Annotated in this window: 31 protein-coding genes, 2 tRNA genes and 3 rRNA genes (2 of these 36 running past the window's edge); 7 read left to right on the top strand and 29 right to left on the bottom strand. The window is 67.3% G+C overall.

Going from position 1 to position 47,817, the window contains the following annotated elements:
- From ACM0M4_RS23965 to gspG, 19 genes are all read right to left on the bottom strand, one after another.
- On the bottom strand, window positions 1–281 hold the 5' portion of the coding sequence (locus ACM0M4_RS23965) for a hypothetical protein (RefSeq protein ID WP_003110838.1). It extends 145 nt beyond the left edge of the window; 281 of the gene's 426 nt are visible here — the first part of the coding sequence; it begins with the start codon at window positions 279–281; its stop codon lies beyond the left edge, outside the window.
- Window positions 281–1,225 carry a peptidylprolyl isomerase gene (locus ACM0M4_RS23970; protein WP_054375969.1) on the bottom strand — a complete coding sequence of 315 codons (945 nt, stop codon included), beginning with the start codon at window positions 1,223–1,225 and terminating at the stop codon, window positions 281–283. Before ACM0M4_RS23970 ends, ACM0M4_RS23965 begins: the two co-directional genes overlap by 1 nt.
- Before the next feature lie 4 nt (window positions 1,226–1,229).
- Window positions 1,230–1,709, bottom strand: coding sequence for a YbjN domain-containing protein (locus tag ACM0M4_RS23975; RefSeq protein WP_003098446.1), 480 nt, complete (start codon window positions 1,707–1,709; stop codon window positions 1,230–1,232).
- Window positions 1,710–1,737: 28 nt separating this feature from the next.
- A complete protein-coding gene (locus ACM0M4_RS23980) occupies window positions 1,738–2,400 on the bottom strand; it encodes a hypothetical protein (protein WP_003085372.1) in 663 nt (220 codons plus the stop codon).
- 34 nt (window positions 2,401–2,434) lie between these two features.
- The gene (locus tag ACM0M4_RS23985) at window positions 2,435–4,141 is read right to left on the bottom strand and encodes a putative porin (protein WP_031684896.1); all 1,707 of its coding nucleotides are present in this window, start codon (window positions 4,139–4,141) and stop codon (window positions 2,435–2,437) included.
- 67 nt (window positions 4,142–4,208) lie between these two features.
- Complete coding sequence (locus ACM0M4_RS23990) at window positions 4,209–4,955, bottom strand: energy transducer TonB family protein (protein ID WP_004348164.1); 747 nt, start codon at window positions 4,953–4,955, stop codon at window positions 4,209–4,211.
- A gap of 8 nt (window positions 4,956–4,963) precedes the next feature.
- Window positions 4,964–5,383 carry an ExbD/TolR family protein gene (locus ACM0M4_RS23995; protein WP_003085366.1) on the bottom strand — a complete coding sequence of 140 codons (420 nt, stop codon included), beginning with the start codon at window positions 5,381–5,383 and terminating at the stop codon, window positions 4,964–4,966.
- Window positions 5,384–5,393: 10 nt separating this feature from the next.
- Window positions 5,394–7,241 (bottom strand): DUF2341 domain-containing protein, encoded by a 1,848-nt coding sequence (locus ACM0M4_RS24000; RefSeq protein ID WP_031631001.1) that lies wholly within the window; start codon window positions 7,239–7,241, stop codon window positions 5,394–5,396.
- Between the two features lie 23 nt (window positions 7,242–7,264).
- Window positions 7,265–8,899 carry a ShlB/FhaC/HecB family hemolysin secretion/activation protein gene (locus ACM0M4_RS24005; protein WP_003110842.1) on the bottom strand — a complete coding sequence of 545 codons (1,635 nt, stop codon included), beginning with the start codon at window positions 8,897–8,899 and terminating at the stop codon, window positions 7,265–7,267.
- A 163-nt stretch (window positions 8,900–9,062) separates the two neighbouring features.
- A complete protein-coding gene (locus ACM0M4_RS24010) occupies window positions 9,063–9,665 on the bottom strand; it encodes a transposase (RefSeq protein ID WP_031684897.1) in 603 nt (200 codons plus the stop codon).
- A 391-nt stretch (window positions 9,666–10,056) separates the two neighbouring features.
- On the bottom strand, window positions 10,057–22,590 hold the full coding sequence (locus tag ACM0M4_RS24015) for a filamentous hemagglutinin family protein (RefSeq protein WP_115288857.1): 12,534 nt from the start codon (window positions 22,588–22,590) through the stop codon (window positions 10,057–10,059).
- 198 nt (window positions 22,591–22,788) lie between these two features.
- The gene (locus ACM0M4_RS24020) at window positions 22,789–23,967 is read right to left on the bottom strand and encodes a substrate-binding domain-containing protein (RefSeq protein ID WP_023116094.1); all 1,179 of its coding nucleotides are present in this window, start codon (window positions 23,965–23,967) and stop codon (window positions 22,789–22,791) included.
- 512 nt (window positions 23,968–24,479) lie between these two features.
- Window positions 24,480–25,694, bottom strand: coding sequence for a type II secretion system inner membrane protein GspF (gene gspF, locus ACM0M4_RS24025; protein ID WP_003112721.1), 1,215 nt, complete (start codon window positions 25,692–25,694; stop codon window positions 24,480–24,482).
- Window positions 25,694–27,103, bottom strand: a complete 1,410-nt coding sequence (gene gspE / locus ACM0M4_RS24030; RefSeq protein WP_003120811.1) for a type II secretion system ATPase GspE — start codon at window positions 27,101–27,103, stop codon at window positions 25,694–25,696. The genes gspF and gspE overlap by 1 nt, the downstream gene beginning before the upstream one ends.
- The gene (gene gspD, locus ACM0M4_RS24035; RefSeq protein ID WP_010792199.1) at window positions 27,100–29,511 is read right to left on the bottom strand and encodes a type II secretion system secretin GspD; all 2,412 of its coding nucleotides are present in this window, start codon (window positions 29,509–29,511) and stop codon (window positions 27,100–27,102) included. Before gspD ends, gspE begins: the two co-directional genes overlap by 4 nt.
- The gene (locus ACM0M4_RS24040) at window positions 29,508–30,101 is read right to left on the bottom strand and encodes a type II secretion system protein M (protein WP_003111906.1); all 594 of its coding nucleotides are present in this window, start codon (window positions 30,099–30,101) and stop codon (window positions 29,508–29,510) included. Before ACM0M4_RS24040 ends, gspD begins: the two co-directional genes overlap by 4 nt.
- A complete protein-coding gene (gene gspL / locus ACM0M4_RS24045; protein ID WP_004348155.1) occupies window positions 30,088–31,299 on the bottom strand; it encodes a type II secretion system protein GspL in 1,212 nt (403 codons plus the stop codon). Before gspL ends, ACM0M4_RS24040 begins: the two co-directional genes overlap by 14 nt.
- Window positions 31,296–32,261, bottom strand: coding sequence for a type II secretion system minor pseudopilin GspK (gspK, locus tag ACM0M4_RS24050; protein ID WP_003085351.1), 966 nt, complete (start codon window positions 32,259–32,261; stop codon window positions 31,296–31,298). Before gspK ends, gspL begins: the two co-directional genes overlap by 4 nt.
- Before the next feature lie 7 nt (window positions 32,262–32,268).
- Entirely contained in the window at window positions 32,269–32,718 is a 450-nt protein-coding gene (gene gspG / locus ACM0M4_RS24055) for a type II secretion system major pseudopilin GspG (RefSeq protein WP_003085349.1), read from the bottom strand.
- A gap of 233 nt (window positions 32,719–32,951) precedes the next feature.
- Between gspG and gspI the strand changes: the two genes are divergently transcribed.
- Window positions 32,952–33,326, top strand: a complete 375-nt coding sequence (gene gspI, locus ACM0M4_RS24060; protein WP_003085347.1) for a type II secretion system minor pseudopilin GspI — start codon at window positions 32,952–32,954, stop codon at window positions 33,324–33,326.
- A 2-nt stretch (window positions 33,327–33,328) separates the two neighbouring features.
- Here gspI and ACM0M4_RS24065 read toward each other — a convergent pair whose 3' ends face one another.
- A complete protein-coding gene (locus ACM0M4_RS24065) occupies window positions 33,329–33,760 on the bottom strand; it encodes a type II secretion system protein N (protein ID WP_004366502.1) in 432 nt (143 codons plus the stop codon).
- Between the two features lie 147 nt (window positions 33,761–33,907).
- Between ACM0M4_RS24065 and gspH the strand changes: the two genes are divergently transcribed.
- Window positions 33,908–34,357: a type II secretion system minor pseudopilin GspH gene (gene gspH / locus ACM0M4_RS24070; protein ID WP_003106853.1), complete on the top strand. Its 450-nt coding sequence runs from the start codon at window positions 33,908–33,910 to the stop codon at window positions 34,355–34,357.
- Entirely contained in the window at window positions 34,341–34,982 is a 642-nt protein-coding gene (locus ACM0M4_RS24075; protein ID WP_023110364.1) for a PulJ/GspJ family protein, read from the top strand. Before gspH ends, ACM0M4_RS24075 begins: the two co-directional genes overlap by 17 nt.
- Window positions 34,983–34,991: 9 nt before the next feature.
- On the opposite strand, the gene vreR is transcribed toward ACM0M4_RS24075, so the two are convergent.
- The 3 genes from vreR to vreA form a co-directional block, all read right to left on the bottom strand.
- A complete protein-coding gene (gene vreR, locus ACM0M4_RS24080; RefSeq protein ID WP_003106396.1) occupies window positions 34,992–35,951 on the bottom strand; it encodes an anti-sigma factor VreR in 960 nt (319 codons plus the stop codon).
- 69 nt (window positions 35,952–36,020) lie between these two features.
- Window positions 36,021–36,566: an RNA polymerase sigma factor VreI gene (gene vreI / locus ACM0M4_RS24085; protein WP_003085329.1), complete on the bottom strand. Its 546-nt coding sequence runs from the start codon at window positions 36,564–36,566 to the stop codon at window positions 36,021–36,023.
- Window positions 36,563–37,279, bottom strand: coding sequence for a TonB-dependent outer membrane receptor VreA (gene vreA, locus ACM0M4_RS24090; protein ID WP_003120815.1), 717 nt, complete (start codon window positions 37,277–37,279; stop codon window positions 36,563–36,565). Before vreA ends, vreI begins: the two co-directional genes overlap by 4 nt.
- Window positions 37,280–37,444: 165 nt before the next feature.
- Between vreA and ACM0M4_RS24095 the strand changes: the two genes are divergently transcribed.
- Window positions 37,445–37,765, top strand: coding sequence for a hypothetical protein (locus ACM0M4_RS24095; RefSeq protein ID WP_003085325.1), 321 nt, complete (start codon window positions 37,445–37,447; stop codon window positions 37,763–37,765).
- 117 nt (window positions 37,766–37,882) lie between these two features.
- Here the strand turns inward: ACM0M4_RS24095 and pigA are convergent, their stop codons facing one another.
- On the bottom strand, window positions 37,883–38,479 hold the full coding sequence (gene pigA, locus ACM0M4_RS24100; RefSeq protein WP_003085321.1) for a biliverdin-producing heme oxygenase PigA: 597 nt from the start codon (window positions 38,477–38,479) through the stop codon (window positions 37,883–37,885).
- 251 nt (window positions 38,480–38,730) lie between these two features.
- Here pigA and imuA point away from each other — a divergent pair, with 251 nt between their 5' ends.
- The 3 genes from imuA to dnaE2 are packed head-to-tail and all read left to right on the top strand — an operon-like array spanning window position 38,731 to window position 43,830.
- Window positions 38,731–39,336, top strand: a complete 606-nt coding sequence (gene imuA, locus ACM0M4_RS24105; protein WP_031635496.1) for a translesion DNA synthesis-associated protein ImuA — start codon at window positions 38,731–38,733, stop codon at window positions 39,334–39,336.
- Window positions 39,337–39,343: 7 nt separating this feature from the next.
- Entirely contained in the window at window positions 39,344–40,759 is a 1,416-nt protein-coding gene (locus ACM0M4_RS24110; protein WP_023090810.1) for a Y-family DNA polymerase, read from the top strand.
- Complete coding sequence (gene dnaE2, locus ACM0M4_RS24115) at window positions 40,735–43,830, top strand: error-prone DNA polymerase (protein WP_115288858.1); 3,096 nt, start codon at window positions 40,735–40,737, stop codon at window positions 43,828–43,830. The genes ACM0M4_RS24110 and dnaE2 overlap by 25 nt, the downstream gene beginning before the upstream one ends.
- Before the next feature lie 354 nt (window positions 43,831–44,184).
- Here dnaE2 and rrf read toward each other — a convergent pair.
- The 5 genes from rrf to ACM0M4_RS24140 all read right to left on the bottom strand — a co-directional run.
- Window positions 44,185–44,300 (bottom strand): 5S ribosomal RNA (gene rrf / locus ACM0M4_RS24120).
- 144 nt (window positions 44,301–44,444) lie between these two features.
- A 23S ribosomal RNA gene (locus ACM0M4_RS24125) occupies window positions 44,445–47,335 on the bottom strand.
- A 226-nt stretch (window positions 47,336–47,561) separates the two neighbouring features.
- A tRNA-Ala gene (locus ACM0M4_RS24130) sits at window positions 47,562–47,637 on the bottom strand.
- Between the two features lie 28 nt (window positions 47,638–47,665).
- Window positions 47,666–47,742, bottom strand: a tRNA-Ile gene (locus ACM0M4_RS24135).
- A gap of 64 nt (window positions 47,743–47,806) precedes the next feature.
- Window positions 47,807–47,817 (bottom strand): 16S ribosomal RNA (locus tag ACM0M4_RS24140) (it continues 1,525 nt past the right edge of the window).
- Together the 16S, 23S and 5S rRNA genes with 2 tRNA genes alongside form the textbook arrangement of a ribosomal RNA operon.

Here is a 47,817-nt window from a genome sequence, read left to right on the forward strand (position 1 = left end):
ACGATCCAGCCGCGTTCGTCGAGCCAGACCCGCAGGTCGATGTCGGTATTCGGCAACTGCCCCGCCGCGCGCCGCGACTCCAGGAAGGCCAGCAGCCGCGGCGCGGTTTCGGCGTCTTCGCCCAGGCGCTGCTGGACCTGCTCGCCGAGCCATGCGGCATAGGCGCCCCAGAGCCGCTGGCGTTCGTCGCGGAACCGTTCGGGCTCGCCGAACAGCCAGCTGCGCAGGTGCCGCCAGCGGCTCGCGCGCGGCCCACGCCTGGCCTCCGGGATGCCGTCCATCAGTGCAGTTCCGCCAGGGTCTTGCCGAGCAACGCGCCGTCGATGCTCAGGGTAGCGTTGTTCACCAGGCCATCCAGGTAGGCCTTGGCTATCTGCTCCTGGCGTTGCGCGCGCAGGCTTTCGCGCAGGCGACCACGGACCTCGTCGAGGGTGGCGAGGCGAGCGTCGCGACGCTCGGTCAGCTTGACCAGGTGGAAACCGTTGGCGCCCTGGATCGGCTCGGACACCGCGCCGACCTTCAGCCGTTCCAGCGCCGGACGGATCGCCGGCAGCAGTTGCGCCTGCGCCAGCAACCCACCGATGTCGCCGCCGTTGCGGGCGGTCTGCGGGTCGTCGGAATGCTTGCGCGCCAGTTCGGCGAAGTCGCCGTCCGCGGCCTGCCGGTAGAGTTCCTGGGCGCGCTTGCGCGCTTCGGCAAGCCCGCCGGCCGCAGAGGCGGCGATGAAGATCTGGCTGACCCGGTACAGCGCCGGTACAGCCAGTTGCGCCTTGTTCGCCTGGTAGGCGGCCTGCAGTTCGGCATCGCTGGGGTAGTCCTCGGGCACCGTGCTCACCGACTCCAGGTAGGTACGCAGGACGATCTGCCGCGCCGCCGCCTCGATCAGCGTCTTCACCTGCGGACGCTGTTGCCAGTCCTGGGCGCTGGCCTGCTCGTAGAGCGCCTTCTCGGCCAGTCGCGCACGCATCCAGCGCTCCAGCGCGTCACGGTTCTCGCTCAACTGCACGCGGGTTTCCGCCGGCACCTCGGCCAGCAGCGCCTTCAGTTCGTCCGGCGCCACCTGCAAGGCGCCGAGGCGGGCCACCGCGGGCTCCGCGGCGGCGCTGGCAGATGGCTTGGCAAGCGCGGCCTGGGCCTGGCCCGCGCCGCCGTCCTCGCGCTGGCCACAGCCGGCGAGAACGGCAAGCGCGAACGCCAGGACACCGCAACGAAATGCCGGCCGCATCGGCTCAGGCCTCGCCATCGACGGGTTGACCGGCATCCTGCGCCATGCCCTGTTGCTCCGCGGCCAGGCGGCTGTAGTCGCGCAGGTAGGCGATGAACTCCTGCAGCAGGCGATCCCACAGTTCGATATGGCTACGCAGGTTGGCCGGGCTGACGCCGCCGGCGACGATCACGTCCATTTCCATCACCAGGAACTCGCCCTGCTGCGACAGGCGGCCGAAGCGCCGGCTGAGATTCCAGCGCTCGGTCAGCCCGGCGGGCAACTCGCCCTGCACGCGCAGGGCGCAGCTGAAGGTGAAGTCGAGGTAGCTCGCCGGCGTCGCCGCCGGATTGCCGAAGCGCACCGCGTAGCCGATTCCCTGGCTGGCGCTGAGCAGTTGCACGACGCCGTTCTGCTCGCTGCGGTTGACCCGATAGCCGGCCTCCTGCAAGGCCTCGGTCAGGCTGTCGACGGAAAGGTGTTCGATCAGGGTGATGTCGTTCATGTCCGGGTTCCTGGTTTGCTGTCGGATTTCACTGGGCGAGCGCCGCCTGGCGGTTCTCGACCTGGGTCTTGTAGAGGTCGTCGCCAAGCTTCTGCGCCATCTCTTCGAATTTCACCCGCGCACCGCTGGCGAACGGTTGGCGGATCTTCATCACCTCGGCGACGCTGACGTTCTCGTAGGCGCCGAGAATCTCCTTGGCCACGCCATACATTTCCCGGTTCTTCGCGGTGCACTGCTGCAACTGCTGGTCGTGCTCGCGGAACGCCAGGTCGAGCTTCTGCCGCTCGGCCTCCTTGGCTCGCGCCATGACCAGCAACTCGTCGTAGGCCTGCTTGTACTTGCCCAGTTGCTCGTTGCTCGCCTCGACCATCTGCCGCGCCCGGTCGTGCAAGCCCTGTTGCTGGGCCGAGAGCTGCTCGGCCTGGCCCTTGGCCCGGGCCAGCTCGGCGCTCAGTTGCTTGACCTGGGCCAGCGCCGCATCGCGCTGGCTTTCCAGCGCGGCTTTCGCCGCGGTGGCCTGGGCCTGTTCGGTCTGCAGCGCCTGGAGTTGCTGGGTGGTGCTGCGCAACTGGGCGCGCAGGCGTTCCTCCAGGCTGTCGGCATAGGCCGCCTGGCTGGCGTAGGCGGCGAAGGCGGCCCCGGCGAGCAGCGCCTGGGCCCAGATCGGTAATGAGAAAGGTCGCGTGTTCATGGTCTGCCTCTTCATGGTCTGCCTCGAGGAGCGCTCAGAAGCGCGTGTTGACCTCGAGTTGCAGGACGTCGATGGAGAACGGTGCGCCGTAGACCTCGTCGGAGCTGAGCCAGCGCGCGGTACCGTAGACGCGCTTGTCGAAGCCATAGCTGGCGCCGAGGATGTAGCCCTTGGCGTTGGTCCCGCCAAGGTGGAAGGTGGAATCGTTGAAACCATCCGGCAGGGCATCCGGCTGGATGTACTTGTAGGCGGCGAAGACCTGCCAGTCGCCGGCGTCGCGCATGTCCAGGGCGTTGCCCAGGGTGAACTGGAGCATCCAGGCGTTCGCCCCGCTCTTGATGTCGCCGTCGGAGCCGAGGTTGTTGGCGATCTGCGCCACACCGCCGGCGCGCTTGCGCATGTCGCCCTCGTCGTAGCCCAGGTTGTGCACGTAGTTGCCGGCCACCCGCAGCTTGAAGTCGTTGGGTAGCTCGGCATCCCAGCCGAGGTTCAGGTCGAGCAGATTGAACTCCGAGGCCAGGCCGACGTACTGCGGGTTCGGCGTGTTCGCCGGGTCGGCCGGGTTGGGCACGATGTCGCGCAGGAGGAACACCGTGTTGCCCTTCTGCATGAAGGTCGGACGGCTGCCGTCGGTGTCGCACTCCGGATCTCCGGCCCAGGGCCGGCAAGGGCTGGAACGCCGCCCTTCGATATCGTCGAAGCGGTAGTAGGCCAGCGCGCCGGTAAGGCTGTGCTGCGGGTTGATCTTCCAGGTGGCGCCCAGTTGCGCGCCGTAGAGCCACTTGTTGTCGCTGTCTTCCTTGTCGAAGCCGTTCGACGAGGCGGTGTCCGAGCTGTATTCCACGGGGAACGCGCCGACCGTGCCGAACAGCGCGACATCGCGGCTCAGCGGCTGGTTGAAGACCGCCGCCACGCCGTCGAAGTTGAGGTCGTTGGAATACAGCAGGTCGGTGGACAGGAACGGATTGGCGATCCGCCCGCCGGTCAGGCTCAGGCGCTCGCTGGGCTTCCAGGTCAGGTAGCCCTGGTCGAGCCAGAGGTCCTTCTTGCCGAAGCCGCCGCCGAGGGTCTGGGTGGTCGACACCGGGTTGTTGTCCGAACCGGTGCCGATGCGGATGCCGGCGCTCCAGCTTTCCGACAGCGCCGCCTTGAGGCCGAAGCGCGCGCGCAGGCGCAGCAGGCTGTCGCGGTCCTCGCGGGTATTGAGCAGCGGCGGCAGGCCCGAGCTGGTATTCGGGTTGACGTCATAGGGACCGTCGTCGTTGAGTTCGGCGAAGTCGGTGATCTGGTTGCTGTTGCCGTTGCCGAAGGAGCGCGACTCGTAGCGCAGGCGCACGTCGCCGTCGAAGCTGATGCGCGAGGCCCAGTCCGGGAAGGCGTTGGGCTGCGCCCAATTCTCCGCCTTGGCCTGGGTCATTACCTCGGCCTTCACTTCGTCGCGGATCTGGTCGCGCACCACCTGCGGGATATAGGGTACGCGGACCTCCCCGGGGACAGCGGCAACGGCCGCCGCGGGCGCCACGGCCTGGCGCGCCTGCTGGGCCTGCTGCGCCTCGGCCTCGGCCTGCCTGACCAGCGCATCGGCCTGTTCCTTCTTCAACACGCCCTGCTGTACCAGCAGGCGGATCAGGTTGATCGTGGCGTTCTCCGAGGGCGCCGGCGGCTGGGCCTGCGCCTGGCCGGCCAGCGCGGCGAGCATGACGCCCATCCCCAGCGCCAGTCGGTTCACTTTCGCGTTCATCTGTGTACGGCTCCTAAGGTCCTTCAAGGCAGTCGCCTGCCGGAAATCGTTCTGGGTTGGCGTCTTCTCATCCCGGCCGCTTGCCCTGCAGGGCGATGCGCACCGGCAGGGTCAGCGAAGCCGGCGGCCGTTCTTCCAGGCGGCCGGCGGCGCGCAGCGCGGCCAGCACCTTCTGGTCGGTCTCGGGGTCGCCGCTGGAGCGGGTCAGTTCGGCCCGGGTGATATCCCCCGAGGAACTCAGCCAGATCTCCGCCTGCAGGCGGAACGCCAGGTTGCGCAGCTCCGGGTTGTCCCGCAGCAGGCGCTGGAAGGCGTAGGCCAGGTACTGGCTATAGCTGGCGTTGCCGGCGCGACCGCCGCCGGAACCGGCCATCCCGCCGCCCTTGCCGGCGCCGATGTTGAAAGCGTCGGAGCCGGACTGGGCTTCGCCATCCATCTGCATCGGGTCGGCCAGGTCGTCGGCCGGCGACGGCGGCGCTTCCTCCTGCGGCTTGACCTCCTCCAGTTCGGGTTGCGGTTCCGGCTCGACGATCTTTTCCTCTTCCACCGGCTGCTCCGGTTCCGGCGGTTTTTCCGGCGGCGGCGGAGGCGGTGGCGGCAGCGGGATGATCGCCGGCACCTTGGGCGCCTCGCGGCGCACGCCGCTCATGTCGTTGGCCCACTCCCAGACCAGCCAGGCGAGGCCGGCGAGCAGCAGCGCGCCGAGGCCCCACTTGAGGTAGCGCAGGGTCGGGTTCGCCGGGCGGCCGTCGATGGACAGCGGCGCGGCATTTTTCGGCTCGGGGGTGTGCTTGGGATCGGCGGACATGTTCATCCCGGGCCTCAGGTCGGTTTGCCGGTGACCAGGCCGACCTGGGACAGCTCCAGGCGGCGCAGCAGGTCGAGGACCTCGATGACCTTCTGGTACTGCACCGTGGCGTCGCCGCGGACCACTACCGGGAAGTCGGGGTTGAGGGCCTTCTCCGTACGCAGGCGGTCCTCCAGCTCGGGCAGGGTCACCGGGTAGGCGTCGAGGAACACCTGGCCGGCGTCGTTCACCGAGATCGCCTTGGTCTTGGGCTGCGACAGCGCCACGGTGGCACTGGCCTTCGGCAGGTTGATCTGGATCCCGGCGACCTGGGCGGTGGCGGTGAGGATGAACATCACCAGCACCACCATCAGCACGTCCACCAGCGGGGTGATGTTGATGCTGTCGACGGCGCCGTCGTCGTCATCGTCGTGGCTGCTGTTCACGGAAGCCATGGCGTTCTCCTCAAGCCGGCAACGGCTGGCCGTTGCGACGATGGGCCACTTCGCTGAGCTGGCTTTCGCCATGCACCTCGGCGAGGCGGGTGACGAACTCGTCGACGAACACCCGCATGTCCGCGCTGACTTCCTTGTTCCGCGTGACCAGGCGGTTGTAGCCGAACAACGCGGGGATCGCGACGAACAGGCCCATGGCCGTGGCCAGCAGGGCGGCGGCCATGCCCGGGGCGATGGCATTGATGTTGACGTCGCCGGCCATGGCGGTGCCGAGGAACACCACCATGATCCCCAGCACGGTGCCGAGCAGGCCGATGTAGGGGCCGCCGGCGATGGCGTTGGACAGGCTCGACAGGCGCGAGCCGAGCTGCTGGTTCTCCTTGGTGCGCACGCCGTCCATGGAGGCGCGGATCGCCTCGATGGTGGCCGCGGAGACGGAAGAGGTGTCGGCGCCCTGCTCGCGGCGGGTGCGGATCTCCTTCACCGCCACCTGGTACAGGCGCCACAGCGAGGAGTGTTGCAGGCGGGCGGCCAGCTCGCGGTCGTCGGCGAGCAGTTCCAGGCGCGTGCCGACCTCGGCGAAGCGCTCGCGGAACAGCCCGTTGGCGCGACTGACACGGCCGACGTTCTGGTTCTTGCGGTACATGATGACCCACGACTGGACCATCATCAGCGCCAGGATCGCGATGATCACCCAGGCATCCAGCGGCACTGCGTTGAGCAGGAAGCCGAGCTTGCCGAAGCCGAAGCCGGACTGCTTCTCGTCGACCCCGTAGGCCACCAGGCGCGACTCGGCGCCCTGGGCGGTGGCGTCGGCGAGGAGCAGCGCCGCCGGGCGGGCGATCTTCGACAGGCGCAACTCGTCGATGGCGCCCTGGAAGGGTTGCAGGGTCGGCGCCGCGGCGCTCGCCTCACCTTCCCCGCTTGCCGCTTCGGTGGCGACCGCAGGCGCGGCCTGGCCTTCCGCGCCGATGGCGATCGCACCGCTGAACGCCGGCAGCGCCGCCGCCAGGCTGGCGACTTCGCGACCGCCGAGATACAGCGCCAGCCGGGTACCGTCGGCGACCAGCGCCAGGTGCTGCCATTGCCCCTGCGCCAGGGCCTGGCTGGCGGCAGCGCGCTGACCGTTCAGCTCGACGAAGGGCGCGCCCTGGGCCAGGCCGACCAACAGAGCGTTGCCGCCTTCGCGGCGCGACAGCAGAACCTGTTCGCCGGCCAGTTGGTCGGGACGCACCCAGCCGCTGAAGCTGAAGGTGCCACCGGCGCTCACCGCCAGCGATGGGCTGGCCGGCAGCAGCAGCGGCTGGCCCAGCAGTTGCGCGGAGCGACCGATGACGCCCTCCACCGGACTGCCGGCGGCGGTCTGCGCATTGTTGGCGTAGGCGGTGGAGTCCCGCGGCGGAGTGCCCGGCGCACCGTCGAAGTGATAGACCAGGGTGTAGTCCGGGTCGAACACCGACTGGCCGTTGCCGCTCTCCGGCGCCTTGGCGTTGCCGTAGTACATCCAGATGTCCTGGCGCTGGCCACCCTCCACCCGCGGCACGTCGACCCAGATCAGGGCCATGCCCATCAGCGGGTCGAAGCTCTCGACCTGGTGGCGCAACACGGTCTTGTCGTCGGCGGCGACGAAGCGGATGTCCGAGCCGTTCTCGTTGACCCCGTCGAAGGTGAAGTTGCCGGTATGCAGGCGCACCAGCAACGGCAGGCGACCGAAACTCTCGTTGATCGCCGCGCCTTGCGGGGTGGTATCGACCGAGACCTGCTTGCGGTACTGCCAGTCGTCCTGCCACCAGGCACTGGCGCTGGCCGGGGCCAGCAGGCCCAGGCAGATCAGCGATGTCAGCAATAAGCGATACATGTGGGGTTACTCCGGGGTCAGCGTCAGAAGCTCGCCTGCACGCTGAAATGCAGGCGCGAGTCGTGTTTGTCGGTGTTCGTCCCTTCCAGCAGCGGGAAGGCCCAGTCGAGGCTGCCGGACAGCCAGTCGGCGAGTTGCGCGCGGGTGCCGATGCCGACGCTGGCCAGGCTGAAGTCGTCGTCCTGTTCGGGCAGCGCATCCTGCAGGCGCAGTTGCGCGCCCTCGGCGAACACGTAGAAGCGCCAGTCGTTGACGTAGCCGCCGGCGCGCTTGCCGAGGAAGCGTCCGAGGGACGGCGTACGCCATTCCTGGGAGAGCAGGTAGCCGTCGTCGGCGGTGTTCTCCGCCGCCAGGTAGCCACGCACGCTGGTGGCACCGCCGGCGGCGAACTGTTCGTTGGAAATCAGCGGCCCGGAGGCGAGCTGGAAGGCCGCCTTGGTCGCCACCTGCCAGTCGCCGCCGAAGGTCAGGGTGTGGTTGAGATCGCCCTTGAGCACGCCGAAGCCGGACTTGGCGCGATAACGCTTGCGGTCGAATTCCTCGTCGTCGTCGCCGTAGCCGAGGAGACTGCCGGTACCGGCCACCAGGCTCAGGCCAAGGGCCAACTGGGAACGTTCGGTGTAGCGGAAACCGTTGTAGCCGAGGGTCAGCGGGGCGTACTTGATCGGCACCCTGTCGTTGTTGCCGCCGATCCGGGTCTGTTCCTCGAAGTCCTTGAAGTCGACGCCGAAGGAGAACGAGTGCGACCAGAGGCCGGTGACCGGCAGGCTGTAGATCGCCGCCACGCCGTAGGAGTGGCCCTGGCCGACCACATTCATGCTGCCCACCGTGGCCACGTCGCTGTCGGACTGGTAGCCGGACAACTGCACGCTCCAGCGCTGGCTCAGCGGCGCGGTATAGGAGCCGGACCAGACCTTGGCGTTGTCCTGGTCCTGCGGCGCGGTGAAATAGGTCAGCGAGATGGCGTGGCCGAGTTGCCAGAGGTTGTCGTAGCCCAGCGAAACCACCGAGCGCAAGTGACGGGTGTCGGCGCTGTAGTCGTTGTTCAGGCCGATGCTGGCGTGCCAGGGATTCTTGTCTTCCACCTGCAGGTCGACGTCCATGGTGCCGGGCCGCTGGCCCTCGCGCACCATCGGCAGCACCTGGCGGCCGGGGGTGCGGTTGACCTGCGCCAGCTCGCGCTGGACCTGGGCGAAGTCGGGCACCTTGCCCTCCTCCAGGGCCGGCACTTCCTCGCGCAACTCCACCGGCGAATAGTGCTTGGCGCCGACCACCCGGACGCGACCGACAGTGGTCTCGGTGACCTGCAGGTAGACCACCCCGCCGCTCACCTGCTGCTCCGGCAGCTCGACGTAGACCGACTGGTAGCCCTTCTCCTGGTAGGCGGCCTGCAGCGCATCGCGCGCCCCCTCGATGTCGCCCAGGCTGCGCTGCGGTCCGAGGAAGGGATACACCGCCGCCTCGATGGCGCGGTTGTCCAGCACGGTGTTGCCGCGTACCACGTACTCGTTGATGTCCACCAGACGCTGGGGCTCGGCTCCCGCCGCGGCGGGAGGGGCCTCGTCGGCCAGCGAAGCGCACGACAATGCGACAGCCAGGCAACCGATCGACCAGCGCTGGCGAAACGGGTGCGCACAATTGAACAGCGAACGCTTCACACGGTCCCCCGAAGTTCCATCGGGACTTATTGTTCTAATGCAACAAGTCCGTTCATCGAACAGTTCTGTGAAAGACAACAAACTAGCGACGACGCATGAACAACCTGTTAAAAACGGCGCCCGCCCTTATGAAATCTCGTTCTTTTCTATTTTCACTTTCGTGCTAGATATTCAGCCGTCGCGCTCCACCATGGCGCGCTTGCCATGTATGCAACAAGGCGAAGTTCAGGGAGAACTCCGGCATCTGCATGAGATCCCCGGAAATCACTTCCCCGATAATCCTGCCTATTACCCTTACCGCCTCCGCGCTGTTCAGCAGGACGGTTATATCGCCGACGAAAACCGGAAAATTCCAGATCTTCTGCTTCATTTCCAGGCCGACGAACCAGCGATACAGCAGGTTGTAGTTCAATTGCTCGTACAACTGCTGCTCGCTGGGAATCGCGTACAGCAGTTGCAGCAGCAGCGCGTGGATCAGCGGCTCCGGGGCCAACTGCATGCCATGTTCGCGGGCGAGCGCCGAGAGGACTTTCGCCTCATCGCCAAGGAGACTTTCTATTTGCGGTTTCAGCAACGCCAGGGAATGTCCCGGCGGTATATAGCTGGACACTTCCTTGAGCGCACCCTGCCAATCTTCCTGGGACACTATCCAGACCCATGGCGCCCCATATCGATAAACCGATACCGGTTTCTTGCGTGCGGCTTCGACGATCTTCGATAGGCGCTGGTCAAGTTCCTGCATACCGACTTTCGAGTAACTTTCCATCAATACTCACCGTCCTTCGCCGTATTCACCGGAGTGACCACGGCCGTTAGCGGATACTGTTCTCTTGTTTCAGAGCGGAACGCGTCTTTCTCGAACGACACGCTCATTTCCAGCAACCGGTCAGCGCAACCGGGAAATGGCCGATTCCTTTCGTTCCCGTCCCTGCCTTTCACCGCTGAATTCCGTTTTCCTCATTCACACCTGTTTGACGGCAACCCCGCCGCACCACCGAACTTTTGTCATGAAAACTTCATGCGGCCGGCCATTCGCGCGCCACCGGCGGGGACGAACGGGCATTCACCCGAGAATCGACCAGCGCCTCGGAAGTTCGCCGAAAAAAAGGCCCTCCGTGGGGAGGGCCTGGCGGGTATCGTGCCTCCGCGGCGGTGCCTTACAGGATCAGGTTGCCGCGCTCTTCATCGGTCAATTGGCTGCGCGCCTGTTCGCCGAGGGCTCCGGCTCCGAGCACCTGCACGGCGCTGTCCGGGTTGTAGCCCGGCGAACGACTGGCGCCGTCGCGCGAAGGCTCCAGGCGCTCGTTGCCGAACCCGAGCACCTGCACCGTGATCACCGACGGCATGCGCTGCCGCGCGGCGGCCTGCTGCTGGCGACTGACGTCCTCCGCCGCCTGGGTCGCGGAACTCGCCGCGGCGCTGGCGGAGGTCAACGCCCCGGTATTCACCGAAGCCACCAGCGGAATGCCGCTGGACTGGCCCTGGGTCTGGATGTTCGCCGCGTTGACCACCTGCAGCGCCGCCACGTTGACGTTGCCGGAAACCCGGATGCCCGCCTCGCCGGCATCGATGGTGCCGAGCGGGGCGATCAGGTCGATGTCGCCCGGTGCCACTTCGGGAATCGGGTTGAGGGTGGCGATACCGGCGCCGGTGCTGGGCACCTGTGGCGACAGGCTGACGTTGCCCCAGGCGTCGTAGATGCGCCGCGGCGGGGTGTAGACCACGGTGGTCTTGCTGCCGCGACCGGCATTGATGTCACCCTCGGCCGACCAGATCTGGATATCTCCGCCGAAGGTGGTCATCACCCGGCTCTGGCCGAGCAGGATGCTGCCCAGGGCGTAGGAACGGATATTGCCAACGCCCTGGGTCACCACACCGGCGGTGGACGGCGGCGCCTCACCTTCGATACCGAATACCTGCTGCCCACCCGGGGTGAGCAACTGGATGTCGCCACCGAAGTTGGTGTGCACGCCGGCACCGCCATACATGACGATATCGCCTTCGTAGCTGATCGGATTGCCCGCCGGATCGCGCTCGGGGAACAGCGCGGCGATCGCGTTGCGCCCGCGCAGGTAGCTACCCTGGCGTACCCCGCCGACTTCGTTGTACTCGCGGCCGCCGGCCCTGAGTTCGGCGAAGTACACCTGGCGGGCGAAGATCCGCTGCTGCTCCGCCGGCAAACCGGCGAGAAACTCCCGCGCCTGCAGGGCGTCGCCGCTGAAGCCATAACGCCCGCTCAACCATTCGATCAATTCGTTTTCGTAGGTCCGTACCACCTTGCCGGGCTGTTCCGCCAGGGGCGTTCCTGCCTGCGCCAGGTTGTCGAGCGCCAGGTAACGCCGAAGGAAGCCGGAGTAGCCCGCCTGGCTGGCGCCCGCCTGCAGGACTATGCTGGCGCCGGAGCGCGTGTCGCCCGCGGCGACCGCCCCCAGGCTGGTGACCGCCACCTCGTCGTTCATCAGCAGGTTGCGTCCGGCGCTGATCTCCAGGCTGCCCGGTCCCGCGACGTTGAAGTTGCCGTAGAGGATGTCGCGCCCCGCTTGCACCAGCGACACGTCGGTAGCCGAGGTATTGACGAACAGATTGCCGCTGCTGGCGTAGTCCCCCATGTTGTCGTTCGCGGTCCGCTCGGAGACCAACCCAGTGCCGCTGCTGACGATGTCACGGCCGGCGATCATGCGCACCGCCCCATGCCCCTCGTAACGCAACTGGCCGAAACGCACATCGCCGGTCCCGGTGTAGCGTAGCAGCCGGCCACTGTCGACACCGACCAGATCGCCCGCAAGGGCGTAGAAGCGCGACGGTTCCAGCGCCGCACCCCATTCGCCGGAAACGCTGTTGGCGCCGAAGGCGAACAACGGGAAGCGCTCCTGGTTGGCGCGGCTGCCGTCGCTGGATAGGTTGTCGACCTGCAACGTGATCCCGGTATAGCCCTGGTAGCTCGGATTCAGCGGCGTGGCCAGGCTGCCGGCGCTGGCGCCGGAACGGCTGATGCTGTAGCCGCCGGCGTAGATGGAGTCGCCGGCCAGCAGGTCGAGACGGCCCTGACTCGACGGTGCCAGGAGCAGCGCGGTCCTGTCGCTGCGAGCGTTTGAGCGGAGTGTCGCGTTGCCATAATAGAGGCTGCCGGTCAGCGCCACGGCCGACAGCTTCGCCGGATAGACCAGCGCGGAATCGGTGTCCTGTTCCGTCCTGCCTAGGGAAACCGGGGTCAGGTTGCCTCCCGCCGATGTCAGGTCGATCGCCGTGCGTTCGGTCCACAACGAGAAACCGCTCAGGCCGTAACCCTCGACACCGCTGGCGCTGGTATAGGGGGTGCCGTTCATCAACGGCGTCCGACCGGGATCGACCACCCCCTGCAGCACCAGGTCGCCCAAGCTGTTCAGGCTGAAGGTGGCGTCGCCCGGCACCAGCGTCGGCCCGCCGTTGGCCAGGCCGAGGGTCGAGACGAAAGGATCGTAGGCGCGCCGTTCGCCCGGAACCTGCTGGCTATCCAGACGACCATAGTTCAGATCGATACCGCCCAGGCTCGTCGCCCGGAGCTGGGCATTGCCGCGCAGGTTGACCATCGCGCCGTACAGCGAACTGCCCTGATCGAAGGGCATCAACGGGTTGAGCGCACCGCCGATACGTACGTCCATGTCGCCGCCGCCGCTCAGGGTCAGTTGGCCATCGGCGCCTACCCGGCCGCTACCGCCCACCGCCAGCACCAGCCCCTGGCTGCGCTGCGACGTTTCCTGCGGAACGCTGGACGTGCGCGCCTCGATGACGCCCGCATCGCCCGCGACCTTCAGGCTCAGATCGCCACCGCCCAGGGTGCCGATGCCGGTGAAGCCCACCTGCTGCGTGGCGGCAGCCGCTCCGTCGCCGCCCGGCTGGCGCGCATAGGTACCGAAATTGATCCACCAGGCGGTGCGGTCGGCCGTACGGGCGGTCGAACCGCTGCCCTGGCGCCAGAGCCAGTTGCCGACGGCCGCCGAGTCGTAGCCGGCGTTGGGTACGGCGCCGGACAACCGACCCAGCACATCGCCACGCAGATCGCCACCGACCGCCAGCGTCAGGTTGCCGCCCAGGGTCGGGTACCAAGTGCTGTAGAGGCTCTGTTCGCCGCCGTCCACCCATTGCTCGTAACCGCCCAGCGCCGGATCGCGCAGAACGCTGCCGCCGTCCCTGGCACGCGCCAGGTTGTAGCTGGAATCGACCGCGCTCGCGGTACCGGCGGTGTAGACTCCGAATGGCGAATCCATACGCAGGTTGCCGGCGGCGAACAGGTCGAGATCGCCAGTGCCGGTGCGCAGCACGCTGAAGCGCGAAGCGTAGGGTTCGGCTTCCAGCGCATAGTCGTCGCTGGACGCAGCGCACCAGGTCGGGAAATCGTCACAGATGGTCGGGTAGCCCAAAGCCTCCGGGTCCAGTGGGTCGCCCGGCTTGATGCCGGGGTCGCCCCATCCTGCCACCCCTTCCTCGGTCCACACCATGCCGCCCGAACTCGCGGCGCACCAGGTCGGGAAATCGTCGCAGATGGTCGGGTAGCCCAAAGCCTCCGGGTCCAGTGGATCACCGGGCTTGAGGCTAGGATCGCCCCAGTTATCCACCCCTTCCTGGGTCCATACCAGCCCACCACCCGCCGCCGGTATGCGCCGCATGCCGTAGTGCGTATCGGCGAGGCGCATCTGCCCGCTGGAACGCGGATCGGTCAGCCGCGGATCGGCCGCCTGCAGATCGGCGCCAGCCACCAGGCGCACGCTCCAGGACTGCGAACCGGCCGCCAGCATCGGCGCGATGGCCCAATTGTGCGAAACCGCACCGGCCGGGCGTACGTCCACCGACGCGGCGCCATCGGGCAGGCGGATATCGCTGCCAGCCGGCAGGAAGGCCCCGGCGCGCAAGGCCAGTCCACCGGCCAGACGCACGCCGTCGACTTCGCCGCTGGCCAGCGTGGCGCGGCCGGGCAGTGGCACGCCGCCCGGCCAGGTCATCCCCGTCACGGGCGTCGCCAGCGGCAGACGGCTGCCGGCGCCGAGGCGGCTGCCGGCGGGCAGGTCCAGAGCCTCGCCGAGCAGGCTGCCGGCCGGCCGGAGCAGGTTGCCGGCGGCATCCAGCAACGCTCCCTCGAGCACCGTCCCCGCCGGCAGTTGCAGCGGCTGGCTGAGCACCGCCTCGACCGGCAGCCGGGTACCGGCGGCCAGGGTCATGGCCTTGATCGGCAGTTCGAAGTTGAGCGTCTTGCCGGCCGGGAAGAAGCTGTCGTCGTCCAGCCGCACGCCAGCCGTCGGCACCACCCGATCGCCGCCCAGGTGATCCTGGCCGGCTAGCAGCAACCAGCCCTGATCGTCGTCGGTTTCCGGCGGCGGGGCGAAACCGTCGGTGACGCTGCCGTAGATGTTCAGGTCGCCGCCGGCGCGGATCGCCAGCGAACCGGCCTCGCCGGAGCCGTATACCGAGGTTTTCGCCGTCCGCGGGTTAAGGCTGGCGTAGCGATGGCCCGACAGGTCCAGGTCGCCCTGCACCACTAGGTCGCCATCGGCCGTGGCGCTGACGATCTCCAGCCCGGGGCGCAGGTGGAAAGCTTCCGCGTAGGCGGCATTGTTCAATCCGGCCAGCTTGCCGTCGAGCAGGGCGCTATTGGCCAACGCCGCCTGCATGAACAGTTCGCTCTGCTGGTGCTTGCCATCCAGGTAGGCCTGGGTGATCTCCTGGTACGGCCGGCCGTTGCTCGCCGGCAGCGCGGCGACCGGCGCGTCGTCGTAGCGCTGCACGGCGCTAAGGGTGATGGCGCGGGCACCGAGGATCTGCAGCGGCCCCCCGGCGTCGATGGCGATATCGCCCGCCATCGCCCCGCCCAGACGCGACGCGTACAGGTCGAGGGTGCCGCGGGCGACGCCATCGTTCTGCCCGGGCGCGCTTCCCGCTGCCGCCTCGGTGCCGTGGCGCAGGTCGATACGGGCACCGGCGCCGAGGCTGAGCAGCCCGTCCCCGGCGTTCAGCTCGATCAGCGCGCGGTTCGGCGAATCGATGATCTTGCCGTAGCTGTCCACCCGCAGCCGCCGCCCATGGGCATCGAGCAGCGCCTCGCCACCGATGCTCAGGCCCTGCTTGGCGGCCAGGCGGATACTGCCGACCTGCTCGCCGCTGGCGTCGAGCACGCCGTTCACGCTCAGATGGCCACCATCCAGCGACACCTCGATCGTCGAGGCCCTGACGTCGTTGCCGATGTTCAGGTCGCCCTGCTTGATCTGGAAACTGCGCGCACCGAACACCTGACCGGCATTCAGGCGCTGGTTGAGAGCGGCGAACCGGCTGTCTGGCGTACCGTCCTCGCCCAGCCGCTGGGCACGGATCTCGACGCTGCCCGCGGCGTACGGCACCAGGGTGCCGCCAGCGTCGTATTCGCCGCTGCTCGCCGCCAGTATCTGCCCTTGCAGGTCGACCACGCCGGCCGCGCTGTCCAGCGCCACCGCCGTCAGGCTACCGGCCTGGTTGTTGCTCGCCGACAGGTCGATGCGCGAAGCGCCGGCCTGGCGGATGTTGCCGCCGTGGCTCAGCAGGTTGACTTCGCCGCCCCAGCTGTAGCGGGTCACGTCGTCGAAACGCAGCGCGCGCCCGGCCAGGTCGAGCTGGGCGCCGGCGCCCAGTTCCAGGTCCTCCTGCGCGGTCAGGCTCAACTTGCCGCTGGGCAGGCCGACGCGGGTGTCCAGCAGCAGGCTGGCGCCCTCCAGGGCCAGTTCGGCGCCCAGTGCACCATTGGCCAGTTCGACCGGGGTGGATGCCGCGCCGTCGCCCCCCGCGCTGACCCGCAACGCACCGCCCGCCAGCAGGCTGTTGCGTGAGCCGGCCTCGCCGGTGAGCAAGGGTGTGATCAGGTTGAGATCGCCGCCGCTGTATGCGTAGCCGCTACCAGCCCGATACTCGCCCTGGCTCTGATAGACCGCGAGGCTACCCTTGTGGTTGGCGGTGATCCGCTCGCTGGCCGCCAGGTTGACCGTGGCGAAGCCCAGCGCCAGGCGCTGGTAACTGTCGATGGCGCTGGGCTGGCTGAAGGGACCGTAGCCGAACTCCAGGCGTTCGCTGCGGATGTCCAGCGTGCCCTGGCCACTGCCGGCGCCGCCGGCGATGCCCCCGGCGGCCGGCGTCTGCGCGCCGTTCCAGATCAGGTTGGAGGTGCGGATCGAGGCGACGCTGTCGCTGTCGCCGTATCCATAGATCGCCGGGGTGCCCAGCACCAGGCGCGACAAGCGGGAGCGACCGCTGCTCGGATCGTAAGAATCGAGGCTGACGTCGCCGTAGAAGTTGAACGCGTCGCGGGCGTTCAGCACCAGCGTCTCCAGGGGCGGCGCGCCCTCCGACGCATCACCCTGCAGCAGGCGGTCGAGCACTTGCTGGTCGAGCGCCAACCCGGTCGGCAGCACACCGCGCTCGGCCAGTTCGGCCAGCAGCGCCTGCTCGCCGACATTGAAGCCGCCCGCCGCCAGGGTCAGGTTGCGGGTGCCGTAACGCACGCTGCCGTCGAGCACGAAGCGCTTGTCGGTGGCCGCGACCAGACTGCCCTCGGAATACAGCCGGGTTTCGCCGGCCACACCATCGGCAGCGGAAACGCCAAGCAGGATGTCGCCGGGACCACTGTCCGGCGTTCCGGCTTCCGGTGGCAAGACGTTCAGCACGCCGTTCGACAGGGCGAGCATGGAACGCCCTCCCGACGCATACAGGAAGCCATCCCGTGCATCGTAGGCAGCAGCCCCCCGCCCTAGGGTGACAATGGCGGCACCTTGTTCAAGGCTGATCGCCTCCCCCGGCCGATTCGCCAGGAGGAACACCTCGGGTGCGGCCAGTTCGGCGCCATTGCGCAGGACGATGCTTTGCGCGCCGTCGGTGATGTCGAAGGTGACGTAATTGCCGCCTTGCCCGTAGAGCACTGCTGGCGTCGAGCCGATCACCATGCGCGCCGCACCGAAGGCGTTGAGATCGTCGGCCCGCAGCGTCACGCCCTGGAACCCCTCGCTGGCCTGCGCGCCGGCTCCGACGATCTCGATCCGCTGGTTGTTGCCCAATACCACCAGACTACCGCCATAGCCGCCTCTGGCGGCCTGGAACAGCCCGGTGCCGTCGAACGCCAGCGCATCGGCACCGCCACCGGCGAGCAGGTCAAGGCGCAGGCTGCGCGCATCCACCGGCAGCATCGGCCGCGGGATGCCACGGCGAGCAGCATCGGCCATGGCGAAGTCGCTGTAACTCGTTTCGTTGTACTGCGAATGGCGCCGCAGCACATCCGCCGGGGTCAGCAGCACCTGGCGGAACAGTTCGTCGCGCACCCCGGTGCCGGCGAGGGACAACTGCCCGGCCAGCGACCAGGAGCCGCTGCGCATGAGCTGGGTGGGCGCTGCCCGTCCCAGCCCGGCCAGGCCGTTGAGTTCGACCCGGTACGCGCCGGGCAGCAGGGCGTAGGTCGACGGCAACAGGGTGTAGGTTCCCGCCGACAGGCCGGGCACGCCGCTACCGATGCTGATCTGCTGGCCGACCAGCGGGTCGACGGCGCCGCCTTCGGCGGCCACCGGCGCGATGCGCTGAACCCCGGGCACAATGGCGTAGATCGGATTGTCGACCAGTCCCGGCAGGTCGAAGCGGCCCTCCTCGTCGAAACGCACCAGCGGGTTGTAGCGCGCATCGGTGGAGCCACCGCGGCCGGAAACGAAACCGGCGCCGAGCAGTTCGCCGCCGCCGGAAAGATCCAGCGTCGTTCCGGACGCCACCCGTACGGAGCGGCCACCCAGGTCGACCCCGGTATCCATTATCCCCCTCTCGTTGAAGCTACCGCCGACGCCGGTCAGGGAGATTTCCTCCCCGGCATAGCGCCAGACCTGGCCGTCTACCGTGCCGCCGTAGGGCAAGGTCAGGCCGGCGCCGCTGACCGAGGTCAGGCTGCCAGACAACAACTCGACCTTGTCGGCGTTCTGGCCGATTTCCAGATAGCCCAACGGAGCGCGCACGACGCCGCCTTGAACGACGCTCGCCGCCCCCAGCGACAAGCGACCGAAGACCGCCAGGGGCTGCTCTGGCGTCGTCGCGTCGCTGCGCTCGATACGCAAGCTGCGCGCCGGGTCGAACGCCGCAGCGGCGCCATCGGCCTGGTAGCCGTAGCCGGCGAGAATACGCGCGCCCGCCCCGGTGCCCGGATAGAGCTGCGCAGCACGGATGAGCAGATCGCCGCCACTGAGCACCTGGGTGTTGATGCGCTCTACGGGCGTCGCGTTCCCCGCCAGCAAACGCATGTCGCCCGTGCTGGACAGCTCGACCCGGTCGAAGCCACGTCGGTCGATCATCTGCGTCCCGCCACTGGCGTCACGGAAACTACCGTGCGAGCCGAAGACCAGGCTGTCGCGTATATCCAGCACCTGCGCTCTGGCTTCGAAGAGCGCCTCGCTAGGTTGCCTGGAAACCTCGAACAGGCCGGTCGACAGCGGCTGGGTTTCGTTGTTCTCCGCCGCTTCGTTGACGAACGCTCCCGCCAACAGCAGCGACGGTGCCGACAACCTGACCCGGCTATCGCCGGCGGCGCCTTCGCCAAGCCCCAATGCCCCGCTGTAGAGGCGCAAACGTTGCGCCAGGGACAGCTCCAGATCGCCGGCGAAACTCAGCAGGCCGCCGCTGAACAGGGTCAGGTCACCGAACCCGCCATCCTGTACCTGGCTCGCCGCCAGGCGGCCATGGCCATAGGCATAGTTTCGCCCTTCCCCGGCGGCTTCGCGCTGCTGGCCGACGATCAGCTCGCGCGGGCGCAATACCTGGTCGGTCGCCAGGCTGGTCAGGTAGTTCGGCGTGGCCAGCGCCAGCGTCAGGCTGCCGGCGGCGGCACCTTCCCCGCCGGCGAAGGCGCGCAGGTCACCATCCAGGTACAAGCCGTTGGCCGACGCCAGGGAGATGCTGCCGCCGGCGCTGCTGACGCGGGTCTGGCCGACTCCGGGCACGTCCAGAAGCGCCTGGGTGCCGGAGGCATCCAGCAGGCTTCCCGGGCGCAGGTCGATGAACAGTTCGGCGGCATCGGCCTTGCCGCTGGCATGTTCGACCGTGCCGCCGATGACGATGCTGCCACCATCGGCCACCTGGCCGTAGCGCCGCCCCTGGAAGTCCAGCGCGGTCGCAGCGCGTGCGGCGACATCGAGCACACCCTGCTCGCCAACGCGGATGGCGCGCTGGTGGCCGACGCTCTCGACCTGGTCGCGCACCGGATCGGGCAACGCCACGCTGCCCAGTTCGATCGAGCCGCCCCAGGCGTTCAGGCGACCATCGACGCTCAACTGGCCGACGCTGCGCAGCTCGATGCGCTGGCCGGGATCGACCTCCAGCAGGCTGCCACCACCGACGTCGAGGACGCTGTCGGCCACCTGCCCGGCACCACTCTGGCGGCTGCCGGCCTGCAGGAACAGGCTGGCGCCGGGACGCTGGCGCAGTTCACCGTCGGCCGGCCGCTCCTCGTATAGCGGCGTCAGCCAAGGCTCCAGCGCGAGCAGCGGGTCGGCGCCGCTGGCGACGCTGACGGCGTCGTCGCGGAAACGGTACAGCGGACGCAGCACCTTCACCTGTGCGCCTTCCGCCACTTCCAGTCCCTGCTCGCCGATCACCTGGTAACTGGCGAAGCCCTTGTCGAAGAACCCGGCGGCCAACGCCAGGGTGCCGTCCTGCGCCGCCGCGCCAATGCTCACCCGCGGCGCCTGGACGCTCAGGGTGCCGGCGCCGGCGACGCCATGGCCGGCCAGTTCGCCGCCCAGTTGCAGGCGGCCGTCACCTGCCGCCGAGCCGGTATTGGCCGACAGCGTCAGGTCGCCGCCCTTGCCGCCCACCTGTTTGCCATCGGCGAGCAGCGCGGCCCCGGACGACACGTCGATCCGGCTGCCATCGCCCAGCGACAGGTCGCCGCTGCTACGCAGGGAAATCCGCCCGCCGTCGAGATGAGCTCGATCGGCATCCACGCCGCCCTGCGCCTGGTTGCTCCAGAGGCCACGCGCATCCAGCGTCACGCCATCGCCCAGGGTCAGGGCGGCACGCTGGCCGGCGGCGGGGGTGAGATAGGTATCGATCCGCTCGCCACGGGCTACCTCCACCTGCTCCAGCACGTTGCCCAGGCGCAAACTGCCGGCGCGCGCCGTGAGGTCGGCGTTCACCTCGACCTCGGGCGCGTACAGGACGATCTCGCCGCCATCGCTGACCTGCAGGGCATTGTCCACCGCGATCCGCTCACGGGCGGCCACGCGCAGCGCCCCCAACTCGAAACCCGACAGCCGTTCGCTGTCGAGCAGGAGGACGCCCCGCTGTTCGTCGGCCAGCGCGGTATCCAGGTCCAGGTTCGCCGCCAGCGGCTCGCCGCCATCGGCCAGGCGCACCTGCTGCAGGGTCGGCGCAAGGTTGTACAGCACGTTGCCGCTGGCACTTTCGTAGCGCGGGGTATAGCTGCCCACGATCAGCTCGGCGCCGCGCGCCACTGCGTTCTGCGCCTGCTGGTAGCCATCCGCGCCCGACTGCGGCGCGCGCACCTGGCGCTCGCCCTGGAATACCTTGCCGAGCAGGTCGCCCTCGAGCACCGCCGAAGCGGTGCCGACCACCAGGCGGCCAGCATCGCGGCCGACCATGTAGCCGCTCTCGTAACGGCTCTGCGGGGCGATCAGCGGATTGTAGAAATAGCGCGTCTGCCCCCAGCGCGGGCTGCTGTCCTCATAGCCGCGGTAGATGCCCTCGTAGAGCAGGTCGCCGGGGGCGCGGGAGATTTCGTAGAGACGTCCGTCGCTGCCCTTGAGCCAGGTCTGCCGGATCAGGCCGCCCTGCACATCGAGGGACCCGCCGGAGAGGTTGACCGTCGAGCCGGGCTGGCTCACCAGTTCGCCGCCGGTGAAGGTCAGGGTGCCGCCCTGGGCCATCCACTCGCCGGCCGAATGGTTGCGCGTGCCAAGGTAGCCACCCAGTTCCAGCAGGCCGCCGGCGGTATACCAGCGATCGGTGGCGTAGCCGTTGGTGCCGGCCGGAACCAGGACCAGTTCGCGGGCATCGACCCAGACATCATTGCTGGCCAGTCCGCCGCCGTCGCGGTTGACCGGCGCGTCGCGCTGCTCGTTGCCCTGGACATTGATCTGGATGTTGTTACTTTCCATCGCCACCTTCACCCCGACGGCGCCGGCGACGTCCACCTGCGCGCCGTCGCGCAGCAGGCTCCGGCCCGCCGCGCTGACCGCCACCTGGCCGCCGCTGGCCAGGGTCAGCGAGCCGCCCTGGAAATCCACGCTACCGCCGCTGACGATCTCAACCCGCGACTGCTCGCTGCGATCGGCGACCCGGCTGAGGTTGTCGAAACGACCGATCACGTTGTTGGTCGGCGTGGTGCCATCCAGCGCCTGCTGGGCGGCATCGCGCTGGCTGTCGAGGGCGCCGGCGCCGCTGGCGTCGACCAGCACCGCGGTGGTGCTGCCCTCGCCCAGGACCACGCTGCCCCTGGCGTCGCTGGCCGAGTTGAGCAGGTGGATGGTGCCGCGCACGTCGGTTGAGCTACTGGACAGAGCGACGCCCTCCTGGCGGACCTGGCGCCCGGTCAGGGTGATGTCGCCGGTGGCCGCCTGGATCAGACCCTGGTTGACCACCCGGCCGGCGGCGCTGTCAGCGGCCAGGGAGGTGGCCACTTCATTGCCGCGGGTGGTGGAGCGCAGGTTGCCATCGGTGCCGACGCCACGGCGAATGTAGAAGCTGTCGCCCGCCGCCAGGGTGGTCTGGCCCTTGGGCGTGACGATCTGCCCGGCGTTCTCCACCTCGCTGCCGAGCAACAGCACGTAGCCGCCCGCCGCGGTGGAGCTGGCCGGATTGGCGGTCTGCAGCAAGGCGCCCTGCTCCACCCGTACCGCGCCGGCGGCGTCGGTGAAGCTCGGCTGGCTGCCGTTGGCGTCGAAATACAGGCCGCGTTCGCGGAACTGGCTGTCGCTGATGGCTGCGGCGGCGACGGCCAGGTTGCGTACGTTGACCTGGCTGCTGCCGCTGAACACCACACCGTTGCGGTTGGCCACCATCACCGTACCGTCGGCCTTGATCTGGCCCTGGATCTGGCTCGGCCGGGCGCTCGGGTCGTTGACCCGGTTGAGCACCGCCCAGTTGCTCTGCTGGTCGAACTGCAGGGTGGTCTGCCGGCCGATGTTGAAGGTTTCCCAGTTGAGGATCGCCCGATCCGCGGTTTGCTCGACCGTCACCGTGGTACGCCCGTCGGCCTGCGACTGCACTGGCGCCTTGGCGTTCTGCCAGGCCTGCTCGAAAGGCAGGGAAGCGTCTACTTTCAGGCCGCCCTCGCCCAGGCCGTCCGGGATGTCCGTCGGCGCCGCCAGCGCGGCCTGGCGTCCCGCCGCCTGGGCGGCCTGCTGCGCGGCGATGGCCGCCACGGTGTTGTTGAGGTTTTGCAGCGAACGCTGCAACTGCTGGTTGACCTTCTGCTGCTGGGCCAGCGGCGGTGGCGTCATGCCCGGCAACTGCGCACTCGGACGCGCCGCCCCGGCGCTCTGCTGGGCGCCCTTGGCGGCGAACCAGGCGGCGCTGAACGGCTGGGAAGCCTGGGCGCCACCTGCAACCATGAGCAAGGCGATGATCTGCGCCAGCGGTTTCAGCCGCGGCAAGCCGCCATCGAGCGAAACGGTGACGGGGGACGACGGCACGAACGGACGAGACGGCATGACGCGAGATTCCTTGGGCGTGTTCAACTCGACGCGTCGGCTTGCCAACGCGCATTCCTGATAGAAAGACAGCCCGCAACCGGGCGGGCCGAAGTCTTGTCACGGAAAGTTCATGGAAAGCGGCTAAGCGCCGGAAAAAAGAAACCGGCAGTGCTTGCGCACCGCCGGTCTCCGCTATCGCCCGTGGACTGGAGCGTCTTAGAGCGGACGGCCGATACCGTTGCAGACGTTGGAATGGCCGATGTACAGGTTGTTGGTGGAGGTCAGGAACGACTGGCGTACGGCAAGCTTCCAGGAAGCCGGCAGCGGCACGAAGCGATGGTTGGTGATCGCGGTGTCGTTGTTGACGCTGGCGCCGTAGTGACGGGTGAAGAAGTCGCGCACCTGCTGGGTCTGGGTAGCGTCGGCGTAGCACTGGCTGAAGATCAGGTTGGTGAAGCCGAGGATCGGATAGCCGGTGGTCGGATAAGGACGGACGCTCGGATCGGTCGCACTGGCAGTGGCGGCGAAGACCGGCACCCAGTTGTTCGGGTCTGAACGCTGTGCGGTGGTCGGCGGGGTAACGGCACCGATGGCTGCCGAGACGTTGGCCGGAGCCGGCGATACGCCGCGCACCTGGGCGACCTTGGTGGCGTCGTCGAGGCCGGCCAGCGTCGGCGCGGCGAAGTCCGGGCTCATATAGGTGATGCGGCCTTCGGCGGCGTTGAGCGTATTCATCACGGCCTGGCTGCCCTGGGCCGATATGGCGCCAGCCGGCAGGCCGCCGGAGAAGCTGTTACCGAAGCTGGTGGTGATGGCGAAGGTGCCACCTTCGAGGGCGCTGGAGCAAGAGGCGTTGAGGAAGCGGGTGAACAGTTCGGTAGTGCCGCTGCTCTCGGAACGGTAGACCACTGTGATGGCGCCGCTACGGCCCGATCCGGGAATCTGGCTCCAATCGGTCAGACGGCCGGAGAAGACACCGCAAAGGGTGTTCACGTCTGCGAAGTTGACGGCGTTGCTACCTGACTTGTTGAACGGCAGAGCGACCGAAGTAGCTACCGACGGCACTTGGATCAGCGGTCCCCAGGCGGAGCCATGGGCGCTCAGATAGGGGGTGGTTTCGCCGCTCGGGTTCAACTTGGAGTCGCTGCCGGCCCAGTGCACGTTCTTGTTGGTGGTGCCGGCGACGAACTTGGTGTAGTCGTTGTTCAGGAAGGCCGCCTTGCCGTTGCCACTGCCTACGCCGATGTAGGCGGCAAAGCCGGCGGTCAGGACGCCGGGCTCCTGGTACAGCTGTTGCGGCAGGGTGGCGCCACCGCCGTTGATGTCGGCCATGGCTTGGGCGGATACGAGGGCGGCCACGCTCAGCGAGGCAGCGATCAGAGAGCGCTTGAACATGAAGAATCTCCTTTCATCGTGGTGTTGGTACGTTGAGGAAGTCGTCTTGCATGAGGCGGCGCCGTGCTTGCCGGGCTTTGCATCCCTAGCCGGTCGAAGGGGCCGCTGGGGATAAAACTCGCAAGTTCCGGTGACAGATCGGGGAAAAAATCTCGGGAGCATCGAATTGTTTTCGCAGCCTTTCCTCGGGTGTTCGCAGGCTCTGCGCCGGGCCTTTTCGCGGGACCTGCGAGGTTCCGCGAGCGCCTCCCGGCGGCCGGCCCGCGACGGCCATGGCGCGCCCTCGGGGCAACCTCGCTGAAACATGCACCCGAGCCCTGGCGAGGGGCCACACGGGTTGATGACAGCGAGAGGAAGGCCGGCTTGCACAAGCCCACCCGTAGGGCGGATTACGCCAGCGGCGTTATCCGCCGATACCTCTCTTCGGAAGATTGCTGAGACGCCCCATCCCCACGGCGGATAGCCGCGAGCGGTTAATCGCCCAGCACGGGAAAGGCTTGTTCAGGCACGGACTACTGGACCAGTTGGTTCATCTCGATGATCGGCATCAGCACCGCCATCACGATGGTCAGCACCACCCCGCCCATGACCACGATCATCAGCGGCTCGAGCAACGCGGTCATGCCCATGGCGCGGCGCTCGATGTCGCGCGACAGGGTCTGCGCTGCGCGGTCGAGCATCGGCGGCAGCGCACCGGTCTTCTCGCCGCTGGCGATCAGGTGGGTGAGGATCGGCGGGAACACCTGCCGCGTGCGCAGCGCCGAGGCCAGCGAGACACCTTCGCGAACCTGCGCGGTGGCCTCCTCCACCGCCTGCGCGAGGCAGTCGTTGGCCAACGTCTGGCGCGCCGCATCGAGCGCGCGCAGCAGCGGTACGCCAGCGCTGCCGAGGATCGCCAGGGTGGAGGCGAAGCGCGCGGTATTCACCCCGAGCACGAAACGACCGAGCAGAGGCAGGCGCAGCACTCGCCGGTGCCAGCCGAGCCGCGCCTGCGGGTCGCGCAGGTACAAGCGCCAGCCCCAGTAAGCGCTACCGATGGCGCCGGCGCAGAGCCAGCCCCAGGCGCGCACGAAGTCGCTGGCCTGGAGCATCGCCCGGGTCAGCGCCGGCAGGTCCTGGCGCGCCTGGGAGAAGGCGCTGACCACCTGCGGCACCACGTAGCCGAGGAGGAAAATGACGATGCCGATGGAGACCACGCCGACCACCGCCGGGTAGATGAACGCGGTGAGGATCTTGCCGCGCAGGGCGTTGCGTTCCTCGATGTAGTCGGCCAGGCGCTCCATCACCTGGGCCAGGTCGCCGGACTCCTCGCCCGCAGCCACCAGCGCCCGGTAGATTTCCGGGAAGTCCCGCGGCCGTGCGGCAAGGGCGTCGGCCAGGCGCATGCCGCCGCGTACGTCGCTGCGCACGGCGCTCAGGGTCTGGGCGATGTGCTTGCGCTCGGCCTGGTCGAGGGTGGCGCTCAGCGCCGCCTCCAGCGGCAGGCTGGCGGCCAGCAGGCTGGCCAGCTGGCGGGTGGCCCAGGCCAGGTCGCCGTCGGACAGGCGCGGGGCGAACAGCGCGCCCGCCCCTTGCCCGGTCCCGCCGCCAGCCTGCTCGCGGACCTCCAGCGGGGTCAGGCCGCGGGCGCGCAGTTGGCCGAGGGCGCCACGCTGGCTGTCCGCCTCCAGGGTGCCGGTCTCGATCCGGCCCTGGGCGTCGGCGGCTTCGTAACGGAAGGTCTGCATCAGGCGTCCCGGGTCACGCGGAGGATTTCCTCCAGGGTGGTGGAGCCGCTGGCGATCCAGCGCTCGCCGTCCTCGCGCATGCTGCGCATGCCGGCCGCGCGGGCGGCTTCGCGGAGATCCTGCTCGGCGCGGCCCTGGTGGACCAGGCGGCGGATCTCGTCGTCGATCACGAACAGTTCGTGGATGCCGGTGCGCCCGCTGTAGCCGGTCTGGTTGCAAGCCGGGCAGCCGACCGCGCGCCAGCCGCCGTCCTCTTCGACCCGGCAATGCGTGCACAGGCGCCGCACCAGGCGCTGGGCGAGTACGCCAAGCATCGACGAGGCGAGCAGGAACGGCTCGACCCCCATGTCCACCAGCCGCGTCACTGCCGACACCGCGTCGTTGGTGTGCAGCGTGGCCAGCACCAGGTGCCCGGTGAGCGAAGCCTGCACGGCGATCTGCGCGGTCTCCAGGTCGCGGATCTCGCCGATCATGATGATGTCCGGGTCCTGCCGGAGGATCGCCCGCAGGGCTACGGCGAAGGTCATGTCGATGCGCGCGTTGACCTGGATCTGGCTGATCCCCGGCAGGTCGTACTCCACCGGGTCCTCGACGGTGAGGATGTTGCTGGTGCTGGCATCGAGCCGCGCCAGGGCGGCGTAGAGGGTGGTGGTCTTGCCGCTGCCGGTGGGCCCGGTGACCAGCACGATGCCGTGCGGCTGGCGGATCAGGTTGTCCAGCGGCGCCAGCACGCCGGGAGCCATGCCCAGGGTCTCCAGCCTCAGGCGTCCGGCCTGCTTGTCGAGCAGGCGCATCACCACCCGTTCGCCGTGGCCGGTGGGCACGGTGGAGACGCGAATGTCGATCGGCCGCCCGGCTACCCGCAAGGCGATGCGGCCGTCCTGGGGCAGGCGTTTCTCGGCGATATCCAGCTGCGCCATGATCTTGATCCGCGACACCAGCGCCGCGTGCAGCGCCTTGCGCGGCGCGACCACGTCGCGCAGGGCGCCGTCGACGCGGTAGCGCACCACCGAATGGGTCTCGAAGGGCTCGATGTGGATGTCGCTGGCCTCGTCGCGCGCGGCCTGGGTCAGCAGCGCGTTGATCATGCGGATCACTGGCGCGCCATCCTGGGTGTCGAGCAGGTCGGTGACCTCGGGGATATCGTCCATCAGGCGGTCGAGGTCGACCTCGCTCTCCGCCGCGCCGACCACCGCCGCGGCGCTGCCGGTATCGGAGTAGGCGCTGGCCAGCAGGGTGTCGAGTTCGTCGTCGCGGACGCTCTCCAGGCTGGCCAGCGCATGCCGCTGGCGCACCTCGCTGATCGCCCAGCCGGGCGTGCGCGGGCTGACCAGCAGGGTCGCGCCATGCTCGCCCGGCCGCAGCAAGGCGCGCTGCGCCTTGGCCCAGGCGTAGGGCAGCAGGCTCATAGCGGCGCCGCCTCGCCCAACGGTACCGCGCGCAGCGGCCGCGGGCTCGGGCGCAAGTCGTAGGCGGCCTGCGGGATGCCCTGCTGCGCCGGCGGCAGCACCGGAGCCTGCATGTCGCCGACGCTCCAGTCGTGGCGCGGCTGCACGCGCTGCTGGGCGCGGCGGATGAAGTCGTAGCGGTTGAGGGTGATGCTGCGGCCGGCGGCGGCGTCGCGGACGATGTAGGGACGCAGGAAGACCATCAGGTTGGTCTTGGTCCGCGAGCGCTTCTGGTAGCGGAACAGCGAGCCGACGCCGGGGAGGCTGGAGAGTCCGGGAACGCCGTCGGTGTTGTCCTGCACGTTGTCCTGCAACAGGCCGCCGAGGACCATGATCTGGCCGTCGTCGAGGAGGATGCTGGTATCGATCGCGCGCTTGTTGGTGACCACCCCGGCGGCGGTGCTGGCGCGCTCGTCGACGCTGCTGACCTCCTGGTAGACGTCGAGCTTGACCGTTCCTCCCTCGGAGATCTGCGGACGGATGTTCAGCTTCAGGCCGACGTCCTCGCGCTGGATGGTCTGGAACGGGTTGTTGCTGGTACCGCCGCCGTCGGTGACGTACTGGCCGCTGACGAAGGGTATGGTCTGGCCGACCATGATGCTCGCCGACTCGTTGTCCAGGGTCAGCAGGTTCGGGGTCGACAGGACGTTGGTGCCGCCGCGGCTCTTCAGCGCCCGGGCGAGCACCTTGAGGTCGAGGATCTTGCCGATCCCGGGGATGTCCACGGTGCCATCCACCAGGCCGATGTTGAGCCCCTTGGGCAACACGTCGATGGTGTTCTTGCCGGCCGTGTTCAGCGCCGACTGGCCGAAGTTGACCCCGCCGAACACGCCGTTGCCGCCGAGGTTGCCGGCCTGCCACTGGATGCCGAACTCGCTGGAGTCGTCTTCGCTGACCTCGACGATCAGGCTTTCGATCACCACCTGGGCGCGGCGCTGGTCGAGCAGGTCGATGACTTCGCGGAGGTTGCGGTACAACGGCTCGGGTGCGGAAATCAGCAGGGTGTTGGTGGTGGCGTCGGCCTGTACGGTGACCCCGCCGGCGGAGAACGCCGAGTTCTCCTCGCCCATCGCACCGGGTCCGGCGCCGCCCTGGCCGCTGCCCATCGCACCATAGGCGCCGCCGCTGCGGTTGCTGCCGCCCAACCCGCTGGAACCGCTGCCCGTGGTATTGCCGCTGCTCCCCAGGCCCTGGCTACCAGTACCGCTATTGCCGCCACCGAGCATGCCGCCGCCGCTCAGGCGCGCGCGCTGCTGGTCGCCCTCGTTGCCCTCGCCGCCGCTGTCGCCGGTGATCAGCCCGCGCAGGGCCTGGGCCAGGCGGGTCGCCTGGGCGTTGCGCAAGTAGACCACATGGAGGTTGCCGGGATTGCTTTGCACGCTGTCCAGCTTGCCGATCAGGTCGCGCGCCAATTGCGTGCGCTCTGGGCTCGGCGAGCGGATCACGATGCTGTTGGAGCGTGGGTCGGCGAGCACCACGGTCTTCTGGCCCTGCTCGGCGCCGCCGCTGCCCTGGCTGTCGAGCAGTTCGGAGACGGTGCTGGCGATGTCCACCGCGATGCCGTTCTGGATCGGTACCACGTCGGTGTCGCTGGCGCTGGGGGTGTCGATGCTGGCGATGATCCCGGCGACCCGGTCGAGGTTTTCCGCGTAGTCGGTGACCACCACGGTGTTGTTCCCCGGATAGGCATTGATCGGGTTGTTCTGCGCGACGATCGGGCGCAGTACCGGGATCAGGTTCACCGCGTTCTCGTAGCGCAGGCGGAAGGTCCGCGTGACCATGCCGTTGGCCGCCGGCCGGTCGGCGCCGTAGACCGGCCCGCCGAGCAGCTTGGCGTCGGCCTCCGGCACCACCTGGCTGACCCCGTCGACGTCGACCACGCTGAAGCCCTGCATGCGCAGGGCGCTGGTGAGCATGCGGTAGGCGGTGCGCGCCGGCACCTGGCCTTCGGAAACCAGGGTCAGCTTGCCCTTCACCCGCGGGTCGACCAGGAACTGCCGGCCGGTGGCGCGCGACAGCGCGCGCACCACCGCTTCCACCTCGGTATCGACGAAATTCAGGCTGACCGGCTGCTCGCCGAGTTCGGCCGCTGTCGCTGAGACCGGAGCCACGCCACCGGAGCGCGCCACGCCGCGTCCGGCACTCAGCGCGCGGCGGGCCTGCTCGGCCTGGGGCCGCTCGCGGACGTCGGCGCTGCGCAACGGCGCACCGGAGCGGACACTGCTCAGCGGCCGGCCGACTTCCTCGTCGGCCGGGGGCACGCCGGGGACCTTCGGCGTCTCGCTACACGCCGCGACCAGCAGCGCGCCCAGCGCCACGCCCAGTACAGGCCAACGACGCCGGGCATGGTGGAAAGCTGATTGCCTCATGGGGAATCCTTGGGAGCGGAAGACGACTGCAAATGGATCGAGGCGGACACCAGCCCGCCGGACGGCTCGCTCGAAGAGCCAGAGCGCTCCTCGGAAGGAGCGTCAAGACGCGTCACCTGCGCCTCGCTGACGCTCAGGCGCAACGCCGCCGGGCTGCGCGCCAGCCAGCGCAGCAAGGCCTCGCCGGACACGCTGGCGAAGTCCAGTTGCCATTGGCCCGGTTGCGGGGCGTCCAGTTGGAAACCGTCGAGTCCCTGATCGCGCAGGCTGCGACGGATCGCCTCGGCGTCCGCCGTACCGCTCAGGGTCGGACCGCGCAACGCCTCGACCTCGCGCAACACGCCGTCCACCGCCGCGGCCTGCGCACGCAGGCGCGGCAGCTCGGCTTGCCAATGCTCGATCCGCGCCAGCGGCGGATCGATGAACACTTGCCAGGTCAGCGCCAGGCATAGCGCCAGGCCACCGCCGGCGAGAATCTTGCGCTCGCGCGGCGCCAGTTGCCGCCAGTAGGCCTGCAGCCGCAGCAGCAGGGGACTCCAGCGCTGCGCCGGGGTATTCAGTAGGCCCGCCAGGCGCTTATTCATCTTCATCGGCAGCCGCCTCGGCAGTGCCACTGTCTGCCGCGCCAGCGGCCGGCGCTGGCGGCGCTTCCATGGCGCGCACCTGCCAGCCCTTGTCGGAGGCATCGGCCTGCAACCCGTGCTTGCCCAACTCGCCCTGCCAGGCAGCGGCATCGCCGCCTGGCGGTCCCGGCAGCAGCTCCAGGTCCAGTTCGCCGGCGTGGTAGTCCAGTCGTTGCAGGCGCCCGGCGAGGAACGGCATCGCCTCGCCGGCGCCATGCAGCAGCGCGGCCAGCCCCGGTACGGCATCGCCATCGGCCTTGCCGGCCAGATAGGCGTCGCGTCGCTCGCGAGCCTGGCGCAGCGGATCGAGCACCACCGGCAGTTCCGGGAAGGCCTGCTGCACGCGTTGACTGCTCTGCCGTTGCAAGGACTGGCCCTGCCCGGCCAGTTGCCCGGCGTACAGGTTCAGACCGGCGACCCACACCAGCAAGGCCAGGGCAGCGCAGATCAGGGGCATCTTCCAGGTGCCGTTGCCGGCGCTCGTCGCCGGCGCTTTCAGCGCCAATCCCCACGGACTGGCAGGCCCGCTCCAGCGCAGCGCTTCGTCCAGCGCCTCGGCCCGCTCCAGGGCTGCGGAGCGCCACGCCGGTCGCTCGCCCAGCCAGAACAGTCGCAACTCCTGCGGGACCTCAGCGAGGCCCTGCTCCGGCAAGGGATGGACCGCAGCGTCGCTCAGCGAGCGGCGCAACAGCAGATGGCCGTCCCACTCGCCGGCCACCCAACCGTCATCGCGCAACGGCAGGAGGAACGGCGCGGCCTGCACCTCCCGCACGTCGAGCCGCAGCCGCTGCACGGCCTGCTCCAGCGAGGCCAGCGCCGACGCCTCCAACCACCCCAAGGTCAGGCGCCCGTCGGCGCCGCGCGGGCCGTGGGCCAGGCGTAGCTGCGCCGGATCGCCGAGGACCAGCGCCTCGGCCGCGCAGTTCACCGCGGCGGCGAGCTTCGCCGCAGGCAGCGCCGGCAGTTCGAGACTGACCAGGCGGCAATCGCGCGGATGCAGGAACAGCGCCACCGGCAACCCCTGGCGTCGCCGCGCCAGTTCCGCGAGCGAGGCCTCGATTCGTTCCTGCACCGCGCCGCGCGCATCCAGGCGCAGGCAATGCAGCGGCGCCGCCTCGGCGAACTCGCTCAGCGGCGGCAGCAGGCAACGCCAGGTGGCTTTCATGAGCCCACCCTCACCCAGTTGACCGCCGTGCTTTCACCGGCCTTGCGCTGCACCAGGGCTTGCAGGCGCACCTCTTGCCGGTCGCGCCGAGCATAGGCGGTGAGCAGGAACCAGTCGCTGGTGATCCCGACCTTCACCGACTGCGCCTGCAATTGCGGCATGTTCAGGCGGTTGACGAAGTCGCCGCGATTGAGGAACCAGCGGCCCCGGTCGCGCTCGCCGAGCACCCGCCGCGCCTGGTCCAGCCCGAGGCCGGGGACACAGGCGGCGAGCACTTCGGCGCGCGCGGTGTTGCCGTTGATCCAGGTGGTTTCGGGCAGGATGGTGACGTAGGGCCGCAGGCGTTCCAGGGTCGCCGGCGGAATGCCCAGCCGGGCCAGGTCGTCGAGACGCCTGAGCGCCGGCATGCGCGCCGGAAGCGCACGCAACACGGCGCCCGGCGAAGTCTCGCGGCCGCTGTCGAAGCCTGCGGGTTGCGTCTCGGCCGGCGGCGCTTCGGCGGGCAGCCGTGCATAGGAATCGAGTACCCGCTCGACGATCAGCCGCGTCTCCTTCGGGCGCACGCCGAGCAGACCGGCGAGGCGTTCGAAGTTCGCTCGCTCCTGGAGATCGGGGCGCTGGTCGACCAACAGGTTGCGCAGGTTGAACTTGCCCTGCTCGTCTTCCAGTTGGCCGTTGAACGGCAATTCGGCGCTGCTCAGACGCAAGCCACGCATCGGTTGCGCCCAGCGCTGGTCGAGGCGGGTCAGCGGGTCGCGGCGGCTGTCCTCGAGCAGCAACTGGCGGCTCCATTCCAGGCCGCCGCGCAGCATCCAGCCGGCCTGGATGCGTAGCTGCTCGCTTTCCAGGGCGCGGATGAATGCGCTCTGGCGGGCGATCAGGCCGGCGGCTATGACCGCAACCACGGTGACGATCAGCAGCGCGCTGATGATCGCCATGCCGCGCTGGCGATGACCGTTCATGGCGCGCTCAGAGCTGCCAGGAGCCGATGTCGGCGTTGATGCCCTCGCCGCCCGGCTGCCCGTCGGCGCCGAGGGAGAACACGTCGATCTCGCCGTTCACGCCGGGATTCAGGTACTGGTAGGGCTTGCCCCAGGGGTCGTTGGGCAGGCGCTCCAGGTACGAGCGCCAGTTGCTCGCCGAGGCATCGGCAGGACGCTCCGCGAGCACCTTCAAGCCCTGCGCCTGGCTCGGATAGCGGCCCTGGTCGAGGCGGTAGAGCTTGAGCGCCTGCATCAGCCCGGAGATGTCCTGGCGCGCCGCGGTGGCACGGGCCTGGTCGGGACGGTCGAGCACCTTGGGTACCACCATCGCGGCGAGGATGCCGAGGATCACCACCACCACCATGATCTCGATCAGGGTGAAGCCCCGCTGTCCCCGATGTCCTTTCGGGCTGGAGCTGAACTGCACGACATCCATCTCGACACTCCTCGGCATGGTTCGATTCGCCGCGGATTGTTTCAGGAAGATATGTCAACGATATTGAAAATCCTCGGGTGCGCCGCTCTTCCGGAGGCGCCCGCAAGGCCCTGGAGCCGGGCTTTCCGGCAGGCGCCGGGGATGGCTCGCGGGGGCGCCCTCCCGAGCTTTTGTCAGGGATCGGTCAGATTTCCCGGCTAGCCTGGAAGTCCCCTTTCGCCGACCTTTCCGCGATGTCCACGCGCCTGTCTTCCCGCGGTTTCACCCTGATCGAAGTGCTGGTCGCGCTGGCCATCGTCGCCATCGCCCTGGCCGCAGCGATCCGCGCGGTGGGCCTGATGACCGACGGCAACGGTCTGTTGCGCGACAAGTCGCTGGCCCTGCTGGCAGCGGAGAGCCGGCTCGCCGAGCTACGCCTGGGCGTCGGCGCGGCTCCGGGAAACAGCGATTTCGAATGCTCCCAGGGCCGCCTGCGGTTGTACTGCGAACAACGCGTCGAGGCCACCGACGACCCCGCGCTACTGTGGGTGGAAATCCGTGTGCGCACGCAGCGCGAACAGGCGGTGCCGCTGGCGCGCCTGAACACCCTGCTGAGCCGCTCCCGGTGATCTCAACCGCGCTTGAGGGTAGCCAGCGGCGGCGGTTCGGCGAGCCGCTGCATGGCCACCCGGCGAACCTCGCCGTTCTGCTCGATGAGCACCGCGTCGGCCTCGATCCGCCGCACCTTCGCCGCACGCGCCAGGACCTCGCCCTCGCGATAGGCCTGGGCCGGCGCGCCGTTCACCGAGAGGATGGCGATCGCCGCGGGACCACCGCTGATCAATCCCGCCAGTTGCACCTCGACCTCACCGGAAGGCGCCGCGAACCAGCGTTGAGCGGCGTCCTCGCCGCTGGGCGGCGGAACGTCGGCGACCTCGGCCTGGACCACGCCGGGAATCGGCGCCAGCAACAGATAGCCCCAGAACAGCAGGCCGGCGAGGATCGCCAGCACGGCGGCAAACTGGACCAGGCGGGGCGGATCGATACGGGGCATGGCCGGCATGGCGGGGCTCTCCTGGCGTATGGGCGACGGGCGCCACGAACGGCGCCCCGGCACCAGCCTAGCGCGGAATTCTCTCCGTTATGTTTCACAAGCCGATCATCTTCGTCGGGCACTCTGGAAACCTCTCTCTTCGCGGAGCGGCATCCGGTGAGGCGACCCCGGCAAGGCGGTTTCACCCTGATCGAACTGATGGTGGTGCTGGTAATCGTCGGCATCGCCACGGCGGCCATCAGCCTGAGCGCCCGCCCCGACCCGACGGGCCTGCTGCGCCAGGATGCCGCGCGCCTGGCGCGGTTGCTGGAAATAGCCCAGGGCGAAGCGCGGGTACGCGGTACGCCGATCCTCTGGCAGCCCAGCGCCAAGGGCTATCGCTTCAGCCCGCAGGCCTATCGCGGCAAGACCGACGCCTTCGCCGCCGACACCGAATTGCGCGCGCGCGACTGGCAGGCCGCGCCTCTGCGGGTCAGCGTGCGCCCGCCGCGACCGGTGTTGCTGGACGCCGAATGGATCGGCGCGCCGTTGCGGATAACGCTCTCCGACGGCCAACACAGCGTCACCGTGCTGCGCGAGGCGAACGGCCATGTCCGGGTACGCTGAACGCGCGACGACGCGGCGCCGGCAAGCCGGCTTCACCCTGATCGAGGTGATGGTCGCGATCATGCTCATGGCCATCGTCAGCCTGATGGCCTGGCGCGGCCTGGACAGCATCGCCCGGGCCAGCGCGCACCTGGAGGACAGCACCGAGCAGGGCGCCGCGCTACTGCGCGCGCTGAACCAACTGGAGCGCGACATCGCCCTGCACAGCGCCATCCGGGAGGAGACCGGCCTGCCCAGCGGCGACGAGCCGATCCGGGCCAGCGACAGCCTGCCGCCCGGACTCGCACTGAAGCGCCTGAGCGAGATCCCATTGCGCCTGGACATCGTCCGCGCCAGTACCGAGCCAGGCGCGCCGCTGCAGCGCGTGCGCTGGTGGCGACAGGGCAAGATCCTCTACCGCGCCGCCTCGCCCAGCGGCGACCGCCTGCCGTTGCCGCCGCTGGCGGAGCGGGTGGCTGTGCTGGACGACGTGAGTCGGTTCGAGATCCGTGCCTGGGTGCCGGGAAAGGGCTGGACGCGCCTGCCGGCACGCAGCAAAGTCCGCGCCAGCGGACTGGAGATCAGCCTGTCGCGGGTCACCCGCAACGGCGTGGAGCGCTATCGACGGGTGGTGGCCCTGCAATGAAGCGGTGGCTCAGCCGAGCAGCACCACCCCGCCCGGCAGGCGGGTGACCTCGATGCCATAGGCATCGCGGATCAGGGTCGCCACGTCGGCCAGTTGATCGAGGCTGAAACGGGCCTGGACCCGGCGTCGGCCAAGGGCCTTGTCCAGCAGCAGGAGCATGCCGGGACGGTAGCGGTTGATTTCGTCGATCACCGTGGCCAACGGTACGTCGTTGAACACCAGCATGCGCTCGCGCCAGGCCATCACCTCGGCAACGTCGAAAGGCACCGGCGGACCGTTGCGTCGCTCGTCGAAGGTCAGCTGCTGGCCGGCCTGGAGGTCCAGGCGCTGGCCGAGGTGTTCGAGCCGCACGCTGCCCTCCAGGCAGGTCACCACGCAGACGTCACCGCTGCTGCGCACGTTGAAGCGGGCCCGGCTGGCGCTCAGCCAGGCGCTCCCGGCCATCACCCGCAGGCTGCTCTGCGGCGGGTGGCTGGCGATGATCTCGGCCTCGCCGCCGAGCAGTTCGATGGTTTCCTGCTGCTCTTGATTGCGCCGCACGTTCAGGCGGGTGCGGGTGTTCATCTCGATCCGCGTCTCGCCGCTCACCTGCACCTGGCGTTGCTCGCCGACCGCCGTGACATAGTCGGCGCCGCCCAGGCCATGGTCGAGCAGCGACGGGCGCAAGACGAACAACGCCACCGAGGCGGCCAGCGCACCGCCGACGAACCAGCGACGACCGAAACGCCTCGGCGCGATCTGCGCCACGGCCGGCGGCTCCAGCGGCAGAGCGGCGGCACTGCCGAGTGCCTGCCAGAGATCGCGCGCCTCGACGAACGCTCGCAGGTGTTGCGGGCTGCGCGCACACCACTGGCGGAAGGCCCGCGCGTCGCCCTGGGTGACGCGTCCGGAGGTCAGGCTGATCACCCAGGCGTGCGCTTCGTGGCGAAGGTCGCCGGTTTCATCGGCGGCGGAGTCTGAGGCTGTCATGACTGTGCTGTACGGACACCGGAATGGCTCATGGGATGGATATGGCGGCGGTTTTCCACCTGCTTATGCTTATGACGGTTTTCCGGCCCCGGGACCGAACCTCTGGATGACTTTTCTTTCCAGGCGCTCCGCGCAGAACCACAGGGCGGCCTTGAGTTCCTTCTCCACGGTGCGGGTGGAAATGCCGAAGCGACGGGAGATTTCCGCATGCGGCGTCTCTTCCAGGCGCGAGGCGATGAGAATCTGCCGACGCCGCGCCGGCAGTTCGCAAAGCGCCTCCAGCAGGCGACGGATCTCGGCGTGACCGCCGACGATGCGCTCCGGGTCGAGGCCTTCGTCGGCCACCTGCAACAGCTCCGCCACCTCCTCCCCGGTGAGCAGGCGGGCGTCGCCCTCGCGGCGGTCGGCGGCAATGTTCAGGGCAATACGGAACAGGTAGGCCTGGGGCTTCTTGACCTCCAGGGCATCATCCAGCCGGTCGACTCTCAGGTAGGTTTCGTGCAGCACGTCGCACGCCAGGTCCTCGGAGCCCAGGCGCCGTTTCAGGCGCGCCTTGAAGTCGTCGTAGGAGGCGAGGAACAGCTTCACCATCGCGCTTTGCCGCGAATCGCTCATGACCCTCCCACTCCCTCCGTCAGCTTGCATTCCATGGCCTTGCCCGTCGTCTTCGGCAGCAACAGGATGGTCAGCGGCTGGGCCAGCGTAGCGGGCGTCGCCTGCATCACCCGCACGCCGCGCAGGCTTTCCACCAGGGCGCTGTCCCGCTGCGGGTCGCCGGTCGAGCCGAGCAGGCGACTGTGGCGAACCTCGCCGAAGCGACCGATCCAGAGTTGCAGCACCGCGCGATAGGTACCCGGACGAGTGCGCGGCGAGCGGCACAACTGTTCTTCCAGCGCCGCCTGGACCGCTCCCGCGTAGCGGCGATCCAGCGGCTGCTCGACCTTCGGCATCTCTGCCGGCAGCGGCGCAGCGTTCCTGACGGCCTGCGCCGGCAGCAGGGTGAACGCTTCCTGGCTGGTGTAGCGCGCCATCAGGCCGGTTCCGCCGAGCAGTCGGGTCAGGGCGTCGCTGGCGGTGAAGCGCCCCTGCAAGCGGGCCGAGCGCCGTCCACGAGCCAGCTCGCCATCCACCAGAACCGCCATTCCCGTCACCCCGCTGTAGGTCACCAGCGCCGATGCCAGGCTCTGCGGAGGAATATCGAACGCGTGCACCGCCAGGCGCAACGGCGGCCTGCCGCCATCGCCCGGCACGGCGCCGGACGCCGGCAGCAGCATGCCGAGACCGAGCAACGACACTGCGCACGACCTTGCCACCCCGAGGATCGACATCAACGGATTCCAGTCCGAACTACCCGGTTCAGGCCAGATGGCCATCACCCAGGAGGGACATCCTGATGGCACTGTGTGACTGTGGTGTGACGGTACCTGCGGTGACATGTTTTCACCGATTGCCGTATAAGCGGGAAACCACCATCCCAGCGCGGGAGAATCGCCATGCACCGTTCATCGCAGGTTCTGCCGGCCCTGATCCTGGGCCTGGCCATGAACGCCACCCTGGCCGACGAGCCGACGCCGCCGGCGAACTGCATCAACACCGAGGTCAACGGCTACCAGGCTTTGTCCTATGAATGCCTGAGCCAGCAGATGACCGATCCTGACAGCGCGGCCAGGGCCCGCCGCGAACAGGAGCTGGATTCCGCCGCCATCGTCCGGCGTCCGCCAAACCAGCTCGGCCTGTACAACCAATCGGCGACGCGCATTCGCCTGGGCACCTCGTTCGGCAACTCAGTGGAAGCGCAGCGGCCGCCTCGCTAAGGGTCTCCGCAGGTCCGCGCTCCTGGCCGGCGGCGCAAGACAGAAAACCCCGGCAACCAGGCCGGGGCAATCGTCGTCGGCGAGGTTGGCCGCCGATCAAAGGACAAGGAACGCCCCTCAGGCGAAGGTACGCTCCAGCAGGTCGCCGAAACGATTGAAGGCATCGCTGGCGCCCTTGGCGGCCAGGCGCTCTTCTTCCTCGTTCAGCTCGATGCCGTCGAGGATCGCCACGAAGCTCTTCCAGCCTTGCGCGCGGCCGCCTTCCGGTTCGGCCAGATGGCGGGCGCCGAAGTTCTCGTCGAGTTCGAGCGCGGCGGCTTTCTTGAACAGGAACGCAGCGCCCAGCTTCGAACCTTCGGAAACGAACAGCCAGCCCAGTGCCTCGGCCAGGCTCAGGTCGGCCTCGCGCACGCTCTGGTCGCCCTCCGGCACCGGATGGCCGAGGTCCGCCAGGTCTGCACGAGCGGCGTCGTCGCGGGCGCGGGAAGCCAGGCCGGGGAACAGGCGGGCCAGCGCTTCGTTGCGATAAAGCGGCTCCAGGTCATGCTGGAAGAGGTACTGGGCGGCGACGAAGCGGGCGAAATTGTCCCGGCTGGCGAAGGGTTCCTTGCTCTTCACCAAGCTCTCCAGGCGCTGGTGCGGCTCGTTGGTCAGCAGGTTGAGGCGTTGCGAACGCAGATTTTGCCGAGTGGATTCAGGGGCCAGGGTATCCATAGGGGAATTCCTTTCGAGGGACGGAACGCACTGGGCTGACATAGCGCGCCCAGGATCAATAACGATTCTCAATTATATTCGTTATTGAATCTCAGTGTCACATGAAAGGATGCCGACCGACTGCCATTGACCAGAAAAGGACTACAGCAAATACTGTATTTACATACAGCATTCGAGTTATTTCCTTGGCCTCCCTTTCATCCGTAGCCGACATCACCCCACCCGCAGCCGTCGCCGGACGAGGCAATGGCATAGCGCTGAGTGCGCTGCTCGACGCGCGTAGGATCTGGAAAGGCCAGTCCGCCGTACCGGCCGGCTCTTCCCTGCCCACCGGGCATGCGCGCCTGGACGCACTGCTGCCCGGCGGCGGTTGGCCGGAGCATGCCCTGAGCGAAATCCTCCATGCCCGCGACGGTGTCGGCGAACTGCAACTACTGATGCCGACCCTCGCTCGCCTGACCCAGGCGCAACGTCGTGTCGTCCTGGTCGGCGCCCCCTACGTACCTTATCCGCAGGCCTGGCTGGCCGCCGCGGTCGACCTGCGCCACCTGGTCCTGTTGCAGGCCAGCGGACGCGACGCCTTGTGGGCTGCCGAACAGTGCCTGCGCTCGGGCAGTTGCGCCGCAGTGCTGTGCTGGCCGCAGCAGGCCGACGACCGCGCCCTGCGCCGCCTCCAGGTCGCCGCCGAAAGCGGTCAGGCCCTGGGTTTCGCCTATCGCCCCCTGCGCGAAGCGGTCAACCCTTCGCCGGCAGCGCTACGCCTGTGCATCGAAACCCGCCCCCCACGCCTGCGCATCCTCAAGTGCCGGGGCGGCCTCGCGCCGGCGACCGCCCTGCCGGCCAGCGCCTGGCAATGAGGCGGCCATGCTCTGGGCTTGCATTCTCCTGCCGCAACTGGCCATGGACAGCGCGCTGCGTCAACGGAGCAATCCCGACGCACCGCTGGCGCTGCTCGGCGGCCCAGCGCAGCGCCGGCAGTTGCAGGCGGTCAACCCAGCGGCACGCGCGCTCGGCCTGAAGCCCGGTCAATCGCTGATCGCCGCCCAGGCCCTGAGCCGGGACTTCGCCACGGCGGAATACGACCTCGCCGCCGTGGAGCGCTGGCAGGCCTTCCTCGCCGCCTGGGCCTACGGTTTCAGCTCGCAGGTCAGCCTGCACTATCCGCGTGCGCTGCTGCTGGAAGTGCAGTCCAGCCTTGCCCTGTTCGGCCCCTGGCCACGCTTCGAGGCCCGCTTGCGCAAGGAACTCACGGCGCTGGGCTTCCGCCATCGCCTGTGCCTGGCGCCGAACCCGGTGGCGGCGAGGGTCCTGGCGAACAGCCACGACGGCCTGGCCATCGAGGACGAGACAGCGCTGCAACGCCAGTTGTCCGCCCTTCCGCTGGACCGCCTGGGACTCTCGCGGGAGCTGGCTGTCGCCCTCGGACGCATGGGACTGCGCTATCTGCGCCAGGTCCTCGAGTTGCCGCGCGCCGCCCTGGCCCGTCGCTTCCCGGCCGAACTGCTGTTGCACATCGACCGCCTCTGCGGCCGCAGCCCACTGGCGCTGGAGCACTACCGGCCGCCGGACACCTTCGACCTGCGCATCGAACTCAATTTCGACGTGGAATCGCACCAGGCCCTGCTCTTCCCCCTGCGACGGCTGAGCGCCGATCTCGCCGCCTTTCTCGCCGGACGCGACAGCGGCGTGCAGCGCTTCACCCTGCATCTGGAGCATCACGGGCGCGCCGACAGCCAGGTCACGGTCGGCCTGCTCAGCGCCGAACGCGAGGCGGCCATGCTCTTCGAACTGACCCGCGGCCGTCTCGAACAGCTGCAACTGCCCGCCCCCGTGCATGCCGTGCGCCTGGAGGCCCGCGAGCTGCCTCCTTTCACGCCGCAGCACCGCGAACTGTTCGACGAGCGCCCACAGCAGTATCTCGGCTGGGAACAGTTGCGGGAACGCCTGCGCGCGCGGCTGGGCGACGAGGCGGTACAGGGCCTGAGCGCCGTCGCCGAACACCGTCCGGAGCGAAGCTGGCGGCCGCACAGCTGCGACAGGGCGCAATCGCCGGCAGCCTGCGGCCTCCGACCCGGCTGGCTGCTGGCGGAGCCACGCCCCCTCGGCGAGGCCTTGCCCACCGTGCTGGCCGGCCCGGAGCGGATCGAGTCGGGCTGGTGGGATGGCGAAGACATCCGCCGCGACTATTACCTGGTGGAAACCCGCAGCGGACAACGTGCCTGGGTCTATCGCGAGGTCGGCAGCGAAGGGCCGCTGTGGCTGCATGGCTGGTTCGCATGAGCGCCTACGCCGAACTGCATTGCCTGTCCAACTTCAGTTTCCAGCGCGGCGCCTCCAGCGCCGCGGAACTCTTCGCCCGTGCAGCACGCCTGGGCTATCGGGCCCTGGCGATCACCGACGAATGCAGCCTGGCCGGTATCGTGCGGGCCTGGCAGGCGGCGCGGGAGCATCAGGTACAACTGATCGTCGGCAGCGAAATCCGCCTCGAACAGGGGCCCAAGCTGGTCCTCCTGGCGGAGGACCTGGAGGGCTACCAGAACCTCTGTCGCCTCATCACCCGCGGCCGGCGACAAGCCGACAAGGGCCACTACCGGCTGCTGCGCGAAGATCTGCAACAGCCGCTCGCCGGCCTGTTGGCGATCTGGTTGCCGAACGACCATGGGGACGAGCAGGCTGCCTGGCTCCGCGAACGCTTCCCCCAGCGCCTTTGGCTGGGCGTCGAGTTGCATCGCGGCGCCGATGACGATGCCCGCCTGGACAAACTGCTCGCGCTCGCCTCGCATCTCCGGCTACCGCCCGTGGCCTGCGGCGACGTCCACATGCACGCCCGCGGCAGGCGAGCCCTGCAGGACTGCATGACAGCGATCCGCAACCATCTTCCGGTCAGCGAGGCCGGCGCCTATCTCTTCCCCAACGGGGAACGCCACCTGCGTACCCTGGAGGCCCTGCAGGGGATCTACCCGCAAGCCCTGCTGGCGGAAACCCTGAAGATCGCCGAACGCTGCCGGTTCGATCTGGAACAGCTGAAATACCAGTACCCACGCGAATTGGTACCGGCCGGACACGACCCGGCGTCATGGCTCCGCCATCTCACCGAACAGGGCATCGCCAGGCGCTGGCCGAACGGCGCGAGCGCCAAGGTCCGCAAGCAGATCGGGAGAGAACTCGAGCTGATCGCCGAACTGGGCTATGAAAGCTATTTCCTCACCGTGCAGGACATCGTCGCCTTCGCCCGGGGCCGGAAAATCCTTTGCCAGGGCCGCGGCTCGGCGGCCAACTCGGCAGTGTGCTTCGCCCTCGGCATCACCGAGTTGGACCCGGACCGGACCAACCTGCTGTTCGAGCGCTTCCTTTCCCGCGAGCGCAACGAACCACCGGACATCGACGTGGATTTCGAACACGAGCGCCGCGAGGAGGTCATCCAGTACGTTTTCACACGCTACGGACGCCAGCGCGCGGCGCTGACCGCGGTGGTCAGCACCTACCACGGCGCCGGCGCGGTGCGCGACGTAGCCAAGGCCCTGGGTCTGCCGCCCGAGCAGGTCGACGTCCTGGCCAACTGCTGCGGCCGCTGGAGCGACCAGGCCCCCAGCGCCGAACGCCTGGAAGAGGCCGGCTTCGATCCGCAGAGTCCGGTCCTGCGCCGGGTGCTGGCCCTGACCGACGAGTTGATCGGTTTTCCGCGCCACCTCTCGCAGCACCCCGGCGGCTTCGTCATCTCCGAACAGCCATTGGACACCCTGGTCCCGGTGGAGAATGCCAGCATGGCCGAGCGCACGGTGATCCAGTGGGACAAGGACGATCTCGACGCGGTCGGCCTGCTCAAGGTCGACGTCCTCGCCCTGGGCATGCTCAGCGCCCTGCGCCGCAGCTTCGACCTGATCCACGCGCTGCGCGGCGGCAAGCGGTTGAGCATCGCCAGTATCCCGAGCGAAGACCCGGCCACCTACGAAATGATCAGCCGCGCCGATACCATCGGTGTGTTCCAGATCGAATCGCGCGCACAGATGGCCATGCTGCCACGCCTGCGCCCGCAGAAGTTCTACGATCTGGTGATCCAGGTCGCCATCGTCCGGCCGGGGCCGATCCAGGGCGACATGGTGCATCCTTACCTGCGCCGGCGAAACGGTGAAGAGCCGGTGGCCTATCCATCGGCCGAACTGGAGAAGGTCTTCGAACGTACCCTGGGCGTCCCGTTGTTCCAGGAACAGGTCATGGAACTGGCGATCGTCGCCGCCGACTACACGCCGGGCGAGGCGGACGAACTGCGTCGTTCGATGGCCGCCTGGAAGCGTCATGGCGGCCTGGAACACCACCGCGAGCGGCTGACCCGGGGCATGCTCGCCAAGGGCTACGAGGCCGACTTCGCAGCGCGCATCTTCGAGCAGATCAAAGGCTTCGGCAGCTACGGTTTCCCTGAATCCCACGCCGCCAGCTTCGCCCTGCTCACCTACGCCAGCAGTTGGCTGAAACGTCACGAGCCGGCGGCCTTCGCCTGCGCCTTGATCAACAGTTGGCCGATGGGCTTCTACAGCCCCGACCAGTTGCTCCAGGACGCCCGCCGCCACGCCCTGCAGACACGCCCGGTGGATGTCCGCCACAGCGGTTGGGATTGCAGCCTGGAGCCGTTCGGGCAGGCGCAACCGGCCATACGCCTCGGCCTGCGGATGATCCGAGGCTTTCGCGAGGAGGATGCCAGGCGTATCGAGCAGGTCCGGGAGGCCCAGCCGTTCCTCGACGTGCACGATCTCGGCCGACGCGCCAGGCTCGACGCCCGGGCCCTGGAGTTGCTGGCCGATGCCGGCGCCCTGCGCGGTCTCGCCGGACACCGGCACAAGGCGCGCTGGGCCGTCGCCAGCGTCGAGCCGCAATTGCCACTGTTCGCCGAAGGGACCGTCATCGAAGAGAGCACGGTCAGCCTGCCACTGCCTTCGCGCGGCGAGGAACTGCTGAGCGATTACGCTCTCCTCGGCACCACCCTCGGCCCGCATCCGCTGAAACTCTTGCGTGGACAGCTCAAGGCCCGCCGCTGCCGCGACTCCCGCGAACTGGCGAAACTGGGACATGGGCGACCGATACGGGTCGCCGGCCTGGTGGTCGGCCGGCAGCGCCCACAGACCGCCAGCGGCATCACCTTCATCACCCTGGAAGACGAGTTCGGCATGGTCAACGTGGTGGTCCGACACGACCTTGCCGAACGGCAGAGGCGGCCATTCCTCGAGTCCCGGCTGCTGCAGGTGGAGGGCATCCTGGAGTCCTCCGGCGAGGTGCGCCACGTCATCGCCGGGCGCCTGCATGACCTGAGTCCTCTACTCACCGGCCTGGACGTCCGCAGCCGGGATTTCCATTGAGACAAAGAAAAAGGCAGCTCGAGAGACGAGCTGCCTTGGGATGGCCAACAGGGATGGCCACGAAGGGGGGAGCGCTCAAGATACTGTTTATTCATACAGTAAATCAAGCGATTCCCTTCATCGGAAGCCACCTTTTGTCTTTCTCCTCGAAGCGAGGCTCTAACTCGCGGATCGGGATAGGTACGGCGAACGCAAGAGCGCCAGCGCCATGCGGATCCGCCCGGACTCTCGCTACGCTAGACGCGAAAGAGGACATGCCAGGAGGGGTTCGGCAAGGTGAACAGGAAGCACGCCTTTTTCCGCGCGCAAAAGCAAAACCCCCGGTCATCGCTGACCAGGGGTTTTGGGATAGGAGCTTGACGATGACCTACTCTCACATGGGGAGACCCCACACTACCATCGGCGATGCGTCGTTTCACTTCTGAGTTCGGGAAGGGATCAGGTGGTTCCAACGCTCTATGATCGTCAAGCAATTCGGTTGGATATCCGTTCGCTTGGGCTTACGTCTATCCGGATTCAGGTATGTGATTTCAAGGTGTTTTGCGGTTCATGCGAACTTTCGGTTCGTCGACTTCACCTTACAACACACAATCATCAGATTGTTTGGGTGTTATATGGTCAAGCCTCACGGGCAATTAGTACTGGTTAGCTCAACGCCTCACAACGCTTACACACCCAGCCTATCAACGTCGTAGTCTTCGACGGCCCTTCAGGGGAATCAAGTTCCCAGTGAGATCTCATCTTGAGGCAAGTTTCCCGCTTAGATGCTTTCAGCGGTTATCTTTTCCGAACATAGCTACCCGGCAATGCCACTGGCGTGACAACCGGAACACCAGAGGTTCGTCCACTCCGGTCCTCTCGTACTAGGAGCAGCCCCTCTCAAATCTCAAACGTCCACGGCAGATAGGGACCGAACTGTCTCACGACGTTCTAAACCCAGCTCGCGTACCACTTTAAATGGCGAACAGCCATACCCTTGGGACCGGCTTCAGCCCCAGGATGTGATGAGCCGACATCGAGGTGCCAAACACCGCCGTCGATATGAACTCTTGGGCGGTATCAGCCTGTTATCCCCGGAGTACCTTTTATCCGTTGAGCGATGGCCCTTCCATACAGAACCACCGGATCACTAAGACCTACTTTCGTACCTGCTCGACGTGTCTGTCTCGCAGTCAAGCGCGCTTTTGCCTTTATACTCTGCGACCGATTTCCGACCGGTCTGAGCGCACCTTCGTACTCCTCCGTTACTCTTTAGGAGGAGACCGCCCCAGTCAAACTGCCCACCATACACTGTCCTCGATCCGGATCACGGACCAGAGTTAGAACCTCAAGCATGCCAGGGTGGTATTTCAAGGATGGCTCCACGCGAACTGGCGTCCACGCTTCAAAGCCTCCCACCTATCCTACACAAGCAGGCTCAAAGTCCAGTGCAAAGCTACAGTAAAGGTTCACGGGGTCTTTCCGTCTAGCCGCGGATACACTGCATCTTCACAGCGATTTCAATTTCACTGAGTCTCGGGTGGAGACAGCGCCGCCATCGTTACGCCATTCGTGCAGGTCGGAACTTACCCGACAAGGAATTTCGCTACCTTAGGACCGTTATAGTTACGGCCGCCGTTTACCGGGGCTTCGATCAAGAGCTTCGCTTGCGCTAACCCCATCAATTAACCTTCCGGCACCGGGCAGGCGTCACACCCTATACGTCCACTTTCGTGTTTGCAGAGTGCTGTGTTTTTAATAAACAGTCGCAGCGGCCTGGTATCTTCGACCAGCCAGAGCTTACGGAGTAAATCCTTCACCCTAGCCGGCGCACCTTCTCCCGAAGTTACGGTGCCATTTTGCCTAGTTCCTTCACCCGAGTTCTCTCAAGCGCCTTGGTATTCTCTACCCGACCACCTGTGTCGGTTTGGGGTACGGTTCCTGGTTACCTGAAGCTTAGAAGCTTTTCTTGGAAGCATGGCATCAACCACTTCGTCATCTAAAAGACGACTCGTCATCAGCTCTCGGCCTTGAAACCCCGGATTTACCTAAGATTTCAGCCTACCACCTTAAACTTGGACAACCAACGCCAAGCTGGCCTAGCCTTCTCCGTCCCTCCATCGCAGTAACCAGAAGTACAGGAATATTAACCTGTTTCCCATCGACTACGCTTTTCAGCCTCGCCTTAGGAACCGACTAACCCTGCGTCGATTAACGTTGCGCAGGAACCCTTGGTCTTTCGGCGTGGGTGTTTTTCACACCCATTGTCGTTACTCATGTCAGCATTCGCACTTCTGATACCTCCAGCAAGCTTCTCAACTCACCTTCACAGGCTTACAGAACGCTCCTCTACCGCGTCACTTACGTGACACCCGCAGCTTCGGTGTGTGGTTTGAGCCCCGTTACATCTTCCGCGCAGGCCGACTCGACTAGTGAGCTATTACGCTTTCTTTAAAGGATGGCTGCTTCTAAGCCAACCTCCTAGCTGTCTAAGCCTTCCCACATCGTTTACCACTTAACCACAACTTTGGGACCTTAGCTGGCGGTCTGGGTTGTTTCCCTTTTCACGACGGACGTTAGCACCCGCCGTGTGTCTCCCATGCTCGGCACTTCTGGGTATTCGGAGTTTGCATCGGTTTGGTAAGTCGGGATGACCCCCTAGCCGAAACAGTGCTCTACCCCCCAGAGTGATACATGAGGCGCTACCTAAATAGCTTTCGAGGAGAACCAGCTATCTCCGAGCTTGATTAGCCTTTCACTCCGATCCACAAGTCATCCCCTACCTTTTCAACGGGAGTGGGTTCGGTCCTCCAGTCAGTGTTACCTAACCTTCAACCTGCTCATGGATAGATCGCCCGGTTTCGGGTCTATACCCAGCGACTAAACGCCCTATTAAGACTCGCTTTCGCTACGCCTACCCTATACGGTTAAGCTTGCCACTGAATATAAGTCGCTGACCCATTATACAAAAGGTACGCAGTCACCTAACAAGTAGGCTCCCACTGCTTGTACGCATACGGTTTCAGGTTCTATTTCACTCCCCTCTCCGGGGTTCTTTTCGCCTTTCCCTCACGGTACTGGTTCACTATCGGTCAGTCAGTAGTATTTAGCCTTGGAGGATGGTCCCCCCATGTTCAGACAAAGTTTCTCGTGCTCCGTCCTACTCGATTTCACTTCAAAGATCCTTTCGCGTACGGGGCTATCACCCACTATGGCCGCACTTTCCAGAGCGTTCCGCTAAAATCAATGAAGCTTAAGGGCTAATCCCCGTTCGCTCGCCACTACTAAGGGAATCTCGGTTGATTTCTTTTCCTCAGGGTACTTAGATGTTTCAGTTCCCCTGGTTCGCCTCTTGCACCTATGGATTCAGTACAAGATACCTAGGTTATCCTAGGTGGGTTCCCCCATTCAGAGATCTCCGGATCAAAGTCTGTTTGCCGACTCCCCGAAGCTTTTCGCAGGCTACCACGTCTTTCATCGCCTCTGACTGCCAAGGCATCCACCGTATGCGCTTCTTCACTTGACCATATAACCCCAAGCAATCTGGTTATACTGTGAAGACGACATTCGCCGAAAATTCGCGCTTGAACTCGCAAATTTTACCTTGACTTGAATGATCACCAGTGAAAGAGATCATTCAGTCTTACTTCTATCACATACCCGAATTTTTAAAGAACAGTTCTGGTGCAAAGACCAGAAATCAATGTTCATCCACGAACATTCATTTCTGAGCTTTCGACGATTGTTTTAGATGGTGGAGCCAAGGAGGATCGAACTCCTGACCTCCTGCGTGCAAAGCAGGCGCTCTCCCAGCTGAGCTATGGCCCCGTATCGGATCACGCAGCACACCAACAATTGGTGGGTCTGGGCAGATTCGAACTGCCGACCTCACCCTTATCAGGGGTGCGCTCTAACCAACTGAGCTACAGACCCAATCGTCTAACCAGTGAATCAAGCAATTCGTGTGGGAGCTTATGAAGAAGCTGAGATCTTCGATTAAGGAGGTGA

The sequence above is a fragment of the Pseudomonas sp. 18-147 genome (assembly GCF_051048045.1).
Lineage (GTDB): Bacteria > Pseudomonadota > Gammaproteobacteria > Pseudomonadales > Pseudomonadaceae > Pseudomonas > Pseudomonas aeruginosa.

Bases quoted from the DNA above. Each gene is read 5' to 3' on its own strand.
- ACM0M4_RS23970 (WP_054375969.1), bottom strand. From the start codon at position 1,225: ATGCGGCCGGCATTTCGTTGCGGTGTCCTGGCGTTCGCGCTTGCCGTT.
- ACM0M4_RS23975 (WP_003098446.1), bottom strand. From the start codon at position 1,709: ATGAACGACATCACCCTGATCGAACACCTTTCCGTCGACAGCCTGACC.
- ACM0M4_RS23980 (WP_003085372.1), bottom strand. From the start codon at position 2,400: ATGAACACGCGACCTTTCTCATTACCGATCTGGGCCCAGGCGCTGCTC.
- ACM0M4_RS23985 (WP_031684896.1), bottom strand. From the start codon at position 4,141: ATGAACGCGAAAGTGAACCGACTGGCGCTGGGGATGGGCGTCATGCTC.
- ACM0M4_RS23990 (WP_004348164.1), bottom strand. From the start codon at position 4,955: ATGAACATGTCCGCCGATCCCAAGCACACCCCCGAGCCGAAAAATGCC.
- ACM0M4_RS23995 (WP_003085366.1), bottom strand. From the start codon at position 5,383: ATGGCTTCCGTGAACAGCAGCCACGACGATGACGACGACGGCGCCGTC.
- ACM0M4_RS24000 (WP_031631001.1), bottom strand. From the start codon at position 7,241: ATGTATCGCTTATTGCTGACATCGCTGATCTGCCTGGGCCTGCTGGCC.
- ACM0M4_RS24010 (WP_031684897.1), bottom strand. From the start codon at position 9,665: ATGGAAAGTTACTCGAAAGTCGGTATGCAGGAACTTGACCAGCGCCTA.
- ACM0M4_RS24015 (WP_115288857.1), bottom strand. From the start codon at position 22,590: ATGCCGTCTCGTCCGTTCGTGCCGTCGTCCCCCGTCACCGTTTCGCTC.
- ACM0M4_RS24020 (WP_023116094.1), bottom strand. From the start codon at position 23,967: ATGTTCAAGCGCTCTCTGATCGCTGCCTCGCTGAGCGTGGCCGCCCTC.
- gspF (WP_003112721.1), bottom strand. From the start codon at position 25,694: ATGCAGACCTTCCGTTACGAAGCCGCCGACGCCCAGGGCCGGATCGAG.
- gspE (WP_003120811.1), bottom strand. From the start codon at position 27,103: ATGAGCCTGCTGCCCTACGCCTGGGCCAAGGCGCAGCGCGCCTTGCTG.
- gspD (WP_010792199.1), bottom strand. From the start codon at position 29,511: ATGAGGCAATCAGCTTTCCACCATGCCCGGCGTCGTTGGCCTGTACTG.
- ACM0M4_RS24040 (WP_003111906.1), bottom strand. From the start codon at position 30,101: ATGAAGATGAATAAGCGCCTGGCGGGCCTACTGAATACCCCGGCGCAG.
- gspL (WP_004348155.1), bottom strand. From the start codon at position 31,299: ATGAAAGCCACCTGGCGTTGCCTGCTGCCGCCGCTGAGCGAGTTCGCC.
- gspK (WP_003085351.1), bottom strand. From the start codon at position 32,261: ATGAACGGTCATCGCCAGCGCGGCATGGCGATCATCAGCGCGCTGCTG.
- gspG (WP_003085349.1), bottom strand. From the start codon at position 32,718: ATGGATGTCGTGCAGTTCAGCTCCAGCCCGAAAGGACATCGGGGACAG.
- gspI (WP_003085347.1), top strand. From the start codon at position 32,952: ATGTCCACGCGCCTGTCTTCCCGCGGTTTCACCCTGATCGAAGTGCTG.
- ACM0M4_RS24065 (WP_004366502.1), bottom strand. From the start codon at position 33,760: ATGCCGGCCATGCCCCGTATCGATCCGCCCCGCCTGGTCCAGTTTGCC.
- ACM0M4_RS24075 (WP_023110364.1), top strand. From the start codon at position 34,341: ATGTCCGGGTACGCTGAACGCGCGACGACGCGGCGCCGGCAAGCCGGC.
- vreR (WP_003106396.1), bottom strand. From the start codon at position 35,951: ATGACAGCCTCAGACTCCGCCGCCGATGAAACCGGCGACCTTCGCCAC.
- vreI (WP_003085329.1), bottom strand. From the start codon at position 36,566: ATGAGCGATTCGCGGCAAAGCGCGATGGTGAAGCTGTTCCTCGCCTCC.
- vreA (WP_003120815.1), bottom strand. From the start codon at position 37,279: ATGTCGATCCTCGGGGTGGCAAGGTCGTGCGCAGTGTCGTTGCTCGGT.
- ACM0M4_RS24095 (WP_003085325.1), top strand. From the start codon at position 37,445: ATGCACCGTTCATCGCAGGTTCTGCCGGCCCTGATCCTGGGCCTGGCC.
- pigA (WP_003085321.1), bottom strand. From the start codon at position 38,479: ATGGATACCCTGGCCCCTGAATCCACTCGGCAAAATCTGCGTTCGCAA.
- ACM0M4_RS24110 (WP_023090810.1), top strand. From the start codon at position 39,344: ATGCTCTGGGCTTGCATTCTCCTGCCGCAACTGGCCATGGACAGCGCG.